49 protein-coding genes, 3 pseudogenes, 1 riboswitch and 2 other annotated features (1 of these 55 cut by a window edge) are annotated in these 57,671 nt (G+C 42.5%); of the genes and pseudogenes, 34 read left to right on the top strand and 18 right to left on the bottom strand.

Annotated elements, in window-relative coordinates; genetic code table 11:
• The first annotated feature begins 108 nt into the window (after positions 1–108).
• A riboswitch (SAM riboswitch) is annotated at positions 109–268 on the top strand.
• Between the two features lie 144 nt (positions 269–412).
• Complete coding sequence (gene metK, locus CJ483_RS08300) at positions 413–1,612, top strand: methionine adenosyltransferase (RefSeq protein ID WP_120033936.1); 1,200 nt, start codon at positions 413–415, stop codon at positions 1,610–1,612.
• Between the two features lie 26 nt (positions 1,613–1,638).
• Here the strand turns inward: metK and CJ483_RS08295 are convergent, their stop codons facing one another.
• Positions 1,639–2,166, bottom strand: coding sequence for a gamma carbonic anhydrase (locus CJ483_RS08295; protein ID WP_120033934.1), 528 nt, complete (start codon positions 2,164–2,166; stop codon positions 1,639–1,641).
• A gap of 133 nt (positions 2,167–2,299) precedes the next feature.
• Here CJ483_RS08295 and CJ483_RS08290 point away from each other — a divergent pair, with 133 nt between their 5' ends.
• The 3 genes from CJ483_RS08290 to CJ483_RS08280 are packed head-to-tail and all read left to right on the top strand — an operon-like array spanning position 2,300 to position 5,249.
• The gene (locus tag CJ483_RS08290) at positions 2,300–3,109 is read left to right on the top strand and encodes an alpha/beta hydrolase (protein WP_120033931.1); all 810 of its coding nucleotides are present in this window, start codon (positions 2,300–2,302) and stop codon (positions 3,107–3,109) included.
• Positions 3,110–3,118: 9 nt separating this feature from the next.
• Complete coding sequence (locus tag CJ483_RS08285; protein WP_120033929.1) at positions 3,119–4,213, top strand: tetraprenyl-beta-curcumene synthase family protein; 1,095 nt, start codon at positions 3,119–3,121, stop codon at positions 4,211–4,213.
• Positions 4,214–4,247: 34 nt separating this feature from the next.
• Positions 4,248–5,249: an LLM class flavin-dependent oxidoreductase gene (locus CJ483_RS08280; RefSeq protein ID WP_120033927.1), complete on the top strand. Its 1,002-nt coding sequence runs from the start codon at positions 4,248–4,250 to the stop codon at positions 5,247–5,249.
• Between the two features lie 78 nt (positions 5,250–5,327).
• Here CJ483_RS08280 and mnmM read toward each other — a convergent pair whose 3' ends face one another.
• A complete protein-coding gene (gene mnmM, locus CJ483_RS08275) occupies positions 5,328–5,900 on the bottom strand; it encodes a tRNA 5-(aminomethyl)-2-thiouridylate-methyltransferase MnmM (protein ID WP_120033925.1) in 573 nt (190 codons plus the stop codon).
• Positions 5,901–6,038: 138 nt separating this feature from the next.
• Here mnmM and CJ483_RS08270 point away from each other — a divergent pair, with 138 nt between their 5' ends.
• Both CJ483_RS08270 and CJ483_RS08265 read left to right on the top strand, forming a co-directional pair.
• Positions 6,039–9,986, top strand: a complete 3,948-nt coding sequence (locus CJ483_RS08270) for a tetratricopeptide repeat protein (RefSeq protein WP_120033923.1) — start codon at positions 6,039–6,041, stop codon at positions 9,984–9,986.
• A 315-nt stretch (positions 9,987–10,301) separates the two neighbouring features.
• Positions 10,302–10,487, top strand: a complete 186-nt coding sequence (locus tag CJ483_RS08265; RefSeq protein ID WP_120033921.1) for an H-type small acid-soluble spore protein — start codon at positions 10,302–10,304, stop codon at positions 10,485–10,487.
• Between the two features lie 59 nt (positions 10,488–10,546).
• Here CJ483_RS08265 and CJ483_RS08260 read toward each other — a convergent pair whose 3' ends face one another.
• A complete protein-coding gene (locus tag CJ483_RS08260) occupies positions 10,547–11,074 on the bottom strand; it encodes a hypothetical protein (protein WP_120037874.1) in 528 nt (175 codons plus the stop codon).
• Between the two features lie 290 nt (positions 11,075–11,364).
• The gene (gene mnmL, locus CJ483_RS08255; protein WP_120037872.1) at positions 11,365–12,384 is read right to left on the bottom strand and encodes a tRNA modification radical SAM protein MnmL/YtqA; all 1,020 of its coding nucleotides are present in this window, start codon (positions 12,382–12,384) and stop codon (positions 11,365–11,367) included.
• 161 nt (positions 12,385–12,545) lie between these two features.
• Here mnmL and CJ483_RS08250 point away from each other — a divergent pair, with 161 nt between their 5' ends.
• From CJ483_RS08250 to CJ483_RS08235, 4 genes are all read left to right on the top strand, one after another.
• Positions 12,546–13,742, top strand: coding sequence for an MDR family MFS transporter (locus CJ483_RS08250; protein WP_120033919.1), 1,197 nt, complete (start codon positions 12,546–12,548; stop codon positions 13,740–13,742).
• 49 nt (positions 13,743–13,791) lie between these two features.
• Positions 13,792–14,011 (top strand) — a binding site (T-box leader).
• 45 nt (positions 14,012–14,056) lie between these two features.
• Positions 14,057–16,468, top strand: coding sequence for a leucine--tRNA ligase (gene leuS, locus CJ483_RS08245; RefSeq protein WP_120033917.1), 2,412 nt, complete (start codon positions 14,057–14,059; stop codon positions 16,466–16,468).
• 16 nt (positions 16,469–16,484) lie between these two features.
• The gene (locus tag CJ483_RS08240; protein WP_120033915.1) at positions 16,485–16,790 is read left to right on the top strand and encodes a rhodanese-like domain-containing protein; all 306 of its coding nucleotides are present in this window, start codon (positions 16,485–16,487) and stop codon (positions 16,788–16,790) included.
• A gap of 280 nt (positions 16,791–17,070) precedes the next feature.
• Positions 17,071–17,226 (top strand): YpzG family protein, encoded by a 156-nt coding sequence (locus CJ483_RS08235; RefSeq protein ID WP_120037870.1) that lies wholly within the window; start codon positions 17,071–17,073, stop codon positions 17,224–17,226.
• 39 nt (positions 17,227–17,265) lie between these two features.
• Here CJ483_RS08235 and CJ483_RS08230 read toward each other — a convergent pair whose 3' ends face one another.
• The 4 genes from CJ483_RS08230 to CJ483_RS08215 form a co-directional block, all read right to left on the bottom strand.
• A complete protein-coding gene (locus tag CJ483_RS08230) occupies positions 17,266–18,519 on the bottom strand; it encodes a BaiN/RdsA family NAD(P)/FAD-dependent oxidoreductase (protein ID WP_120033913.1) in 1,254 nt (417 codons plus the stop codon).
• A 97-nt stretch (positions 18,520–18,616) separates the two neighbouring features.
• Complete coding sequence (locus CJ483_RS08225) at positions 18,617–20,380, bottom strand: DHA2 family efflux MFS transporter permease subunit (protein ID WP_120033911.1); 1,764 nt, start codon at positions 20,378–20,380, stop codon at positions 18,617–18,619.
• Positions 20,381–20,393: 13 nt separating this feature from the next.
• Positions 20,394–21,050 (bottom strand): efflux RND transporter periplasmic adaptor subunit, encoded by a 657-nt coding sequence (locus CJ483_RS08220; protein WP_120033909.1) that lies wholly within the window; start codon positions 21,048–21,050, stop codon positions 20,394–20,396.
• 66 nt (positions 21,051–21,116) lie between these two features.
• Positions 21,117–21,542, bottom strand: coding sequence for a MarR family winged helix-turn-helix transcriptional regulator (locus CJ483_RS08215; RefSeq protein ID WP_182916997.1), 426 nt, complete (start codon positions 21,540–21,542; stop codon positions 21,117–21,119).
• Positions 21,543–21,727: 185 nt separating this feature from the next.
• Between CJ483_RS08215 and CJ483_RS08210 the strand changes: the two genes are divergently transcribed.
• The 3 genes and pseudogenes from CJ483_RS08210 to CJ483_RS08200 all read left to right on the top strand — a co-directional run bounded on the left by CJ483_RS08210 (position 21,728) and on the right by CJ483_RS08200 (position 25,063).
• Positions 21,728–23,347, top strand: coding sequence for a putative polysaccharide biosynthesis protein (locus tag CJ483_RS08210; RefSeq protein WP_120033905.1), 1,620 nt, complete (start codon positions 21,728–21,730; stop codon positions 23,345–23,347).
• Between the two features lie 117 nt (positions 23,348–23,464).
• A pseudogene (locus CJ483_RS08205) lies at positions 23,465–24,321 on the top strand (DMT family transporter).
• A gap of 19 nt (positions 24,322–24,340) precedes the next feature.
• Positions 24,341–25,063 carry a pseudouridine synthase gene (locus tag CJ483_RS08200; protein ID WP_120033900.1) on the top strand — a complete coding sequence of 241 codons (723 nt, stop codon included), beginning with the start codon at positions 24,341–24,343 and terminating at the stop codon, positions 25,061–25,063.
• Between the two features lie 76 nt (positions 25,064–25,139).
• On the opposite strand, the gene CJ483_RS08195 is transcribed toward CJ483_RS08200, so the two are convergent.
• Positions 25,140–25,361, bottom strand: a complete 222-nt coding sequence (locus CJ483_RS08195) for a DeoR family transcriptional regulator (protein ID WP_041097857.1) — start codon at positions 25,359–25,361, stop codon at positions 25,140–25,142.
• Positions 25,362–25,698: 337 nt separating this feature from the next.
• On the opposite strand from CJ483_RS08195, the gene pepV reads away from it, so the two are divergent.
• Complete coding sequence (gene pepV, locus CJ483_RS08190) at positions 25,699–27,120, top strand: dipeptidase PepV (RefSeq protein ID WP_120033898.1); 1,422 nt, start codon at positions 25,699–25,701, stop codon at positions 27,118–27,120.
• Between the two features lie 98 nt (positions 27,121–27,218).
• On the opposite strand, the gene cysK is transcribed toward pepV, so the two are convergent.
• A complete protein-coding gene (cysK, locus tag CJ483_RS08185) occupies positions 27,219–28,148 on the bottom strand; it encodes a cysteine synthase A (RefSeq protein ID WP_120033896.1) in 930 nt (309 codons plus the stop codon).
• 162 nt (positions 28,149–28,310) lie between these two features.
• On the opposite strand from cysK, the gene thpR reads away from it, so the two are divergent.
• From thpR to trmB, 4 genes are all read left to right on the top strand, one after another.
• Positions 28,311–28,865, top strand: a complete 555-nt coding sequence (gene thpR / locus CJ483_RS08180; RefSeq protein WP_120033893.1) for an RNA 2',3'-cyclic phosphodiesterase — start codon at positions 28,311–28,313, stop codon at positions 28,863–28,865.
• A gap of 6 nt (positions 28,866–28,871) precedes the next feature.
• On the top strand, positions 28,872–29,849 hold the full coding sequence (locus CJ483_RS08175; protein ID WP_120033891.1) for a nuclease-related domain-containing protein: 978 nt from the start codon (positions 28,872–28,874) through the stop codon (positions 29,847–29,849).
• Between the two features lie 227 nt (positions 29,850–30,076).
• The gene (locus tag CJ483_RS08170) at positions 30,077–30,853 is read left to right on the top strand and encodes a phosphotransferase family protein (protein ID WP_120033889.1); all 777 of its coding nucleotides are present in this window, start codon (positions 30,077–30,079) and stop codon (positions 30,851–30,853) included.
• A gap of 56 nt (positions 30,854–30,909) precedes the next feature.
• On the top strand, positions 30,910–31,548 hold the full coding sequence (trmB, locus tag CJ483_RS08165; protein WP_120033887.1) for a tRNA (guanosine(46)-N7)-methyltransferase TrmB: 639 nt from the start codon (positions 30,910–30,912) through the stop codon (positions 31,546–31,548).
• Positions 31,549–31,643: 95 nt separating this feature from the next.
• Here the strand turns inward: trmB and CJ483_RS08160 are convergent, their stop codons facing one another.
• Entirely contained in the window at positions 31,644–32,249 is a 606-nt protein-coding gene (locus CJ483_RS08160) for a YhcN/YlaJ family sporulation lipoprotein (protein WP_120033884.1), read from the bottom strand.
• A 161-nt stretch (positions 32,250–32,410) separates the two neighbouring features.
• Between CJ483_RS08160 and CJ483_RS08155 the strand changes: the two genes are divergently transcribed.
• On the top strand, positions 32,411–33,268 hold the full coding sequence (locus tag CJ483_RS08155) for a YtnP family quorum-quenching lactonase (RefSeq protein ID WP_120033882.1): 858 nt from the start codon (positions 32,411–32,413) through the stop codon (positions 33,266–33,268).
• Between the two features lie 115 nt (positions 33,269–33,383).
• Here CJ483_RS08155 and CJ483_RS08150 read toward each other — a convergent pair whose 3' ends face one another.
• A complete protein-coding gene (locus CJ483_RS08150; protein ID WP_340852829.1) occupies positions 33,384–33,704 on the bottom strand; it encodes a PepSY domain-containing protein in 321 nt (106 codons plus the stop codon).
• A 165-nt stretch (positions 33,705–33,869) separates the two neighbouring features.
• Between CJ483_RS08150 and CJ483_RS08145 the strand changes: the two genes are divergently transcribed.
• The 13 genes and pseudogenes from CJ483_RS08145 to motS all read left to right on the top strand — a co-directional run bounded on the left by CJ483_RS08145 (position 33,870) and on the right by motS (position 47,394).
• Complete coding sequence (locus tag CJ483_RS08145) at positions 33,870–34,943, top strand: M42 family metallopeptidase (RefSeq protein ID WP_120033880.1); 1,074 nt, start codon at positions 33,870–33,872, stop codon at positions 34,941–34,943.
• Between the two features lie 96 nt (positions 34,944–35,039).
• Entirely contained in the window at positions 35,040–35,558 is a 519-nt protein-coding gene (locus CJ483_RS08140) for a DUF84 family protein (RefSeq protein ID WP_120037866.1), read from the top strand.
• 197 nt (positions 35,559–35,755) lie between these two features.
• Complete coding sequence (locus tag CJ483_RS08135; protein ID WP_120033878.1) at positions 35,756–36,067, top strand: thioredoxin family protein; 312 nt, start codon at positions 35,756–35,758, stop codon at positions 36,065–36,067.
• An 84-nt stretch (positions 36,068–36,151) separates the two neighbouring features.
• On the top strand, positions 36,152–36,961 hold the full coding sequence (locus CJ483_RS08130) for a DUF1444 domain-containing protein (RefSeq protein WP_120033876.1): 810 nt from the start codon (positions 36,152–36,154) through the stop codon (positions 36,959–36,961).
• Positions 36,962–37,110: 149 nt separating this feature from the next.
• Complete coding sequence (locus CJ483_RS25405) at positions 37,111–40,023, top strand: DNA translocase FtsK (RefSeq protein ID WP_120033872.1); 2,913 nt, start codon at positions 37,111–37,113, stop codon at positions 40,021–40,023.
• A gap of 207 nt (positions 40,024–40,230) precedes the next feature.
• Positions 40,231–41,535, top strand: a complete 1,305-nt coding sequence (murC, locus tag CJ483_RS08115) for a UDP-N-acetylmuramate--L-alanine ligase (protein WP_120033870.1) — start codon at positions 40,231–40,233, stop codon at positions 41,533–41,535.
• A 217-nt stretch (positions 41,536–41,752) separates the two neighbouring features.
• On the top strand, positions 41,753–42,244 hold the full coding sequence (locus tag CJ483_RS08110) for a DUF948 domain-containing protein (protein WP_120033868.1): 492 nt from the start codon (positions 41,753–41,755) through the stop codon (positions 42,242–42,244).
• An 18-nt stretch (positions 42,245–42,262) separates the two neighbouring features.
• The gene (locus CJ483_RS08105; protein WP_259455591.1) at positions 42,263–42,997 is read left to right on the top strand and encodes a YtxH domain-containing protein; all 735 of its coding nucleotides are present in this window, start codon (positions 42,263–42,265) and stop codon (positions 42,995–42,997) included.
• A gap of 73 nt (positions 42,998–43,070) precedes the next feature.
• Positions 43,071–43,397 (top strand): bacillithiol system redox-active protein YtxJ, encoded by a 327-nt coding sequence (ytxJ, locus tag CJ483_RS08100; RefSeq protein WP_120033866.1) that lies wholly within the window; start codon positions 43,071–43,073, stop codon positions 43,395–43,397.
• Positions 43,398–43,666: 269 nt separating this feature from the next.
• Complete coding sequence (locus CJ483_RS08095) at positions 43,667–44,743, top strand: bifunctional 3-deoxy-7-phosphoheptulonate synthase/chorismate mutase (RefSeq protein WP_120033864.1); 1,077 nt, start codon at positions 43,667–43,669, stop codon at positions 44,741–44,743.
• Positions 44,744–44,815: 72 nt separating this feature from the next.
• Positions 44,816–45,811 carry a catabolite control protein A gene (ccpA, locus tag CJ483_RS08090; RefSeq protein ID WP_120037862.1) on the top strand — a complete coding sequence of 332 codons (996 nt, stop codon included), beginning with the start codon at positions 44,816–44,818 and terminating at the stop codon, positions 45,809–45,811.
• A gap of 58 nt (positions 45,812–45,869) precedes the next feature.
• Positions 45,870–46,678, top strand: a pseudogene (gene motP, locus CJ483_RS08085) (flagellar motor protein MotP).
• Positions 46,675–47,394, top strand: a complete 720-nt coding sequence (motS, locus tag CJ483_RS08080; RefSeq protein ID WP_120033862.1) for a flagellar motor protein MotS — start codon at positions 46,675–46,677, stop codon at positions 47,392–47,394. Before motP ends, motS begins: the two are co-directional and overlap by 4 nt.
• A 135-nt stretch (positions 47,395–47,529) precedes the next feature.
• On the opposite strand, the pseudogene CJ483_RS08075 reads toward motS, so the two are convergent.
• The 4 genes and pseudogenes from CJ483_RS08075 to CJ483_RS08060 all read right to left on the bottom strand — a co-directional run bounded on the left by CJ483_RS08075 (position 47,530) and on the right by CJ483_RS08060 (position 51,734).
• Positions 47,530–48,887 (bottom strand): annotated as a pseudogene (locus CJ483_RS08075) (IS1182 family transposase).
• Between the two features lie 392 nt (positions 48,888–49,279).
• The gene (locus tag CJ483_RS08070) at positions 49,280–50,440 is read right to left on the bottom strand and encodes an acetoin utilization protein AcuC (protein WP_120033860.1); all 1,161 of its coding nucleotides are present in this window, start codon (positions 50,438–50,440) and stop codon (positions 49,280–49,282) included.
• Entirely contained in the window at positions 50,437–51,084 is a 648-nt protein-coding gene (locus CJ483_RS08065; protein ID WP_120033858.1) for an acetoin utilization AcuB family protein, read from the bottom strand. Before CJ483_RS08065 ends, CJ483_RS08070 begins: the two co-directional genes overlap by 4 nt.
• 17 nt (positions 51,085–51,101) lie before the next feature.
• Entirely contained in the window at positions 51,102–51,734 is a 633-nt protein-coding gene (locus CJ483_RS08060) for a GNAT family N-acetyltransferase (RefSeq protein ID WP_120033856.1), read from the bottom strand.
• Between the two features lie 201 nt (positions 51,735–51,935).
• On the opposite strand from CJ483_RS08060, the gene acsA reads away from it, so the two are divergent.
• Both acsA and tyrS read left to right on the top strand, forming a co-directional pair.
• Entirely contained in the window at positions 51,936–53,654 is a 1,719-nt protein-coding gene (gene acsA / locus CJ483_RS08055; RefSeq protein WP_120033854.1) for an acetate--CoA ligase, read from the top strand.
• A 216-nt stretch (positions 53,655–53,870) separates the two neighbouring features.
• Positions 53,871–54,093, top strand: a binding site (T-box leader).
• 57 nt (positions 54,094–54,150) lie between these two features.
• On the top strand, positions 54,151–55,413 hold the full coding sequence (gene tyrS / locus CJ483_RS08050; protein WP_120033852.1) for a tyrosine--tRNA ligase: 1,263 nt from the start codon (positions 54,151–54,153) through the stop codon (positions 55,411–55,413).
• Between the two features lie 377 nt (positions 55,414–55,790).
• On the opposite strand, the gene CJ483_RS08045 is transcribed toward tyrS, so the two are convergent.
• Both CJ483_RS08045 and CJ483_RS08040 read right to left on the bottom strand, forming a co-directional pair.
• Positions 55,791–57,638 carry an FtsX-like permease family protein gene (locus CJ483_RS08045; protein WP_120033850.1) on the bottom strand — a complete coding sequence of 616 codons (1,848 nt, stop codon included), beginning with the start codon at positions 57,636–57,638 and terminating at the stop codon, positions 55,791–55,793.
• Positions 57,628–57,671 carry the end of an ABC transporter ATP-binding protein gene (locus CJ483_RS08040; RefSeq protein WP_120033848.1) on the bottom strand. The gene runs 718 nt beyond the window's last position, so the window shows 44 of its 762 coding nt (coding positions 719–762); its start codon lies beyond the right edge, outside the window — the gene reads right to left on this strand; it ends in the stop codon at positions 57,628–57,630. The genes CJ483_RS08045 and CJ483_RS08040 overlap by 11 nt, the downstream gene beginning before the upstream one ends.

Raw genomic sequence — 57,671 nt, 5'->3', positions numbered from 1 at the left:
ACAGATTGTCCGATTTCCTATAAAAGAAACCGAAAAAATGAAGAGATTTTATACGAAACCAGTTGACATTGTCGAACGGATTTCGTATGATGTAACCTTGAACGGATACTCTTATCCTGAGCTGGCGGAGGGACAGGCCCGATGAAGCCCGGCAACCTGCTTGATTGTGATTGGTAGTTATATCGACTGCCGGCACTTATACAATATAAGTTTGTACTCAAGACAAAGGTGCTAACCTGCAGCAAGGGCAAACCTTGAACGATAAGAGTGAAAGGCCTATGTTGATAAGACCAACCTTTCCTCTCTTTATTTCAGGAGGGGTTTTTTTATTTTAAAAGGGTAAACTTAGGGGAAATGAGTACCGTACCATTATCGATCGGCAGTAAGTTGATCATTTTAAGGAGGAAGTTTCATGACTAAAAATCGTCGTCTCTTTACTTCAGAGTCAGTCACTGAAGGGCATCCGGACAAAATTTGCGATCAGATTTCCGATGCTATCCTAGATGAAATCTTATCAAAAGATCCAAATGCGCGTGTCGCAGCGGAAACATCTGTTACAACTGGACTCGTACTCGTAGCAGGGGAAATTACAACCTCTTCGTACGTGGATATTAATAAAATTGTTCGGGAGACAGTTAAGGAAATTGGCTACACTCGTGCAAAATACGGTTTTGATGCCGATACATGCGGTGTGTTGACATCCATTGATGAGCAGTCACCTGATATTGCAGCGGGTGTGAACGTGGCTCTTGAAGCACGTGAAGGCCAAATGAGCGATGAAGAAATTGAAGCGATTGGTGCGGGTGACCAAGGCTTAATGTTCGGTTTTGCTTGTAATGAAACAGCAGAATTAATGCCGCTCCCGATTTCATTGGCTCATAAATTATCCCGTCAATTAACGAGAGTTAGAAAAGAAGAAACGTTATCGTATTTACGTCCAGATGGTAAAACTCAGGTAACAGTTGAATATGATGAAAACGACAAGCCAGTAAGAATCGATACAATTGTTATTTCGACACAGCATCATCCGGAAGTTGCGCTTGAACAAATTCAAAGCGACTTGCGCGAGCATGTCATTGACCCGATGGTCCCTGCAGAATTAATCGATGAACATACAAAGTTCTTTATCAATCCAACAGGCCGTTTTGTTATCGGCGGACCTCAAGGAGATGCGGGCTTAACAGGCCGGAAAATTATCGTGGATACATACGGTGGTTATGCACGCCATGGAGGCGGAGCATTCTCCGGTAAAGATCCAACAAAGGTAGACCGTTCAGCAGCTTATGCAGCTCGTTACGTAGCAAAAAATATTGTTGCGGCCGGCCTTGCTGATAAATGTGAAGTCCAGCTCGCCTATGCGATTGGTGTAGCTCAGCCTGTTTCAATTGCTGTCGATACGTTCGGCACAGGAACGGTTTCTGAAGATGTGCTTGTTGAACTTGTTCGCAATAATTTTGATCTGCGTCCAGCGGGCATTATTAATATGCTTGGACTGCGTCGTCCAATTTATAAACAAACAGCCGCTTATGGACATTTTGGTCGTACAGATGTGGATCTTCCTTGGGAAAGAACAGACAAAGCTGAAATCTTAAAAGATCAGGCGTCAAATTAATAAGCAGCAAAAAGCCTGGAGACTCTTTAACGGTCTTCAGGCTTTTTTTGTATGCTTTTATAGTACTGTCCTTTTTCTACGTACTCTCTGACAATGCGCTCCATATCTTTTCTGTCTTCCTCATTCACTGGGCGAATCACTTTTGCCGGCCGGCCAAATGCCACGGAGTGAGGAGGAATGACTTTTCCCTGGGGAACAAGACTACCGGCCCCGATAAATGCTCCTTCACCAATTTCTGCATTATCAAGAATGATGGAACCCATACCGATTAAAGCTTTTTTTCTAATTTTACAGCTGTGCAAAATAACTTGATGGCCGACTGTGACTTCATCTTCAATAACAAGCGGGTTGTTCGGGCTTTGATGCAATACAGAATTATCCTGAATGCTCACTTTTTTGCCGATTACAGTCGGGGCTACATCCCCGCGAATAGAAGTATTAAACCAAATATTTGTTTCTTCGCCAATAGTTACATCTCCCGTAATTGTTACATAATCGGCGATATAAGCAGAATCAGCAACAATAGGAGTTTTATTGTTATAAGGATAGATCATTTTTCTCTCCTCCTTTTATGTTTCCTGCAACAGAAAGCAGGATGGACTTGCTTATTATTTTATCTAAAACGATTTGATTTGTATAATAGAAGACAAACGTATAGGATTACAAAAAGCCGGAGGAAGATGCTTGATGTGGAAATGGGAAACAGAACAACAGCCGAAAGGTGTCATCGTTATGATTCATGGGGCGATGGAGCATCATGGCCGTTATGGTTGGCTGATTGAAATGTGGCGCAGAAACGGCTTTCATGTAGTGATGGGCGACCTGCCCGGCCAAGGCATGACATCGAGAGCTAAAAGAGGACATATTTCATCATTTAATGAGTATATAGAGGAAGTAAAAGACTGGGTGCAGGCAGCGTATCAATTTGATTTGCCTTTATTTATATTAGGACATAGCATGGGAGGGCTAATTGCTATTCGTCTGCTGCAGGAGATGGAAGTGGAGACAGCAGGCGTGATTTTGTCATCGCCTTGTCTCGGTATGAATCATACGCCACCTAAAGTAATGGATATTCTATCGCATGGTTTGAATTCACTCTCGCCCTCAGTGAAGTTTTCTTCCGGACTGACAGTTGAAATGGCGACAAGAAATGAAGAGGTAAGACAAGCAGATAAAGAAGATTTGCTTTATGTAAATAAAGTGTCAGTTCGCTGGTACCGAGAACTGCTTCAAGCCATCAAGACGGCTGATTTAAAGACAGGGGCAGTGCCTGATGTTCCGCTTCTTGTCATGCAGGCGGGGGATGACTTGATTGTCGATAAAAAAAGCGTCAGAAAATGGTTTCACCGGCTCGATTTGTCAGAGATGCATTATAAAGAGTGGCCGGGACTCTATCATGAAATATTTAACGAGCCAGAGAGAGAGGAAGTTTTCCATTATGCGAAAGGGTTCGTGGAAAATCGGCTGCGTTTACTAGGATATGTGATTGAGGAGTGAGGTGACACAATGCCTGTACCAGTAACGCCGCTTCATCTAATGCACAATATTTATAAAAAAGTGTTTCCTGTCGTGCATGAACAGCTGAAATATTGGAAAGAGAAAGCAGGGATGATTCCAAATGAAGAACTGCGCCGCCAGGCTCTCTCCAGCATTGAACATAAGACGTTTCATTGTGAAGGAGGAGCTGTGCTGGCATTATTGTCGAGAGACCGGCTCGTCCAGGCTGTCCGCTTTATTGTTACCTACCAGACCATCAGTGATTATCTCGACAATCTTTGTGACCGCAGTACGTCCCTTGATCCAGCTGATTTTGCTGCGCTTCATGAATCGATGGAAGATTCTCTGACGCCGGGCGTCCCGCTTCGTGACTACTACCGTGGCCGGATGGATCAAAACGATGGCGGTTACTTATCTGAGTTAGTGACCACATGTCAGTCTGTGCTCGCTGGAATGAAGGGGTATGAGGTGATTGCCCCTCACCTTAAAGAGCTATGCCGTTATTATTGTGATTTACAAATACATAAGCATGTTAAAAAAGAAGAACGAGAGTACCGCCTGATTAAATGGTTCGAAGAGTACCAAGATGAGTGGCCGCAAATGGAATGGTACGAATTCTCTGCTTGTACCGGTTCGACGCTTGCTATTTTTTGTTTAGTATCATACGGCTTAAATGAGCCATTAAGCCATGCGCAGGCACAGCAAATAAAAAACAGTTATTTTCCCTATATACAGGGGCTTCACATTCTGCTTGATTATCTGATTGATCAGAAGGAAGACCGGGAAGGTGGAGATTTAAATTTCTGTTTTTATTATCAGGATGAAAAACAATTGTTTGAGCGGCTCGTTTATTTTATGGAGAAGGCGGACGAGCAGATAGAAGGGATAAAAGATTCTCGCTTTCATAAACTGATCAATCGTGGACTGCTAGGTGTGTATTTATCGGATAGCAAAGTTTATGAACAAACAGGCATTTACAAGCTCTCCAAAAAAGTCATTCGCAGAGGCGGAGCAGTTTCCCGCTTTTTCTATTTTAATGGCCGAATGTACAGATACGTGCAGCAAGTATTCCCGCGATTGTTCCATAAAACAACATTTCGATGAAGAAAGATGGACAGAAATAAAAGGAGATGGCGCAGTGAGTTTACAATTAAGCATATTGGATCAATCGCCAATTTCAGAAGGGATGGGAGCAGAGGAAGCCCTAGCGCAAACCGTTCAGCTTGCTCGTCATGCTGAAGCGCTAGGATATGAACGTTTCTGGGTTTCAGAACATCATGACGCTTCAAGTCTTGCTGGATCTTCGCCAGAGGTATTGATGGCTTATTTGGCAGCTAAGACTAAGGCCATTCGCATTGGTTCCGGAGGAGTCATGCTTCCCCACTACAGCCCCTACAAGATAGCGGAGAATTTCCGAGTGCTCGAAGGGTTGGCTCCTGGCCGAATTGATGCGGGGATAGGTCGGGCACCGGGTGGCATGCCAATGTCTTCTTTGGCGCTTAATAGAGGCGAATATCGCCAAGTGGACCGTTTTCCTGAGCAGATTGATGAATTACTAGCCTATCTTGCGGGAGATGAAGAGAATATACCTTACCCAGGACTGAAAGCCACACCGCTCATTCAAACAAGGCCGGATGTCTGGCTGCTTGGCTCCAGTCCGGCAAGCGCCCTCCTTGCGGCAAAAAAAGGATTGCCATACACATTTGCCCAATTTATCAACGGAGAGGACGGGCAAGAGAGTCTGGCTGCTTATCTGAACTCCTTTCAGCCGTCGCCCTGGCTTTCAAAGCCAAAGAGCATGGTGGCTGTGTTCACTATTTGTGCTGAAACGGATGAAAAGGCAGAGTGGCTGGCTTCCAGCCTGGATCTATCCTTGTTGATGACGGCCCAAGGCATGAAGTCGAACGGCACACCGAGCCCTGAAAAAGCAGCACCCTACCGTTACAGTGAATATGAACGTAAATTTATCTGCGAAAACAGGAAGCGAATGGTGATTGGGAGTCCCGAACGTGTGCGTGAACAATATAAGCGGATTAGTGAGGAATATCAAACGGAGAATATCATGGCTGTGTCCATTATGTATCATTTCGAGGACAAATTAAAATCAATGGAGCTGCTGGCAAAAGCAGCTGAATTATAAAAAAGCAGGCTATAGCCTGCTTTTTTGATGGTCAGTCAAAGGATTCAAATGGTTGTTAGGTAATCAGAGCGCAGAAAATTACCTTTTTTCAATGGCTATAATAAACGGCGGATGATTCGCCTGATTGATAAATTCGTAACGGAGGACGTGAGCTTTTTGTTGATCGATGTTTTCTACGAAGCTAAGCAGCTTCTCTTTTTCCACTGCCCCCTCTTCATGACCATGATAAATAACGAGCACAATAATGCCTCCGGAAACAAGCATGGAGAAAATTTGCTCTACAGCGGCAATGGTAGTGTCTGGCTTTGTAACGATAGATTTGTCTCCTTTTGGCAAATAGCCAAGGTTAAATACGGCTCCCTTTAACTGGCTTTGCCATTCAGCAGGAATAAGTGCCGCTGCCTGTTCATGGCCGCAACCAAATAGAGTGACCCGCTCACTTAGCTGGTGTTCTTCGAGACGGACAGTTGTATTAGTCAGTGCCTGCTCCTGAATATCAAAACCAAATACATGCCCCTCTTCGCCAACAAGCTTGGCTAAAAATACCGTATCATGGCCATTGCCAACGGTTGCATCAATCGCTGCGCTGCCTTTAGTTATAGCTTTCTCTAAAAGTATGCGTGCGAACGGAAGAATTCCATCTACATTCATTGCATATCCCTCTTTCACAGCTTAAATAATTAAGATAGTCTCTGATGATTATACATAAAATAAACGGTTGCTGATATAATGCATATAATTACTAGAATAATAGTGGTGGAAAAATAAAAAAAGAAAGGGCGTTGCCTTTTGAACACAGTAGTCACAAAGCCGCCTTACGTCAAAACTGTTTCGGACTTGATAGAGACAATTCAGCAGCTCTGGGCACTTAAATCATATAATGCTTTGCAGGAGTGGCTTGAACAAGTGGAAACTGAAGATGAATATTACCGTTTGATCCGGCTGGCCGATGCCGGAGCAATGTATCGATACAGCAATTTTTTAGCAACGGCTGCCAACAAGCGCTTTCGCTCTGTCCGCACATTTTCTTGGTATTGTTATAGCCTGCTTGAACAAGGAAAGAGTCTAGAGGCGGAGGCAAAGATGAAACAGCGCTTGTTTGATGAAGGCGTCGATTCCTTGACGCTCGAAGAAAAAAAAGCGGCTTGGCTTTTGCTTGTCAAAGCACTTTGCCAATTGCACCGCTACCGGGAAGCGGCCGATTATATACGTCTCATTGAAGAGTCAGGCACTTTGTTGTCGCCCGATCAGCTAGCGGATTTCTATTTAGAAACGAATAATTGGGAACAAGCTGAACAGATAGTGAAAAAAGGGCTTGATCTGCCATTTCACGAACGTGGTGACGTCAGCTTGCTCGTATATGTAGATTTGTTGTCAAGGCAAGGAAATCACGAAGCAGCACTTCACATGCTGCAAAAAGGAACCGAGGTCTTTCCAGAATGCCCTGTATTTCAGTTGGAACAAATGCGTAGCTTTCGTCTGGCTGGTGACTTCCAAGCGATTCTTGATCATGCTGATTATTTAAATAACAAAAATCCCTTTCATGAAAATAAGGATTATTTCATTTATTTAAAAGCCGAAGCGCTTTACAAGCTGGAAAAGTGGGATGAATTAAAACAATGGATTGCCGCACACAAAACAGTGCTAGAAAAGACAATATTTAGTGAACGGACAATAGATCCGAATAAAGCTTATCAACAAATCATGATTCAGCCAATTCGGCAAAAGTTGAATTATTGTGTACCGGCTACCCTTTCAATGATGATGCAAACAGCTGGAAAAAATGTGTCGCAGGATGAAGTTGCCGAGCACGTTTTTGATGTGACTGGCTCCAAGTTAATGACAGCTATTGATTATATGGCTTCTTTAGGCTTCTCCTCTGCATTTTTTAAAGGGACGGTCGAGTTATACAAGCATTTCATTGATAACGGATGTCCGATCGTACTCGATATGCTGATTGAAAACCAGTCACATGTTCAGCTTGTTACCGGGTATGATGACAGACTTGGAGTGTTGTTTGTTCAAGATCCTAACGAGCTGGAAACACTGCTTGTTCCTTATGAAGAAGCTGCGCACACTTATCGATTAAAAGATCGGCTCTCGCTCGTGTTTGTTCAGGGAGAACAAAAAGAGATGCTTGAACAGCTAGATCTGCGCACTCATAAGTTCTTTCAAAAAATATTTGTCTATTTAGAACAAATGGAGGAGAATGCGGAAGCAGTCGTTGCTGATTTTCTCGCTTATCTGACAGAAAATGACGAGGAAATTTTTTCTTCTATTATCGGTTTGACGATGATTCAGCACCCAAAAGCTAAGCCATTTCTGAATAAGTGGATTAAAAATGTAAAAAAGCGATTTGGTGAGGATGATGAGGAGATCCAGCTGCTCATTGCTCATTCTTATTATATGCATGACCAAACTGGCGAGGAATTCGAACGTGCCATGCATCATATCAAGCAAAAAAATGCTTACGCCCATTTTCTTCTCGGAATCGTAGATTATCAGAACGATCAAACAGAGAGAGCTATTTTTCATTTAAAGCGTTCACTTGAGAAAGATCCTTTTCAGCCTTCTGCTTATGCCTACTTAGCGCGATGTTATGCAGAGTTCTCGCAGTTTCAGTTGGCACAGCAATGGGCGCTTATAGCGCTTGAGCAAGCGCAAACAGATGAATTTATTCGCTCAACATACGCACTTATGTTATTGGAGTCGGAAGCAGTTCAAGAGGCGATGGCTGAGTTTAAAAAGCTGTCTGAAGATTATCCACAGGATCATTATTATATATATGAAATTGGCCGTTGCTATATGGAGATGGGGGATAGCCGAGCGATTAAGTGGCTAAAGCGTGCAATGGAGATGAATCCTGCAGTACCCTATCCTTATTTGCGCATTGCCGAAATTCGAATGAATGAAGAAAAGTGGGAGCGGGCAGAAGCATATTTGCAAATAGGGACAGAGGAAGTGGTGCCGGAAGAAACAGGAATTCTTTGGTTATATATCGGTCATACGCGCATGGGCCGTGAGATGTATAGCCATGCGGAGGAAGCTTATAAACAGGCTGTGCAGCTTGACAGTGATGGAGAACTGCTTGCGGCAGTATACGAAGCACAGTCAATTATTAAGCAAGGGGACTGGCAGCGGGCTGAAAATGTTATTCGCTGTTATGCTGAGCCTGCGGATAACCCCGATATATACGTAAGAGCTGGCGCCATGATGATGGAAGAAGCTGAAAAAGACAAGGAAAAGGAGCTTGGCCTTGGTTTTATGGAAACAGGATTAATACAAGGCAGCGGATTAGGAGAACAGGTTTCTTTATACGTTGAATATGTAGAAGATACGCCTTTTATTCACCGCGCGCTCACTTTTTTGCAAAAGCTTCGAACCCAGTATCCGTTAAGTGATTTGTATTGTTATGAGGCGATTTTCCAGGAGGATCTGGAAAACTTTTCTATAGCTGAATCGCTTTTGTTGGAAGCGGTAGAGCTTGACAAAAAGAACACCTTTCCTCATTATCGCCTCGGAAAACTGTATCGAGCGTTGGAGAAACATGAGCTTGCCGAGCGTCATTTGCTGGAGTGCATCAAAATCGATCCTGATTTTACTGCTGCCCATGAAGAGTTGGCGGGTTTATATGAAGAAGCGGACGATATAGGGAAGGCGAAAAAGTATCGATTTCGCGTATTTGAAGCCATTCCGCAAGCATGCGAGATAAAGCAGCTTGCAGAGTGGATGGCCTCTCCAGCCGAGCGGCAGAAATTAAAGAATCATTTGATCAATCTGCAAGGAACAATCGATGAAGAATGGCGCTTGGCTGCCCTTAGTGAAGTATTGGAGACGAGAGAAGCGATCCATTTACTTGAGAAAGAAGAAGCTGTAAACTTGAGAGCAAAATTGGCGGAGCTTTATACCGATAACGGGCAGGAGAAAGAGGCCTTGGCCTTAATAAAAACATTGATTCAAAAAGAACCGACCAATGAACATTTGTATGACCCATGGATGAAAGCTCTGTACAGTTCGAGAAAATTATTGAAAATTGAAAAGTTGATCAAAAGCATGAAGCTACCTTCAGAAGATGCAGCAGCTATATATAGAAACAGCGGCAGTGCACTTGTCCCTTATATAGAAAAGCTCGAGGAAGAGAAAAGCGGCATATGGAAGAAGATTGCTGGCGGTTTGAAGACGGTTGGATTAATTAGTGTGATTATCGCTTTATATGAAAAGGCAATTGAGTTAGATCCTGATAACTCTGAGAACTATAGCCAGCTGGCTTCTTTTTACTTAGAGCGAGAGGTAGCAGACGAGGCATTAAAGGTATTAAAATTATATTTAAAACGCCATGAGGATGACAATTTTTGTTTTAAAGCAGCTGCTTCAGCTTTGGCACATGGGACAGAAAATGGAAAAGACAAATATATTAAGGAGGCCCAGGAATATCTGCTTATGCTAAAGGAGAAGCATCCTGCTGATGCAGATGTCCGGGAAATGCTCGCAGATTCGTTTCTTTTCCTTGGTGAACCAAAGGCAGCCCTAAAAGAATATAAAGCACTTATTAAAAAAGCCCCTTTCAAAATAGAAGGCTATGTCGGAAGGATACTTGCGTGCCTTGACCTTGACCAGGAAGAGGAAGCAGAAAAGAGCCTAAAGCAAATACCAGAACAAATGCGGGAACGTGTGATGGACCAGCTTAGGGAGTTGGCGGATGAGCACCCGGCATTAAAAGTACTGATAAGTAAATAGAAGAGAAAGACCGGCTGCTAATGCGCCGGTTTTTTATTTTAAGATTGAGACAGCTTGCCTGATTGAGGCCAGCTATTAGACGACACAAAGTATAGTGGATGTCCCTTGTAAAGAATGGAACATCTATACCCGAAGGCGGGATACGCGTAGAATTCGACTGATCGACGGATGCTGCTGGGTGAGAGTCAAAATATAGGGCCATTATTGATTGGATAAGGGAGAATGAATCATTAGGGATTCTCCTTATAGCTTGAGGTATAAAATTTACTTACTTCCAAAAAATAAGCGCATGAAATCATTTAGGAGGTAAGTAATGTGGATATAAAACGAGCAAAACAAATCGTATCTTCATCTGCAGATATTGATGTAACATTCCAAGGTGTTTCCGTTTGGATTGACGAACTGCATGAAGAGGAGAAAATGGCAACTGTTCATTTAAGAGGCCCATTGGAAGAAAGAACACGAGTCGCCATTCAAGATTTAACTGAGGAGAAGGAGTAAGAAAGAAAACCCGCTCTTGGCTACAAAGAGCGGGTTTTCTTTCTTACTAAAGCTTGGCATTAGACTTCCTCTTGGTCGCCATTCTCGCCATCGTTGACTGCAATGCCGTCTCCGCCGACAGCGTGCTGCTGTTTCGTATTAGAGCTCGCGACGGCTGCATTTGTTCCAGCGGCGCTGTCTGTTCCACTGCCGCTTGCCACCTGAGTCGCTCCTGCTGTTTCTTCGGATCGATTGATCTGATTGTTGATAACAATGACAATTCCTTCCTCATCATCTTTCCAGCTTCCATGTTTTTCATGCGGCTCTTGCTGATCGCCGTTTAGGCCGAAGTTTTTGGCTTCTCCTTCCGCTCCCACACTTTGCTGTTGTTCGGTGTTTGACGAATCAATCGCGGCATTATTTCCTGCTGTGCTATTTCTTCCAGCCCCGCTCGCAATTTGCGTAGTATTTGGTGTGCTGGTGAATTGATTATTAATAACGATAACAATTTTGGTTGTTTCAGGAACAGAGGACTTAGCAACAATTCGTTCTCCATCTCTTTCAATGAAAACGTCTACCTTTTGGACGTCGTTCTTCTCCCGTTCCATTTCGTCGTTATAATCATCAAGATTTGTATCAAAGCTCATTTTGGACCTCCTTCTTTTGATAAATCTAAGGAGAGTGCATACATTTCAAAGGTTTTGCAGGCTGGCGTTTGTTAGGCATGTACTTCGTTAACATCTGGATAAGCTCCCTATTACTATAAATGCTAGATAAAAAAATTTTCTTGTACAAATGTACAATATTTTAAATGCCGTTAAAAAAGCTATTTAAGCTTATAAAAAAACATGGCTGTCGACAAAGTCGACAGCCAGCATTTATTTTAAATCCACTAGTTTTAATAATTAATCCGTTTCTCATCTTTTTTGCAAAGTTCGAGGTGTCGTGCGCCCTGAAAGCTGTTACGCCGTTTTAATTCAGCATCAATGGCATTGAGCACGGTCCATTTATCGACACTCCACATTGGGCCAACCATTAAGTTGATAGGTCCATCGCCAGTAATGCGATGAATAATCATTTCCGGCGGCAAGATTTCGAGCTGATCACATACGAGATTCACATAGTCTTCAAGAGATAAAAACTCAAGCAGCCCTTTCTCATATTGCTTCACCATTGGTGTGCCTTTTAACAAATGGAGCAAATGAATTTTAATTCCTTGAACATCAAGGCGGGCAACTGTCTCCGCTGTTTCCATCATCATCTCGGGTGTCTCAAGAGGGAGGCCGTTAATAATATGGGAACAGATGCGGATATCATGCTTACGCAATTTCTCTACCCCCTCTACATAAGTAGAAAAGTCGTGTGCCCGGTTAATAAGTTGTGCCGTCTTTTCATGAACAGTTTGCAAACCGAGTTCCACCCATAAGTAAGTGCGCTTATTTAGTTCAGCTAAATATTCGACTACTTCATCCGGAAGACAATCCGGGCGTGTAGCGATCGATAAACCGACGACACCCTCCTGGCTAAGAACAGTTTCATATTTCTCGCGAAGCACTTCTACGGGAGCATGAGTGTTTGTATATGCCTGAAAATAGGCCATGTATTTGCCGTTCTTCCATTTTTGATGCATTTTTCCTTTAATATCGTGAAACTGTTTCTCCAGACTGTCAGACCGGCTGCCGGCAAAATCACCCGACCCGGCGGCACTGCAAAAGGTGCAGCCGCCGAATGCGACTGTTCCATCACGATTTGGGCAGTCAAACCCTCCGTCCAGCGCAACTTTGAATACTTTATGTCCAAAATGATTGCGTAAATGATAATTCCATGTATGATAGCGCTTATTGTCACTTGCGTAAGGAAATGGATTCATCTTTATTAAACTCACCCTCTCTTTCAAGCTGGGCAAATGCTGCAGCATAAAGGAAATTTTATCATGAATAAGCAATAGAAAGCGAGCTTCATCCGTGGAAGATTAGTCAGAATTTTAAGTTCAGAAAACGGCTTGAAAAATTTGGCTTGGCGATCTACAATACTATTTTGGAACTCGAAATAATTAAATAAAACAGGAGGGGATACAGTATGCCAAAAGCAGTTTGGTTGTTAGTGATCGGCATGGTGATTAATGTGACAGGTGCTTCGTTCTTATGGCCTCTCAATACCATTTACATACATGGTGAATTAGGAAAATCCTTGTCGATAGCAGGGATTGTTTTAATGTTAAATGCTGGGGCTACCGTTGTGGGCAATTTGCTCGGTGGGGCGTTATTTGACCGTCTTGGTGGTTACAGAACGATTTTACTTGGGGCAGGCTTAAATTTGATTGCGATGGCTGGCATGACAATGTGGCATGACTGGCCCCATTATGTTATCTTTTTAACGATTGTCGGCTTCGGATCAGGAGCGATCTTTCCGGCTGTCTACGCGCTTGTTGGTGCGGTTTGGCCAAAAGGAGGACGCCGGGCATTTAATGCTGTGTATATTTCGCAAAACGCCGGGGTGGCGCTAGGTTCTGCAATGGGTGGTTTTGTTGCTTCTTTCTCCTTTAATTATATCTTTGCGGCCAACTTGGCTATGTTTATTGTTTTCTTTCTCATAGCCGCTTTTGGTTATCGCCAAATGGCCAATGTGACCGGAGTACAAACAAATGTCATTGCGGAAAATGGCAAAGTGAAGAACCGCAGCAAGCTGACGGCACTTTTCATACTATGTACAGCTTATATGCTTTGCTGGGTTGGCTATGTTCAATGGCAGTCGACTATCGCAAACTATACACAAGAAATAAATATCAGCCTGAAAGAATATAGTTTTCTATGGACAGTTAATGGCTTGTTAATCGTATTTGGCCAGCCGCTCGTTAACTTTTTTGTTCGGGCTTTTCAGGATAATTTAAAAAAGCAAATTATGATTGGAATTCTTATTTTCATGGGATCATTTGCTATTACCGCTTTTGCAAGCGACTTTAGAGGGTTTCTCGCCGCTATGCTTATCTTAACTATCGGTGAAATGTTTGTCTGGCCGGCGGTGCCGACCGTAGCCAGCCAATTATCACCAAAAGGCAGAGAAGGGTTTTACCAGGGAATCGTAAATAGCACCGCAACAGCCGGACGGATGTTTGGACCGGTGCTCGGCGGGATTCTCGTGGATCTATACGGCATGCCGATACTATTTATCACTCTGATGGCTTTCTTGCTTATTAGCATGGGATTAACAATGATTTACGATCGGCCATTAAAAAAGAAAAAAGAAGTACCATCTCCTTCCATATCTTCTCTTTAAGCTTGCAACTGTGGGCAATTTTGTCTAAAATAGTCGTAGATTGAATAAGTAAAAGATGATGATGAGGAATAGTAGTGACGATTTTCGGAATTAGAGAGCTGGCGGGAGGTGCAAGCCAGTCCGGAATACCATGAACTCGCCTTGGAATCGCAGGTGCGAACCATAAACAGTAGTGCCTGCCGCCGATCTGCGTTAAAGACGTCAAGCAGAGTGCCAAATGAAGGCACTAATCTGGGTGGTACCGCGGGAAATATACTCTCGTCCCAATTATGGGACGGGAGTTTTTTAATATTCAACATGGAAGGGTGTTACAGATGAGTTTCGATCATCAAAAGGTTGAAAAGAAATGGCAGCAATATTGGGAAGAAAATAAAACATTCAAAACACAGGAACAAAGAGGACAGTCAAAATTTTACGCGCTTGATATGTTTCCTTATCCATCAGGGGCTGGCCTTCATGTCGGCCACCCGGAAGGCTACACAGCAACAGATATCCTATCACGCATGAAGCGGATGCAAGGGTATAACGTTCTTCATCCAATGGGATGGGATGCGTTTGGACTGCCAGCGGAACAGTATGCATTGGATACAGGAAATGACCCGGCAGAATTTACTGAACAGAACATTAATAACTTCCGCCGCCAAATTAAATCGCTTGGCTTCTCTTATGATTGGGACCGGGAAATTAATACGACAGACCCGGAATATTATAAATGGACGCAATGGATTTTCCTGCAGCTTTATAAAAAAGGCCTCGCTTATATTGATGAAGTAGCGGTGAACTGGTGTCCGGCTCTCGGTACTGTGCTTGCCAATGAAGAAGTCATTGATGGCAAGAGTGAACGGGGAGGCCATCCTGTTGAACGTCGTCCGATGAAGCAATGGATGTTGAAAATTACAGCCTATGCTGATCGTTTGCTCGAAGATTTAGAGGAGCTTGACTGGCCGGAAAGCATTAAAGACATGCAGCGCAATTGGATCGGCCGTTCCGAGGGAGCAGAAGTGACATTTGCTATTGATGGTCATGATGAAACATTTACTGTGTTCACAACGCGACCAGATACACTTTTTGGAGCAACATATGCGGTTTTAGCGCCGGAGCATCCATTTGTGGCTAAAATTACTACAGATGAACAAAAAGAGGCAGTGGCTGGCTATTTAGATAAAATTAAAGCGAAAAGTGACCTGGAGCGCACGGATCTTGCCAAAGAGAAAACTGGTGTTTTCACTGGTGCTTATGCAATCAATCCGGCAAATGGAGAAAAGATGCCGATCTGGATTGCTGATTACGTATTAATGAGCTACGGAACTGGAGCCATTATGGCCGTGCCAGCACACGATGAGCGTGATTATGAGTTCGCTCAAGCATTCGATTTGCCGATTAAGGAAGTAGTAGCCGGCGGAGACGTTGAAAAAGCAGCTTATACTGGCGATGGTGAACATGTAAACTCCGACTTTTTAAACGGATTCAATAAAGAAGAAGCGATTCAGAAAATGATTGAATGGCTTGAAGAGAAAGGCATTGGTACGAAGAAAGTAACATACCGTCTTCGTGACTGGCTGTTTAGCCGCCAGCGTTATTGGGGAGAACCAATCCCAATTATCCATTGGGAAGACGGTACCATGAGCACTGTTCCGGAAGAAGAATTGCCGCTTATGCTTCCTGTAACAACAGAAATTAAGCCGAGTGGAACAGGTGAATCTCCGCTTGCTAATATTGATGATTGGGTTAATGTCATTGATCCAGAGACGGGCAAAAAAGGCCGGCGTGAAACAAATACAATGCCGCAATGGGCGGGAAGCTGCTGGTATTATTTGCGCTTTATCGACCCTCGTAACAGCGAGGCGCTCGCTTCTGAAGAGAAATTAAAAGAATGGCTTCCGGTCGATATTTATATTGGAGGAGCAGAGCATGCTGTGCTTCACTTATTATACGCCCGCTTCTGGCATAAAGTTTTGTATGATCTCGGTGTGGTTCATACGAAAGAGCCATTCCAAAAGCTGTTTAACCAAGGAATGATTCTTGGAGAAAACAATGAAAAAATGAGTAAATCGAAAGGAAATGTCGTGAATCCGGATGAGATCGTGGAAAGCCACGGGGCCGACACACTTCGCCTGTATGAAATGTTTATGGGGCCGCTTGATGCTTCCATTGCCTGGTCTACAACGGGACTTGACGGTGCCCGCCGCTTCCTTGACCGCATTTGGCGCTTGTTCATTCAGGAGACTGGCGAATTGAGTGAGAAAATTACAGACTCAGGCAATGAGCTTGAAAAAGTGTATCATCAAACAGTGAAGAAAGTGACAGAGGATTATGAGCATTTACGCTTTAATACGGCTATTTCCCAAATGATGGTATTCATTAACGAGGGTTATAAAGCAACAGCTATTCCAAAAGAATACGTAGAAGGCTTTGTTAAATTGCTTGCTCCGGTTGCGCCGCATCTGGCAGAAGAAATGTGGGAAAAGCTTGGCCATGAAGGTACAATCAGTTATGAGCAATGGCCAACATATGACGAGTCTAAGCTTGTTGACGACGAAGTGGAAATTGTCGTTCAGGTAAACGGCAAAATGAAAGCAAAATTAATGATTTCCAAGGAAGCAACGAGAGAAGAGATGGAACAAATTGCAATGAACGATGAAAAGGTGCAAGAGCAGATTGCCGGAAAAACAGTGCGTAAAGTCATCGCAGTGCCGGGCAAACTTGTTAACATCGTAGCAAACTAAAGAGAGGATGGTACAGATGGAGCCAATTCCAGAAATTACACCTGAAGAACTTAAACAAAAATTAGCCAACGGTGAAAAGTTGGAAATTGTGGATGTACGGGAAGATGAGGAAGTGGCAGGCGGTAAAATTCCGCAGGCTAAACACATTGTAATGGGAACCATCCCGAATCACTTAGATCAATTTGATAAAGAGAAGGAATATATTTTTGTCTGCCGCTCGGGCCGACGCAGTGAAAATGTCTGCTATTATATGCGCGATCAAGGTTTTAAAGTCCGTAATATGGCAGGCGGCATGCTTGAATGGACCGGCGAAACAAAATAATGTGCTTAGCTGTTCCCCTTCATCAGAAGGGGAGCAGCTTTTTTATTGGAGAAATTGAGAAGGAGAAAGGCCTAACTGGAATCAAAGTGAACATATCCTGAATCAGGCAGGGATATCGGGCATGCAGAGCTGGTATCATCACTTATGCACGGAATATCAACAATTAGGCTGCCATTAAAAAAGTAAACAAGAAAAACATACTTCCCTGCTTTTAACACAAGCTAAAAAGGATATTCAGCAGTTGAATATCCTTTCACAAATTTCCGGTGAGGTGAAAATGATGAGCAGAAAAGATTGGCTTGATCCGACTTCTCAAAAGTTTCACCACAATTGGACGAGACCGAAGCGTACAAACTCGCAGGTGAATGGTCATACGGAAGTATCCCGGCGGACACGCATTAACCAAAGCGTCTCAAACGAAAATCGGTTTTGTTGATGTAAAGAAAAAAGCAGAGGAAAATGTCCTCTGCTTTTTTCACTGGGCAGCATTTGAGCCAGCCAGCCGACCAGTAATAAGTGCGGAGGTAATATTGTAGCCGCCTGTATAACCATGGATGTCGAGTACTTCACCGCAAAAAAATAAGCCGGGCATTTTTTTAGAAGCCATTGTTTTTGGGTCCACTTCTTTAATAGAAACACCACCGCCGGTGACAAAGGCTTTCTCCAGTGGCAGGGTCCCGTTGACAGCAAAACGAAACTGCTTGCACAAGTGCGCAAACTGGCGGATTTTCTCGGTGCTAATACCGTTTCCTGGTGTTTCCTCATGGATCTCCGCCTCTTCCAGTAAAAACAGCAAGTAGCGCTCAGGAAGCAACCCTTTTAAACTATTTTTCACCGCTTTTTTTGGATGATCAGCGAGCTGTTGGCGCACCTCTTGAAAAAGCTTTTCTTCATTTTTGTCAGGCAGGCTGTCGATCGCCATGAATACTTCACCTGTTTTGCTTTTCTTGAGCGCTTTAACGACAAATTGGCTGCAGCGCAGCACTGCGGGACCAGATATGCCGAAGTGGGTAAAAATCATATCCATGCGGTGAGTAATGATTGGCTTGCCCTTAGGGTTCAGAACGCTTACAGCTACATCGCGAAGAGAAAGTCCTTGTAGTTTTTTCTCTTTAATAAATGGTTCCTCCGAAGTGACCGGCACCTCTGTCGGATAGAGCTCTGTTACTGTGTGGCCCGCTTTTTCAGCCCACGGATAAGCATCGCCTGTTGAACCAGTTTGTGGAACAGAACTGCCGCCTGCAGCAATAACGACAGAGTGGCTGCGGATGGTTTGGCCGTCGCGGAAAATGACTCCGGCTGTACGGCCATTTTCAAATAGCAGATCGGCCACGGCCGTGTTCACACGTGTTTCAACGTTGAGCTCTTTCATCCTATTAAGAAGTGCGTCAACGACTGACTGCGCTTTATTGCTTACTGGAAACATGCGCCCGTGATCTTCCTCTTTTAGGGCAATACCGAGGTCTTCAAAAAAACGAATGATATCTTCATTGTTAAAAACAGAGAAAGCGCTATATAGAAAACGACCATTTCCCGGGATATGCTTAATGATTTCATCAACCGGTAGGCGGTTGGTTACATTACAGCGGCCGCCACCTGATATAGCAAGCTTTCGGCCGAGCTTGCTGCCTTTATCAACAAGCAATACACGCGCTTTTTGCTCACCGGCTGCAATGGCTGCCATTAAACCGGAAGGACCGCCACCGATAATAATTACATCATAGTCCATATGGAATCCCTTCTTTCTTAAGCAATTCTTTTCATAGTAGTTGATTTATTCATCGGTTGTCAATGAATAGAAAAAAAGAGAACCCTAAAGGGTTCTCTTAGGCTGCTTTCTTCTTCGAAGGAAGGAAGAAAGAGAGTATGAATGCGATAGCGGCTAAAATTGTCGCCACAACAAACGCATCATTAATACCTTTAATGGTGGACAATTTCATTCCTTCGCTGTAGAGCGACATGATTGACATCATATGTCCGGATTCTCCACCGCCAAATGCTTGACTTAACGAATTGATTTTATCCTGAATAAAAGAATTTGTTGTTGTTACTTGGTTTTCGTAATCCGCCATGTGAAAGGTGCTTTGTCTCGTCATAATGGTAACGAGGAAGGCTGTGCCAATCGAGCCAGCCACCTGACGGATTGTATTGGACATGGCTGTACCATGAGCGATCAGTTTCATCGGCAACACATTCATACCAGCCGTCATAATCGGCATCATAATGAGCGACATCCCGAAGGAGCGCAAAATATAAATCATCAGGATGCTGCGATACGGGGTATCAGATGTTAGGTGCGTAAATTCGAACGTCCCGTAGGTTGTAATGGCCAGACCAATAACAGCGAGCCAACGAACGCCGTATTTATCGAACAACTTTCCTGCGATCGGCCCCATTAGACCCATGATCAATGCTCCAGGAAGCAAGAGAAGCCCGGATTCCATCGGAGTAAAGCCACGGATGTTTTGTAGGTAAATAGGCAACAAAAGCATACCGCCGAATAGTGCCATCGTAATAATTGAGTTGATGATAAGCGTAAAGGTAAACATATTGAATTTAAATACATTCATGTTAAGCATCGGTGTTTCCGAAACAAGTTGCTTCCAAACGAAAACGGCGAGAGAGATAATTCCAATGATAAGGGATAGGATAACTTCTGCACTGTCCCATCCATTGTTGCCAGCTTCACTAAAGCCATATAGCAACCCGCCAAATCCGATAGAAGAAGTAATGAGGCTGAACACATCGAGCTTCAAATCAACCGTTTCACTCTTAAGATGGAACAGGCGAATGGCCAGTAAAATATCAATTACACCAAGAATGAACATGCCATAAAACATCACGTTCCATTCGTAATGCTGGATGACCCAGCCAGTAAGTGTCGGGCCAATTGCAGGAGCAAGAATCATTGCAATCCCCATTGTTCCCATGGCAGCTCCACGTTTCTCAGGTGGAAAGAGTGTCATGAAGACATTTGTTCCGAGTGGCATGAGCACACCTGCACCGATCGCTTGGATTACACGTCCGACCATCATAATAGTGAATGTGCCGGAGACGGCGCAAATGATAGACCCAACTGTAAAAGAAATCATCGACAAAATAAATAATTTTCGAAAACCGTACTTTAAGATCAAAAAGGCACTAATTGGAATCATAATGCCATTGACAAGCATAAAGCCGGTCATCAGCCATTGAGCCGTACTTGTTGATACGTTAAAGTCACTCATCATAACCGGCAGAGCGACATTGATCAACGTCTGGTTCAAAATGGCCACAAACATTCCAAACAGTAGCACAGCAAGAACGGGACCAACCCGTTTTGGTGGTGCATCTTCTGAAGAGGAATAGATTTCTTCAGCTACTTCAGCATTTGTTTCTTCTTGGGCCTCTTGCTGAATGTCCTCTGGTACTGCTGTTTGCTGAGATGCATCTTCCTGCTGGACAGCTATAGCTGATTGCTGCGGCATTTCTTTTCCTGCGACAGGCAAATCAGGTTCTGTCTTCTTGCGTTTTGCGGCCAGACGCTTGTTCACAAAAGCTACCACAATAACGGCTAAAATAAAGTAACCAATTAGAAAAGCTGATGCCATGTATCCCTCCTCCTTATTTGTGAATGCGAACGGAAACATTCATGCCAGGTACAATATCCAATGACTTCTGATCATTAATGGAAATAGTTACCGGCACGACTTGTGTAACTTTCGTATAGTTAGCTGTAGAGTTGCTTGACGGCAGCATTGAGAAGACATTGGCTGTCGCAAGACCAATTTTTTTCACTTTTCCTGTTAAAGTAGTGTCTGGATAGGCATCTACGTAAATATCTACTTTTTCACCAACAGAAAGATCTTCAAGTTTTGTTTCATCTACATTCGCTGTTATCCACAGATTATTTAAATCATAAGCGTAAGCAAGTGGTGTTCCAGCAGCAGTCATGCTGTTCTTTACAGCTTTTTCTTCAACGATTGTTCCATCTTGTGGAAGAGTCACTGGTACTTTGATTGTTCCAGTTCCAGATGGAGATTGAGTTTCTACTTCACCAAGCTTCTCGCCCGCTTTATATTTTTCTCCGAACTCGCCATTCCAGCTGACAAGCTTTCCAGCTGCTGGAGCAGCAACCGCCATTTGTTGGCCATCAATTTTTGCATTATCTGTCTTTATATAATTGTTCGTCTGAGTAAAAAAGTAATAACCGAGAAAACCGCCGCCGATTAAAATAACAATCGTTAAAACGTTTAAGAGAACGATTCTTCTTACATTCATTTACATACAACTCCTTTAAATATTCATAATATTAATAGTTAACTTTATTAACTATTGCCCAAAAAATCATTGAATCTTCTTAAATAATTCAATGAATGTGTTAAGCTCTTCCGGTGTCAGTTGTCCGAACTTTTCATATAAGAACTGAGCATTCTTTTTTTTCAGTTCATTAGTGAGTTTTGCGCCCTTTTCAGTTAAGGAAATTTGTACAATCCTTCTATCTGTTGCAGAACGCTGGCGCATAATCAGTTCCTTTTTAACGAGTGAATCCGTTAAATTAGTAATATGGCTGACAGATACACCAAGCTCTCTTGAAATTTCGGTGACTGTTTTTACATCCGGAGAGGAGAGTAATTTTAAAACAGAGTACTCATTATTTGTAAGCTTATCACCAATAAAAACCGACATTTCACGTTTGAATGATCGGAAAGATGTCCGTAAGACAGCAGCCAATTCATTCATTTTCTCTTTCGTGTGCCGATTGTTCTCCATGATCATCCTCCTTAGGGCTCTCTTTTGCACTCAACTATTTTAAGAGAAAATACTTAACAAAGTCAACTATTTATTTTATGAAGTAATAAGAAATTTTTGTTTAATAAATTGCCTGAACGTTAGGAAAGAGGTAAACTGATTTTTAGCATTTGTATTTATCTTAACGGAATAGAAAGGGAATTTTTATGTCTTCGAAGCTTATCAGAGGAACATTCATTTTAACATTGGGAACATTTATTTCCAAGTTCCTTGGATTGTTCTACGTTATTCCATTTTACTCAATTGTTGGAAAAGAAGCGACGTCACTTTATCAATATGGCTACGTGCCGTATACAATCTTTATCAGTATAGCCACTGCAGGTGTCCCGCTCGCCGTATCTAAGTTTATAGCTAAATATAATGCACTTGGTGAGTATGCCATCGGGCGCCGGTTGTTTAAGTCAGGTCTTATGATTATGTCTATAACAGGATTCCTTGCGTTTCTTATCATGTATGTTTGTGCCCCTTGGTTCGCTAGTATTATGATCGTTGATAAAGAACAGATTTATACGGCGGAAGAAGTGGCTTATGTCATTCGCGCCGTCAGTTTTGCCCTCATTATCGTTCCGTTCATGAGCCTAATGCGCGGATTTTTCCAAGGCCATCAATCAATGGGACCGTCAGCTGTATCTCAGGTAGTTGAACAAATTGCTCGTATTATTTTTCTGCTTGTCGGTGCTTATATTGTTTTAAATGTGTTAGATGGAACGGTTGTAAAGGCAATTGGTGTGGCCACATTCGCAGCATTTGTCGGGGCTTTATTCGGTTTGCTTGTTCTGTTTTGGTATTGGAAGAAGCGGAAAAACCACTTAAATGAACTGCTTGAAAAAGATAAAAGCCATGCAGACGTAAAGCTCTTTGATATTTATAGTGAGATCGTCGTATATGCCATTCCGTTTATTTTTGTCGGCATTGCGATCCCGCTTTACCAACTTGTGGATACCATTACCTTTAACCGAGCAATGGCAGAAATCGGACAGGCAAAAATCGCAGATACTGTGTTCGGAATTGTCAACTTTAGCACACAGAAAATCGTTATTATCCCCGTTTCATTGGCAACCGCTTTTGCCATGACACTTGTCCCGCTTGTGACAAGCTCTTTCGTGTCAGGGGAACCTGACAGAGTTAAAAAGCAGCTCGATCAGACATTCCAAGTTCTTTTATATTTAACTGTTCCAGCTGTTGTTGGAATTATGCTGCTTGCGGAGCCTTTTTATACAGCGTTTTATGAACATAGCAGCCTAGGCACAGATATTTTACGGGTATATGCACCGGTTGCCATTTTGTTTGCTTTATTCACTGTGACAGCAGCTATTCTGCAAGGAATCAATGAGCAGCGGTTTACAGTATTCAGCTTGCTGTTTGGCATTTTGTTGAAACTGGTGCTCAACATGCCGCTAATTAAGCTGTTCCAGGGAGAAGGCGCCATCTATGCGACAGCGATTGGGTATGGGGCTTCAATTATAATTAACTTGCTCGTTATTAGATATTATTCTGGTTACTCTCTTCGTTCGATCGGAAGAAAGATTGGCCAAATCACAGTGTTTAATTTAATTATGGCAGCTGCAGTGTACATCGTCTATTTTATTCTTCACCCGCTGTTCAATGCAGACAGCAAAATACAAAGCACGCTTTTGATCGCCGTCTGCGCGGTGATTGGTGCAGCGATTTATTTCTTCTTGAGTTTCCGATCCGGACTGGCAACGGCACTGTTTGGAACGAGACTTGACCGGATAAAAAATAAGTTTAAAAGAGTAAGAGCTTAATGAATGATTAGAAAAGCAGGCTTCTTTTTTGAAGGAGACTGCTTTTCTAATGAGAAAGAAAGGAGGGGGAATGTGGAAAAAGAACTCGCTTATTCATCAAGAACAAAGGGGATTATTATGGTTCTTGCCAGTTCCTTATTTTGGGGGCATCCGGTGTAATCGCCCAATTTCTTTTCCAGAAGCAAGGAATTGGAGTAGAATGGCTTGTAACAGTGAGATTGTTGCTGGCGGGCTTGCTTTTGCTTCTCTTCGCGGCAATAAAAGAAAAAAGATCCATCTTTGGTATGTGGAGAGACCGGTTTAGCTGGCCGTCTCTCATTCTCTTCAGCTTGTTTGGCATGCTTGGTGTTCAATATACATTTTTTGCGGCCATTAGAAGCGGAAATGCAGCAACAGCAACCATTTTGCAATATTTGGCTCCCGTGTTGATTGTTTTGTATCTTGCCATTCGCTCAAAGGCACGCCCATCTTCAAAGGAAGTAGTTGCTGTTCTTTTATCTGTGTTCGGAACTTTCTTTCTTGTAACTGGTGGAAACCCAAACGAACTGACGATTTCTGGAACGGCTTTATTCTGGGGGCTCAGTTCAGCCGTAGCGCTCGCTTTCTACACTTTGCATCCGCTTGAATTATTAAAAAGATGGGGCTCCATTTTAGTAGTCGGCTGGGCAATGACAGTAGCCGGTGTTGTTTTCAGCTTTGTTCATCCTCCTTGGAAGCTGGAGGGAATGTTCTCCTTTGCCACAGTAGCGGCGGTTAGTTTTGTTATTATCTTTGGTACGCTGCTTGCTTTTTATTTCTATTTAGAGAGTCTTAATTATCTGCGTGCGTCGGAAACGAGCCTTCTCGCCTGTGTTGAGCCATTATCTGCCGTTTTTTTATCTGTCTTTTTACTATCCGTACCATTTGGATTCGGAGAATGGCTCGGCACCTTTTTTATTATCACAACTGTATTAATGTTATCACGTACTAAATAATAAACAGAGGAGGAGAACAATGAGAATTGATAAATTGTTAGCAAATGTTGGTTATGGAAGCCGCAAGGAAGTCAAACAATTATTAAAGACTGGAGCAGTCACGATCAATGGAGAAGTGGTAAAAGATGCTAAGCAACATGTTGACCCCGAAAAGGATCAGGTTATGCTGCATGAGGAAGAAGTAAATTATCGTGAGTTTATTTACTTAATGATGAATAAGCCACCAGGTGTGATTTCAGCAACAGAAGATGCAAGGGAAGAGACGGTGATCGATTTGCTAGGGCCGGAACATGCGGTATTCAAGCCGTTTCCAGTCGGCCGTCTTGATAAAGACACAGAGGGTCTGCTGTTGCTAACAAACGACGGCGTACTTGCCCATCAACTGCTTTCTCCTAAAAAGCATGTGCCTAAAACATACTTTGCGGTGATTGACGGCGAAGTAACCGAAGAAGATGTAGAGGCTTTTCAAAAGGGGGTTTCCCTGGATGATGGCTATGTGACCAAACCAGGAGAACTGAATATTTTAAAAAGTGGACTTCGCTCAGATATTGAATTAACGATTACAGAAGGAAAGTTTCATCAAGTAAAGAGAATGTTTGAAGCAGTTGGGAAAAAAGTGGTTTACTTGCAGAGAATCTCGATGGGGCCGCTTCAACTGGATGAGGAATTGGAGCTTGGTGAGTACCGGGAGCTGACGGAAGAAGAAGTAGAACTTTTGAAAAGTGGAGAGAAAGAATCATAAGATAAATATTGTCGGATTTTCGAAAGAATTTTATGTATAACAAAAAAAGCCCTTGCCAATTCAGGCAGGGGCTTGTTCATGAAGTCATTCGAACTTTCTTTTGTGTCGTTGTCCACTTGCCACGGCTTGGACTGATGACCAAGTCGTTGTAAGCTAACACATTCAAATCTCTTTGAATGGTGCGAGGAGTGATACCAAATTCATCCACAATTTCTTGAGTCGAAACAGTCCCGTTTTCCTTAATAAACATATAGACTGATTTGATTCGATTTAGCATCCGATTTGTTGAAGGTTTCAAAAAACCACTCCCTCATCTTTTTTCACAGAGGCATACAACAGACGACGGTTATTGAGAAGTTCAATGCTTCTCATTATATGTAGTTAATGAGACGCAGACAGCTCCTTTACTTAAATGTGTAAGATGTCTGACAATTGTATTTTACCTCATTTATATTTATTTTTCTAGAAAAAATACTTAAATTCATGAAACTTCATATAGTATTTACCCTTTTTTTTCATAAAACTAACAAAACAGACCGCTTTTTTTATTGCAATCGTGCTAGTAAGGGTTAATAATACTTTTTTAGAAGAGATAAAGGTAAAATAAAGAAAATGATGGATGGGAGGAAAAGTTAGTGGAAAAAATTAATTGGCAGGCTGAAGTAGAGAAAAGGCAGGAGGAGCTCCTGCAGGATTTACGATCCTTAATTGCCATTAAAAGTGTACTGAATGAAGAAGCAGCGACATCTTCAGCTCCGCTTGGTGAGCAGGTAAAAGAGGCGCTTGATTTTATGCTAAATCTTGGTGAAAAGGATGGATTTATAGGGAAAAATGTAGATAACCTGGCTGGTCATTTAGAGTTTGGATCAGGAGAAGAGCTCATAGGCATCTTATGTCACGTAGACGTGGTGCCGGAAGGGGACGGGTGGTCGACGGACCCATTTGGCGGTGAAATAAAAGATGGAAAAATATTCGGCCGTGGAGCCATTGATGATAAAGGCCCAACGATGGCCGCTTACTACGCCATGAAAATAATTAAGGAGCTTGGTTTGCCTTTACATAAGCGAGTGCGGATGATTATTGGCACGGATGAGGAAAGTGAATGGCGCTGTGTCGAACGTTATTTTGAAACAGAAGAAATGCCATCTGTTGGCTTTGCACCGGACGCTGACTTTCCAATTATTTATGCAGAAAAAGGGATTGCTGATTTTGATCTTGTCCAGCAAGCAGAAGAGACGATGCAAAGCCGTTCCGGTGATATCATTGTCCACTCTTTTGAATCAGGCAGAAGATATAATATGGTGCCGGACTATGCAAAAGCGGCTGTTACGGTGAATCGCGGACAGACGGAGATCATTCAAAGCTACGGGGCATTCGTTGACGAGCATGGGCTGGATGGTCGTTTCCATATTGATAACGGAAAATTGATTTTGGAATTAAAAGGAATCTCTGCTCATGGAATGGAGCCGGACCTCGGAAAAAATGCAGGTCTTTATTTGGCTGAATTTTTAGCCAGCAGAGAGCTGGATGAGAAAGCTGCCCATTTCTTTAAGCTGACAAGCCGATTGTTCTTCGAAGAATCACGCGGAAGAAAGCTAGGAATTGACTATAAAGATGAAATAACCGGAGACTTGACCATCAATGTAGGAAAATTATCATTCAATGAGGGTACTGGCGGAAAGCTTGGATTAAATATGCGCTATCCGGTCACATTTCCTCTAAAGGAGAAAAAATCATTTTTAATCGAACGACTAGCAGAAGAACAATTTAAAATTCAACACTTCTCTGACAGCTCTCCTCATCATGTCGATAAAGATCATCCGTTCATTCAGACCCTTTGTAAAGTGTATGAGGAACAAACCGGAGAACAAGCAAAGCTACTTTCGATTGGCGGAGGCACTTATGCTCGCAGTCTGGAAACAGGTGTGGCATTCGGCGCTCTATTTCCTGGTCGGGAAGATGTCGCCCATCAAAAAGACGAATATATGTTTATTGAGGATTTGCTGAAAGCCACAGCTATTTACGCACAGGCCATTTGGGAGCTGGCTCGACAATAAATGATCTTGCCCGACTGGCTAGAAGACCAGTGGACTGATTTCAGGCTCGGCATCCTTTTTAGCAAAAACGCCCTTCCACTAATGGAAGGGCGTTTTTATTATAATTGGAACAAGTCGCTTGATAGATAACGTTCACCCGTGTCACAGGCGATGCATACAACAATATCGTCTTTTGTTAGAGTTTTCGCCGTTTGGATCGCTGCATAGCAAGCGGCGCCTGAAGAAGGGCCTACAAGGATTCCTTCTTTACGAGCAAGCTGGTGCACGGTTTCATAGGCATCCTCGTCTTCAATTTTGTAAATATAATCATATACGTCTTCATTAAGTGTATTTGGAATAAAGCCAGGGCTTGTGCCAACGAGCTTATGCTTCCCTGGTTTACCGCCAGATAAGACAGGAGAACCAGCTGGCTCGACTACATGAACTTTTAATCCGGGAACTTGTTCTTTCAATGCTTCACCTGTGCCAGTAATGGTGCCGCCTGTGCCAGCTGTAGCGACAAAAGCGCCGAGATTTTTGCCAATTTGCTTTACAGCTTCCAAAATCTCTACAGCTGTTGTTTTTCGATGAGCATCTGGGTTAGCCGGGTTATCAAATTGCATGGGGATAAAACTGTTAGGAATGTCTTTTGCAAGCTCTTCCGCTTTTCGAATGGAGCCAGGCATCTTTTCATTACCAGGTGTGAGCACTACTTCTGCACCATATGCTTTTAATAAGTTAATCCGCTCTTTGGTCATCGTATCAGGCATGACTAAAATGGCTTTATAGCCTCTCGCTGCTGCATTCATAGCGAGACCAATCCCCGTGTTGCCGCTTGTTGGCTCGATAATAGTAGAGCCAGGCTTTAAGAGGCCTGCTTTTTCTGCTTCAATAATCATATTGAAAGCTGCGCGATCTTTTACGCTCTTGCTTGGATTGAAAAACTCCAGTTTTAAATATATATCTGCTCCCTGTTCAGGAGCCAGGCGATTTAATTTTACAAGAGGAGTATCCCCGATTAATTCGGCGATGTTGTTAACTGTTTTCAATGCTGCTCATCCTTCCATCCATTTTTCTTACTTCTATTATTATCATATTAATTCGGATTAATCCAATCAATGCAGACAGGAATTGTTGTTTTCTTCGATTTGTGAAACACTCCGGATATTTGGTAAAATAGGAGGAAAACCAATGATAAAGGGGTAGCTGACATGAGCCATAATCATTATTTTTTCGCCCTTCCTTTGCCGACTGAGCTAAAAGAAACGCTTCACAAACAAATTCAAGAAAAGCAGCTTCCATTCTCCCGCTTCGTTCACGAGCAAGATTTGCATCTTACATTGGCTTTTCTAGGAGCAGCAGAAGAAAAGCAGCTTGAAACAGCTCTTTCGCTCGTTACTTCCTCTGTGCAGGATATTGAAGCTTTTCCGCTCATCATTGATTCACTAGGCTTTTTCGGTAAAAAGACAGATCCGCGCATTTTCTGGGCGGGAGTTAAACAGGAAAGTCGTCTAAATGAATTGCAGTCCGCTGTTACCGCTGCATGCCGTGAAGCTGGGTTTAAATTAGACAGCCGGCCGTTCAGCCCACATATTACCGTCGCTAGAAAATGGAAAGGAGAATCTCCATTCCAATTGCCACAATTACAGCTAAATAAAAAATTTTTAGCGGAAACGGTCGTTTTATACGAAACTTATTTGGACAGGAGTCCGAAATATAAAGAGAAGCAAATAATCCAATTACATACAGGTGAGGGAAAGGACTAAAGAAACATGGCGCAGTTGATTAAGCTACAGGATTATATTTCTAGATATGAAACAGATATTTTTCATTATCCTGCCCAGTTTGCCCGTCTGAAGAAACAGCAATGGGAAAGCATGAGGCAGTTTTGGGAGAGAAATCGTTGGGAAGACGAGGCAAGCCTTCTTTCTGACGAAGAACCTGAGGAAGAGACGGAAGGAAGGGGGATGGTGCAGAAACTTAAGTCTTTTTTTCTGCGTGAAAAAGCGGAAGAATCAGCCTCAATAGAGGAAGAGGATAGGTCGTTGTTTGATACTATTGAAGTGAACTCGGTAGCGAACCTCGATGAGTTAAGACATAAGTTTCTCAATCAGCTGTTCAACTTTCAACTGAAATGGGCAAGTTCAACAGTGAGAGAAAAATCATATATTGATCCGCGCTATTTTCATGATGAGCGGCTAAAATTTTTGCTGCAAAGCCTGCCGGATAGCTTTCTCGTTATGTATGAGCCTGTTCTCCAATTAAAAAAGGCGCCAATGGAGCTTGATATCCTTTTATTGACACCGACTGAAGTATGGTGTCTAACATTTTTAGAAGGGGAAGAGCAGTCGGTATACATCGGATCGGGAGAACGTTTTTGGCTGAAAAGAAAGGGAGAAGAGGAAGGCAGGGTATTGAATCCTACACTTGCGCTGAGCCGGATGGAAGCAGTGCTGAAGAATGTATTTCAGCGACAAGAGCTTGACTTTCCTATAAGAAAAGCCATTATTTCGCGTAATGGTTTTGTTGATTACCCTGATCCGCCGTTTGGATTGGAGGTAGTAGACAACCGATCATTTCTGTCCTGGATCGACCGAATGAGGAAGATGCCTTCCCCGTTAAAAACCATTCAATTAAAAGCGGCAAAAAGCGTGTTAGAATTTGGACAGACAACGAGTGTCCGCCGTCCGGAGTGGGATGAAGAGGAAGAGTTTTTATTCATAAGCGACACGGAGGAGCAGGACGACTGATGAAAGTGTTTTCCTTATGAGATGACCATTTGTTGGCATGCGCGAAATACCTAGCCGAAGACAGTATTTCATGTTAAAATATTAGATAACTTTTAAAATGAGCGCGTAAATGACAGATAAAAAGTGAATCCTGTCATAATACGAAGATAGCTATTGTATGATCAAGCGATAGCTGTCTTTTTTATTCGGGCATGAAATGAGCCAAACAAAAATGAAGGTGACTAACGGTGGAACACTTACTTGGACAAGATTGGGAAATCACTCCAGCCGGCGGAGCAACAGGAAAGGCTTACGCGGCCAAGCATGGAGGGCAGCAATTATTCTTAAAAAGAAATTCTTCTCCTTTTTTGGCAGTTTTGTCGGTTGAAGGGATCGTTCCGAAGCTAATCTGGACAAAGCGACTGGAGAATGGAGACGTCATTACGGCCCAGCATTGGCTGAAAGGACGCGAGCTTGCTCCAATTGAAATGGGAGACAGCAGGGTAGCCAGGCTAATGAGCAAAATTCATTCTTCCCAGCCGTTGTTGTCCATGCTCGAAAAGCTTGGTAAAGAGCCAATGAAGCCGAACATGATCTTAACCGAGATTGAGCGACAGCTTGATAAGGAAACAAAGAGTGATGAGCATGTCCAAAAGGCCCTTCGATTTCTTCATAGCCGCCTTTCTGAAATTGGTCATGGAGAATATGTTGTTTGCCACGGAGATATTAATCATAATAATTGGCTGTTGTCAGATGAAGATCAATTGTATTTAATTGATTGGGATGGAGCGTTGATTGCTGATCCTGCTGTAGATTTGGGGATGATGTTGTATACCTATATTGAAGAAACCTACTGGGAAGAGTGGCTTGCTCAATACGGTCTTGTTTATACTGCTCATCTTGCTTTGCGAATGAAGTGGTATTTTCTAGCTCAGACGCTTTTATCCATTCAATGGAACAAAGAAACGGGCCGCCTTCGGGAGATGAAGGAAGGCTTTCGGGACTTGTCTCATATTCTCTCTTGAATGTGGAAGACAAGCATGATATGGTTTGAACGAAACTTTTTTAATGAGGTGCCAGAATGCGATTAAGACATAAACCATGGGCCAGAGAAAAAATCGAGGCCTATCCACAATACATTGTTCCAACTCCAGAGAATCATCGAGGCAATTGGAAAAGCGTATTTAATAACGATCATCCTATATATATTGAAGTAGGGACGGGCAAGGGCCAGTTTGTTACAGAAATGGCAAAAGCTCATCCAGATGTAAACTTCATTGGTATCGAACTATATGAAAGCGTGATTGTAACGGCGCTGGATCGTCTGATCGAAGCAGAACTCCCGAACCTAAAGCTATTGAATGCTGACGCTAGAAATCTCGCCCAATATTTTGCAAAAGGAGATGTCAGTCGAGTATATTTGAATTTTTCTGATCCATGGCCGAAAAAACGCCATGAAAAACGAAGACTGACGTACCGAACATTTTTAAAGCTATATGAGGATATCATGCCGGACGGCGGCGAAATTCACTTTAAAACAGATAATCAAAGTTTGTTCGAATATTCCTTGAAGAGTTTTTCTGCCTATGGGATGCTGTTGACATTCTTAAGTCTAGATCTTCATAAAAGTGATTTCGAAGGCAATATTATGACGGAATATGAGGAGAAATTCTCCAAAAAAGGCCAGCGTATTTATCGGGTTGAAGCAAAATATCGCTGACATGTACCAGCTTTTGCTGTTGATAAGAAAGAGGCCCTGTCAGTCAAAAACTGTCAGGGCCTCTTTTTCTTTATTCATGAGCACGGACGTACAGTTTAATGGGCGTCTGGAAATACTCTACGCACCGTGTCTGTAAATTCATCAAATAAACCTGTTATTGGACGACCTTCATCAATTTTGTCACCGTATCCTTGCATCCGTTGAACAAAATCAGGGTTAGCTGACACATACACTTTTTTTACGTTAGGATCAGCTTTTCTTACTTCATTAGCTACTTTTTCCTCAAGCTGATTAGTGAGCTGGTCCTGCTTGCCGTTGCTGAGCAAAACGGCAGCATAGGCATTTTGATCTGTCACGATTACTTTTGCCGTACGTACTTCCTTTAACTTTTCTAATCGATTTTCTGCTCGGTCCGATACTGCCATTCCGTTAACGTTTCCGTTATTATTATTATTATTATTGTCGTTGGTGTTGTTATTTGTCACGTTGTTATCGTTACGATTGTTAGTATTATCATCAAGGGTAAGGTTCGGATCGTTCATCTCGTTTCGGTCTTCATTAAAACTTCTGTTATTCGGCGGGTTATATCGAGCGTTTTCAATATCTACGCCCCGGCGTTCATCCGCTGCATTATCGTTATTACATCCGAACAATAAGACAAACGGTAATAAAGCAATAGTAGCGTGTTTGAATCTGATCATGATGTGTACCCCTTTCTTTAATCTACACGTTTAAGTTGAACAAATATCTAATTAATTATTCATCAGCTGTTTGCCTCTTAAGTTTTAAAAAGTATTGATAAATGACGCAATTTTTCAATAAGTGCTACAATAAACTTGTATAAATGAAGGGGGACAAACAGTTGGAAACGTTAACGGTGGGAGATCTTACACTAACTTGGTTAAATGGCGGAGTAACAAATATGGACGGCGGAGCGATGTTTGGTGTTGTACCAAGGCCACTTTGGTCAAGGAAGTATGCCAGCAATGAAAAAAACCAGGTTGAGTTGCGAACGGATCCTATTTTTTTTCAGTTAGATGGGAAAAATATTTTAATTGAAGCAGGGATTGGAAATGGGCGTTTAACAGAAAAGCAAATACGCAATTACGGGGTAGATGAGGAATCAAGAGTGGAAGAATGTCTAGCGGAATTAGGGGTTACACCTGCTGATATCGATATTGTTTTGATGACTCATATGCATTTTGATCATGCCTTAGGGTTAACCAAGCTGTTACAAGGCAAGTTGGTGCCAGCTTTTCCAAACGCTGTTATTTATACGTCTGAAACCGAGTGGGAGGAAATGCGGCACCCGAATATCCGCTCAAAAAATACGTATTGGAAAGAAAACTGGGAAGCGATTGAGCATCAGGTACGAACTTATAAAGAACAGGCTGAGCCGGTAAAGGGAATTAAAATGATCCATACGGGCGGTCACAGCAATGGCCATTCGATTATTATTATTGAAAGCAATGGAGAATGGCTCATTCATATGGCGGACTTAATGCCAACGCATGCTCATCAAAATGTACTGTGGGTATTGGCATATGACGATTATCCAATGGATTCTATTGCTGCGAAGCAGAAATGGCTGCCAGAAGGAATGAAAAAAAACGCCTGGTTTTTCTTTTATCATGATGCTGTCTACCGAGCGATAAAGTGGAATGAAGCGGGAGAAATGATAGCAGCGGTGAAGCGAGAAAAAGCTATGATCGGAAACTAAAAATGAATAATGAAAAGGGCTGTCCACTTGGACAGCCCTTAAGCTGCAAACCAGCCATTATTGTTCGTTCGCCTACAGTAGTCATGACCTTCATGGTCATTGAGCAGTCTGTTCATTAATAGGTTCTGTATACATCCATAATGGCGCCTGTTCTAGAGTCAGCGATAAACTCGAATTGTTCTCTCTCCTGACCAATGGTACGGGAAATCCCGCCTTTATAAACCATTTTGTCCATGCCCACTTTCTTCAATGGTTCCGGTTTCATTTTGATCCAAGAACCGTCAATAGCGCCCTCTGATTTAAATGCTTCCTTGACTTCTTTCAATGCTTTTTCCGCTGAGACATATGTAGTCTTCGTTAAGCTTTGCTGTACAAATACAGCACTGGCTGCTCCAGCAGCTGCTCCCAAAATAAAAGTTCCCCAATTCATACTCATATTTTTCACCCCTGTTTTTAATAGACTGATATAAGTATACCTTAATTTAAAAAATGCTGAAACTTCTGTCATCCATGTTCAGAAAATTGCCATAGTCTAAACTGGAAGTTTAGTCCATCTTTCTGTAGAATGAAGGCAATTCAGACTTTAAAAGGAGAGTAGAGCATGAATAAAGAAACAATGGAACTCTTTAAGACGTTAACGGAACTCCCGGGGGCTCCTGGAAACGAGCATGATGTGCGCCGATTCATGCGTACGCAGTTGGAAATGTATGCCGATGAGATTGTGCAAGATGGCCTTGGAAGTATTTTTGGGGTGAAAAAGGGAGCAAGCAATGACCCCATCGTTATGGTTGCCGGTCATATGGATGAAGTGGGCTTTATGGTAACGCAAATTACAGATAATGGCATGATCCGGTTTCAGCCGCTGGGCGGCTGGTGGGGGCAGGTGCTGCTCGCCCAGCGTGTGCAAATTATGACGAACAACGGTCCCGTTATCGGTATTATTGGCTCAGTACCTCCTCATTTACTTAATGAGGAGCAGCGCAAGAGACCGATGGAAATAAAAAATATGCTTATTGATATTGGGGCGGACGATAAAGAGGATGCAAAGAAGATCGGTATCAAACCAGGCCAGTCCATTTTGCCAGTTTCCTCTTTTACTCCAATGGCTAATGAGAAAAAAATCCTTGCTAAGGCCTGGGATAATCGCTATGGATGCGGACTTGCCATTGAGCTGTTAAAAGAGCTTCAAGATGAAACAGTACCGAATCATCTTTACTCTGGTGCGACTGTACAAGAGGAAGTCGGTCTGCGTGGTGCCCAGACAGCCGCTGAGATGATTAATCCGGACATCTTCTATGCACTAGACGCAAGTCCGGCAAATGATGCATCCGGTGACAAAAAGGAATTTGGCCAGTTAGGAAAAGGTGCTCTCCTCCGTATTTTCGATCGGACAATGGTTACTCACCGAGGGATGAGAGAGTTTATTCTTGATACAGCTGAGAGTCATAATATTCCTTATCAATATTTTATCTCGCAAGGGGGCACAGATGCTGGCCGTGTTCATACGTCCAATAAGGGAGTGCCGAGTGCGGTTATCGGCATCTGTTCGCGCTATATCCATACACATGCCTCCATTATCCATGTGGATGATTACGCAGCAGCGAAGGAATTGCTCATTCGCCTCGTGAAAGCAAGCGACAGAGCAACGGTCGATTCTTTGAAGGCAGGAAGCTGATAAACAGCCAGGCGCTTGTTACAAAAGGCGCCTGTTTTTGTTTTGACAAAGCCATATGAAAGGGTCAAGAATTTAACAGAGAAAGAAGGAAATAAAATGAAAATAGCAATTGGCTCATCCAATCAAGCGAAGAAGCTGGCTGTAGAGAAGGCGGTAGAAGCAGCTAACTTAGAAGCAGACGTTGTTACTTTGTCTGTTCCTTCCGGGGTTAGGGAACAGCCGTTTTCTGATGAAGAAACGAGACAAGGCGCAGTTAATCGGGCGATGGCTGTTCTTAAGGAAACGAAAGCTCATATGGGTATTGGTCTTGAAGGAGGGGTCATGGAAACCGCAGAGGGGCTGTTTTTATGTAATTGGGGAGCTCTTGCTGTTAAGGAGCATCCAATTATTACAGCCGGTGGAGCGAGAATCTTGCTGCCTGAAGAGGTAGCGGAGCCGCTTCGTGGTGGTGAAGAGCTTGGCCCAGTAATGGATCAATTTACGGCTCGTGAAGAGATTCGCCAGCACGAAGGAGCTATTGGTGTTTTTACGAATGGTCTGGTAACGAGGGATGAAATGTTCTTTCACGTAGCAAAATTATTGCTAGGGCAATTTTTGCTAAATAATAAAAAATGAGTGTAGGTTTATTCTTTATGTATCAGTGATTATAGGGCATCCGCTCTAACTGTAGCTAGTTCCGATGTGATGAGCGCATGCAAGTCTTTCTGCTTCATTTTGCCGGACATCTTGTGATAAGCTTACTCATATTAAAAGATGTGACGAAAGACTGGTTTAAGCCAGCTAGATGATTATCTCGACAGGAGGAAATAAGGGTGAAGAAATTAGCATCAATGGAAGAATTTCAACAGTTGAAGGAATCAGGAAAGCATATTTTTTTATTTTCAGCTGATTGGTGTCCGGATTGCCGGGTAATTGAACCTGTGCTGCCGGAAATCGAAGCAAAATACAGCGAATATCAATTTGTATATGTAGATCGTGATGATTTTCTTGATTTATGCATCAATATGGACATTTTTGGAATACCGAGCTTCGTTGCTTTTGATAGCGGCAAAGAGCTTGGCCGTTTCGTAAGCAAGGACCGAAAAACGAAGGAAGAAATTGAACAGTTTATCGAAGGATTATAAAGAGCAAACGTCTGGCTTATCGGCCAACGCCAATTTTTTGGCAGCCGGGCAGCCAGACGTCTTTATTGAGAAAGGGGAGAGAGTGTGGACTCAAAAAAATTAAGGCGCATTCTTGAAGAACGTCTGCAAAAGGAAAACCGTTCGTTTACATTTGATCGCGAAAAAGATGAGCTGCGAATCGAGAACAAGGAATCAGGAAAAGGAATTACCGTTTCTCTGCCAGGAATTGTAGCCAAATGGCATGAGAAAAAGGAGCAAGCCATCGATGAAGTGGTATATTACGCAGAGGAAGCATTGGCAGTTATGGGAACGGAGCATTCTTTGTCTGATCAGGAAAAAAATATTTTTCCTGTTATCCGCTCTACTTCTTTTCCGAAGGAAGCAACAGAAGGCAACCCGTTTTTTATTGATGAACATACGGCAGAAACAAATATTTATTATGCCCTAGACCTGGGAAAGACTTATCGTTTGATCGACGAACAGCTCATGAAAAAAGAAGGCTGGACGAAAGAACGCATTCGTGAGATGGCACGCTTTAATTTACGATCTTTGCGAACGGACACCAAACAAGATAAGGTCGCCGGCAATATATTTTATTTTCTAAATACAAATGACGGCTATGATGCCAGCCGAATTTTGAATGACAAGTTTTTGAAAGATATGGCTGAAAAGGCACAAGGAGAAATGACAGTATCTGTTCCTCATGGGGATGTACTTATTATAGGAGACATTCGCAATGAAACGGGTTACGATGTACTTGCTCAGATGACCATGAGCTTTTTTACAGGGGGGCATGTACCAATCACTGCACTTTCTTTTATTTATGAAGAGGGAAAATTGGAGCCGATTTTCATTATGGCCAAAAACCGGACAGTTGAAAAAAAAGATAAATAAAGCCCCAAAAAGCTTGGAAGCATCTACCTGTTTCCAAGCTTTTTTGGGCTTTTCGGTGCAAAAGTCTCAAATGTTGTTATTTGCTATCGTCATAGCGGTAAAAGCTGTTAAAATAAGAAGTGATTTTCTAAAAAGAAAAGGTGATTTTAATGAGTTTTTTCAAAAGAATAATGGGATTATTTCGTGAAGAAATAGATGAAGAATTTGAACAGCCGGTTGAGCTGCCTAAATATGAGGAGACGCCTTCACAACGAGCCGATGAGCTGCCGGTCCCTCCTGTTTTTCATGAACGTCCTCAAGAAACACAAGAGATGAAAACCAAAATAGCTTACCGCTATCCTTCCAGAGAGTTGTATCCTTCCAGAAAGGAGAAGGTACAACAGCGGCCGCGACGAGAGAGGCGATTGCAATTAGAAAAACAGAATTTCTCAGATAATAGGCGGGAGCAGGAATATACTTATCATCAAGAAGAGCCCGCTCCTTCCAAGCAGCCTGTCAAGGCATCTACGACGTACCGTCCGTCTCCCGGTCCTTTCAAACCAACAGAAATCCCTTCTCCCGTATACGGGTTTCATAAACGGCCTGTAAGTAAAAATGAAACAGTGACAAAGCGGGAGGAAAGAGAAGAATTGCCAGCTGCGATTGACGAGGAACGGGTGGATGTACAACAGGTCGTGATTGATAAGAAAGAAGAGATAGCATTCAAGCCGACTGATTCTGTTCAAACAGAAGAGCCCTCGTCGAAATTACCGAAAGAAGAACCCGGGCTTTTATTTAAACGCGAAGAAATGAAAAAAGATATTGATAGGAAGCCAGAGGGAAAAGAAGAATTGCCAGCTGCGATTGACGAGGAACGGGTGGATGTACAACAGGTCGTGATTGATAAGAAAGAAGAGATAGCATTCAAGCCGACTGATTCTGTTCAAACAGAAGAGCCCTCGTCGAAATTACCGAAAGAAGAACCCGGGCTTTTATTTAAACGCGAAGAAATGAAAAAAGATATTGATAGGAAGCCAGAGGGAAAAGAAGAATTGCCAGCTGCGATTGATGAGGAACGGGTGGATGTACAACAGGTCGTGATTGATAAGAAAGAAGAGATAGCATTCAAGCCGACTGATTCTGTTCAAGCAGAAGAGCCCTCGCCGAAATTACCGAAAGAAGAACCACTGCTCTTATTTAAACCTGAGGAAAAGAAAAAAGCATTTGATATAGAAGCGGTATCCTCCTTCGCCGTGAAAGAGGAAGTCACTGTCATGTCAGTAGAGCCTCTGTATGAAGAAGAAGCTTCTGTTTTATTAAAGGAAGAGTCTGATCTCGAGTTGGTCATGGAGGAAAAGCCAGCCCCTCCGGAAAATCCGGATGGAAAGCTGCCAGCGGAAAAAAACTTTTCCCGAGCGGAAGAAAGAAGCCGCAAAAGAAGGCAAACACCGTTCAATGTTATTATGTCAAAGCAGGATCGTGAATTATGGAAAAAACGCGTAGAAGAGCCACAGGTGTTGGTTGAGAAACCCGTAGAAGAGCCAGCTAATGACTTTGATAACTCTGTTCAGCCTTATGAAAAGGAACCAGAAGGCACCCTGCTGCCGTCTGTCGCTGTGGAGGAAAGTGTAGAAGGGGCTATGGACAATGAGGAACCTGATTATTACGTCTTTCCTTATGAAACGTATTTATCCCCGCCTATTATAAAAGAAGTAAGCGGAGATTTCGTAGAGAGTCAAAGTGAAGTTCTAAATGAAACATTTAAAAACTTCAATGTAAAAGCTTCAGTAGTCAACGTGACTGTCGGTCCTTCTGTTACGAGGTTTGAAGTCGAGCCGGAGCGGGGCGTAAAGGTAAGTAAAATTACCAATTTAACAGATGATATTAAACGGAGCCTTGCTGCGCGTAACATCCGAATTGAGGCACCTATTCCGGGGACACAGGTAATTGGAATTGAAGTGCCGAATAAGGAAAGTCGTCCAGTTCAAATTAGCGAAATTATTTCCAGTCCGGCGTTTAAAGAGAGTTCTTCTCCACTCACTTCAGCTCTTGGTCTTGATATTTCCGGGGAACCGGTCGTGTTGGACTTGAAAAAAATGCCCCACGGTTTAATTGCCGGAGCGACGGGATCGGGGAAAAGTGTCTGTATCAACTCGATTCTTGTCAGCCTTTTATACAAAGCAGCTCCGCACGAACTTAAGTTAATGCTTATTGATCCAAAGATGGTAGAATTGGCCCCTTATAATGGCATTCCTCACTTAGTGAGCCCTGTCATTACCGATGTAAAAGCAGCTACGGCTGCTTTGAAATGGGCAGTGGAGGAAATGGAACGGCGATATGAATTGTTTGTTCATTCGGGTGTCCGTGACATTACCAAATATAATGAGAAAGCAGCAGAGCATGGCAGGAAAAGTGAACATTTGCCGTATATCGTTATTATTATTGACGAGTTAGCTGATTTGATGATGATGTCACCAGCAGATGTAGAGGAAGCCATTTGCCGGATTGCTCAGAAAGCTCGTGCGTGTGGCATTCATTTAATTGTAGCGACGCAGCGTCCTTCCGTTGATGTTATTACCGGATTGATCAAAGCGAATATTCCAACAAGGATTGCTTTTTCTGTGTCCTCTCAAGTAGATTCGCGTACAATTATCGACGCAGGCGGTGCAGAAAAACTGCTTGGCCGCGGTGATATGCTTTTCTTAAATAATGGGGCATCGGAGACGGTTCGCTTACAGGGAACGTTTGTATCCGACGATGAAATTGATACGATTGTGGCGCACGTACAAAAGGAACAGGAACCCAATTATTTGTTTGAGCAAGAAGAGCTTTTGCAGAAAGCGGCCATTTCAGAAACAGAGGATGAACTTTTTCCGGAAGCATGCGAGTTTGTTGTTCAACAAGGAGGAGCTTCAACTTCGCTTCTGCAAAGACATTTCAAAATTGGCTATAATCGGGCTGCTCGGTTGATTGAGATGATGGAAACCCAAGGGTTTGTTTCCGGGCAGCGGGCCGGAAGACCACGGGAAGTTCTTTTAACAGAAGAAGAGCTGCAGGCTCTTCATGAGTCGAACGCCAACTGATTTTTTCCTTGAAAGGTAATTTGTGGAGGGTCGCTATCAAGGCGTCCTCCTTTTTTAATTAGAGAACAAAACGCTGCATAGTCATCCGCCCAAAAAAGTGTTATAATGTTTCAATGTAAAATGCTAACTGTCCGTCGTCTATAAAAGGGCAAAATGGCTTAAAATACATATAATGCTTACGGATAGACGAATGCTGGAGGTTCTATTATGACAACATACCACTTTGTTGGAATTAAAGGCTCGGGAATGAGCGCCCTTGCACAAGTACTTCACGACCGAGGTGAAACCGTGCAAGGTTCTGATGTTGATAAATCCTTTTTTACTCAAAAAGCACTGGAGGATGCAGGCATTCCCATCCTGTCCTTTCGGGCCGATAATATTCAGCCTGGCATGACTGTGATTGCAGGAAATGCATTTCCTGATGAACATGAGGAAATTCAACGGGCGAATGAATTGCAAATACCTGTTATTCGTTATCATCGCTTTCTCGGAGATTTTATGCAAAGCTTTACGAGTATAGCGGTAACGGGTGCCCATGGAAAAACATCGACAACCGGTTTACTTGCCCATGTGATTAGCGGGGCAAAGCCGACTTCTTTTCTTATTGGAGATGGCACAGGGAAAGGGGAGAAGGATGCGGAATACTTCGCGTTTGAGGCGTGTGAATATCGACGCCATTTCTTGTCCTATGATCCTGATTATGCCATTATGACGAACATTGATTTCGATCATCCAGATTACTTTGCTGATGTGGAAGATGTTTTTTCTGCCTTTCAAGAAATGGCCTTAAAAGTGAAAAAAGGAATTTTTGCATGTGGGGATGATGAATACCTGCAAGGCATCCATGCAAAAGTACCGGTTGTTTTTTACGGTTTTGCAGAAGAAAATGATTTTCAGGCGCGCAATGTTCAACATGATTCAAGCGGAACGACATTTGATGTTTTTGTGCGTCACACGTTTTACGCTTCATTTAAAATTCCAACGTTCGGGGATCATAATATCTTAAATGCGCTTGCTGTTATTGCGCTTTGTCATTATGAGGCCATCGATACGGAGATTGTAAAAGAAAGACTGCTCACATTCGAAGGTGTGAAGCGGCGTTTTTCTGAGAAAGTCATTGGGACACAAGTGCTAATTGATGACTATGCACATCACCCGACGGAGATAAAGGCAACTATTAATGCTGCACGTCAGAAATATCAGGATAGAGAAATTGTCGTGATTTTTCAACCGCATACTTTCTCAAGAACACAAACCTTTCTCGATGACTTTGCGGAAAGTCTCAGCGGAGCCGATGGAGTATATTTGTGTGATATTTTCGGATCTGCCCGTGAACATCAGGGCCAGTTGACGATCGAAGATCTGCAAGAAAGAATTCCGGGCTCCGTTTTGATGAAGGAAGGAGATACTTCTTCTTTATTCAAACATAAGGATAGTGTGCTAATTTTTATGGGAGCCGGAGATATTCAGAAGTTTCAGTCTGCGTATGAAAATTACTTGAATGAACAATAATGAGAAGGTGGCAGCTGTCATTTTCTCTTCGGCTGCCGGGGGAATCCTCCGGCAGTTTTCTTTTCAGGCAGCTGTGGCTAAACAGTGAACATTTCATGCTTTTTTAATAAATAAGAAGGGAAAATAAGCATTTAGGAGAAATTATCAGTGTTTAACCTTTTATTTGTGGGGTAACTTTAGTGTATAGTATATAAGAAATTGCAGGAGGTGTTGCGGAATGGAAATTATTTTGTATTTGAGTGCTGCAGTGGCAGCGATTGCTTTTTTAATCCTTGTTTTGAGCTTAACCAAAACATTAAAATCGGTTGACAAAACATTGGACAGTCTTTCCCGAACAGTAGATAGGTTGGAAGGACAAATGCAGGGGATTACAGCCGAAACAACAGAACTACTACATAAGACTAATGCCCTTGCTGAAGACGTTCAGCATAAGACAGAACAGCTGAATACAGTAGTATACGCTGTTAAAGATGTAGGTTCGACTGTGCAAAACCTGAACCAGTCTATCAATAAAGTCACTACAACGGTTGCCTCACAAATGGAGAAAAACCAATATAAGATTTCTCAAGCAGTACAGTGGGGAAATATTGTCAAACAACTCGTTGAAAAGTTTAAAGACGGAAAAGAAGAGCGACCGCGCAAGGTGAATGCTGGAGAGCTATCTACGCCAGACTCTGCTTCACCTGTAACTCGTCAGCCTAATTATTAAAGAAAAGGAGAGATTTATATGGGACAAATGAAAAAGCCGAACGTAAAGTATGATAATTATGAGGCAGGAAACAGCTACGATGATGGTACAATGAATACAAAAGATTTTTTAATTGGTGCATTAGTCGGCGGGCTAGTTGGTGCTGCTACTGCTTTATTTATGGCTCCGAAATCCGGAAAAGAACTGCGTGAAGACTTTAACTCACAAGCAGGAACATTGAAGGAACGGGCTAGCGGCTGGACGGAAATGGCAAAAGAAAAAGGAACGAACCTTGCTACTGCTGCTAAAGATAAAACGTCTACATTGTCTCAATCTGTCCAAGAACAATCCGGTGTATTAATGGATAAAGTGAAAACCATCATGCCAACAGGCAATGGTTCCGATTCAGGCAACGGCAGTACAGGTGACATGATGGATAAAGCGAAAGAAACGGCGAGCTCTGTCAAAGAATCTGTCTCCCAAAAGTTGGAGGAAACGAAAAAGGCGTTTGATCAAACAGAGAAAAGCCTAAGTGGAACCAATGGATCATCTTCTAAATCTCAATCTAACTCAGCAAACGCATCCAACAGCTCTTCAGAACCGGAGAAGTCTTCTCCATCTGTTTATGCGAATCCAACCGATGTAGGAGTGGATGAGAAAGCACAGGGGGGCGGTCATAATGCGCCTAATAACTCTGTTAAAAACAACAATAATTTTTCAAATAAGGGTAACTCGAACAGCGGCAAGCAAAACAACAAGAAAAATAACAAATAAAACAGCGGCTTGCCCGCTGTTTTTCTTTTGGATAACGAAATTTATACATTTTTAAAATAGAAGGGTGACAATTGTGAAAAAAATTGAGTTGATTGCTGATTTTGAAAAGTTGATTGAGGAAAATGAACGTTTCTTTTTCTTTAAGCACAGTACCACCTGTCCGGTGAGTGCAGGTGCCTTCAATGAGTACCAAGCTTTTTTAAATGAACACCCTGAAGAAAAAGGGTACTATTTGGCTGTTCAAGATTCAAGAGAGCTATCTAACTACATAGCGGGAGAATATGATGTTGTTCATCAATCTCCGCAAGCGTTCTTATTTGAAAATGGGCAGCCTTCCTGGCATGAGTCTCATTGGAAAATCACACATGCACAGTTAGAAGAAGTAAGCTCTAAAAAGTGAAAGAAAGATAGAATGGTTAAAAAGGTATGAAAATACTTTTTTAGCTATTTTATTCGCTTTTTTACTTTAACGCTTAAAAGCGTCTAATAATTAAAGAAAATTATTCGTGACATTTCAGAATGTTTGTTTTATAATAATCCCTAACATTAAAAACATTATCTCAATTGCTTATGCTCTTTCAGCCGGCGAAAGAAAAGCATTTGGAAAAGTGCAACAGCGGATTACGAAAAGAATGCAGATAAATATATTAAAGCGGAAGGATGATAATTGTGAGTAACCAGGAACTAGATCAGTTGAGACAACGTGTTGACGAGATAAATGTGGAGCTCCTGAACCTTATTAGCGAGCGAGCTACACTTGTTCAGGAAATCGGGCGAGTGAAAGAAAAGCAGGGCGTTAACCGTTATGATCCTGTCCGCGAAAGAGCGATGCTGAATAAGATTATTGAAAGTAATAGTGGACCATTTGAAACTTCAACGATTGAACATTTGTTCAAAGAAATTTTTAAAGCAGGATTGGAATTGCAGCAAGATGACCACCGCAAAGCGCTTCTTGTTTCCCGTAAGAAGAAGCCGGAAGACACAATTGTAGAGATTCGTGGAGAACAAGTAGGCAACGGCTCTCCTACATTTGTATTCGGTCCGTGTGCTGTAGAATCTTATGAACAAGTGGCAGAAGTGGCACAGGCTATTAAGGATAAAGGATTGAAGCTCATTCGTGGTGGAGCATTCAAACCTCGTACTTCTCCTTATGACTTCCAAGGACTAGGCTTGGAAGGTTTGAAAATTTTAAAAAGAGTAGCGGATGAATACGATCTCGGAGTTGTCAGTGAGATTGTTAACCCAGCCGACATTGAAGTAGCTTGCGATTACATTGATGTCATTCAAATCGGTGCCCGCAATATGCAAAACTTTGAGTTGTTAAAAGCTGCTGGTAGTGTGAAAAAACCGGTATTGCTAAAACGCGGCCTTGCCGCTACAATTGAAGAATTTATTAATGCCGCTGAATACATCATTTCCCGTGGGAATGACCAGATTATACTTTGTGAACGAGGCATTCGGACATATGAGCGTGCTACACGCAATACCCTTGATATCTCAGCTGTACCGATCTTGAAACAGGAAACACATTTGCCTGTCTTCGTAGATGTTACTCATTCGACAGGACGTCGTGATTTATTAATTCCAACAGCAAAAGCAGCCCTTGCTATCGGAGCAGATGGAGTAATGGCCGAGGTGCATCCAGATCCGGCGGTAGCCCTTTCTGACTCTGCACAGCAAATGAATTTGCAACAATTTGATGAATTTTATCGTGAAGTTCTTCAAACTATTCCTGTAAAAGCGTAACTCCTGTGTATTCACAGGAGTTTTTTTTGTTAAGATAGAGATAAAAGCTAATACGAAGGAGAAGATATGAAAATGAATATAACGATCTACGATGTAGCACGAGAAGCAAGTGTTTCTATGGCTACGGTTTCCCGCGTAGTAAACGGAAATCCAAACGTGAAGCCAGCTACACGAAAAAAAGTATTGGAAGTAATTGAACGGCTTGGCTATCGCCCGAATGCTGTAGCTCGCGGATTGGCCAGCAAGAAAACAACAACAGTGGGTGTTATTATCCCGGATATTTCAAATATTTTTTATGCAGAGCTTGCAAGAGGAATTGAAGATATTGCCACAATGTATAAATACAATATTATCTTAAGTAATTCCGACCAAAACAAAGATAAGGAAATTCATTTAATTCATACAATGCTTGGTAAGCAGGTGGACGGGCTTGTATTTATGGGCGGCCGGATTACAGAGGAGCATGTAGAGGAGTTTAAGCGTTCTCCGGTTCCAGTCGTGCTTGCAGGTTCTTTAGAACCGACAGGGGAAATTCCATCTGTCAATATTGATTACCAAGAAGCAGCTGTAGATGTCATTCATTCGTTAACAGAAAAAGGTCATAAACATATCGCATTCATCGATGGTCCATTGGATGACACAATCAGCCAATATGTAATGCGCGGATATAAAGAGGGACTTGCTGCTGCAGGTCTACCGGTGGCTGATGAGTTAGTTATCGATGGGGATTATACTTATGAGGCTGGGATAGAAGCGTGGCATCGATTAGAAACAGCTTCTGTGAAGCCGACGGCTGTCTTTGCAAATGGAGACGAAATGGCTCTAGGTATCATTCATGGTGCACAAGATAGCGGCGTGAAGATTCCTGAAGAACTGGAAGTCATTAGTTTTGAAAGCACCAAACTGGCTTTAATGGTTCGGCCGCAACTGACGTCCGTAGTGCAGCCGCTATATGATATTGGAGCAGTTGCTATGAGGCTATTGACAAAGTATATGAATAAAGAAGAAGTGGAAAGTCCGATTGTCGTGTTGCCGCATCGTATTGAAGAAAGAGGGTCAACAAAGTAAAATTTCCTCCGATAGTAGAGATAGAGACTGTTTCTGAGACAGAAGAGAGGGAGGAAAGATGAAAAAATTCGATGCATTGACACCGATTGGCATTGTTGCAGGTTTTGTCCTGCTGGCTTTCGCCGTTTTGACGAGCGGTGGCGCGGAGGGGTTTGCTTCATTTATCCACTTGCCGTCTATTCTAATTGTCTTTGGGGGATCACGGCGGGCTTGCTAATCAACTTTCCATTTAGCGAGATCAAGCATATCTTTACGATCATAAGACAGGCGTTTCGAGAAGAGGAAATGAATCTGGAAGCCCTCATTGAAAGATTCGTCGCATTATCTGAAAAAGCTAGGCGCGAGGGTTTGTTAACACTGGAAAAAGGGTTGGAACAGGAAAATGATAAGTTTCTTAAGAAAGGTATGCTGCTAGCGATTGATGGGATCGAACAGGATATGCTAGTGGATATTATGAGCGCTGAAATTACTGCTTTGGAGGAACGCCATAGAAAAAAGAGAAGCATCCTTGAAAAAGCAGGAGAATACGCACCAGCTTGGGGAATGATCGGAACGTTGGTCGGGCTTGTTCTCATGTTGAAAAATCTAGATGATCCCACTTCATTGGGGCCTAATATGGCAGTAGCTCTGTTAACCACATTCTATGGTTCCCTGCTTGCCAACCTTGTTTTCTTGCCGATGGCTGCAAAATTAGAGCTGAAAACAGAACAAGAGGTGTTTTTCCGGGAGATTGTTATTGAAGGCGTAGTAGGGGTTCAAACAGGGCAAAATCCAAAAATTCTTCGGGAAAAGCTGCTTGCTTTTTCATCTGACAGCAAAAGAAGTGTGACGGAGACGATCACTGCAAATGAGGCGGCGGAGTTATGATCAGCCGTCGCCGTCCTTCCCGCAAACCAGAGCAAAAAGGAGCACCAAAATGGATGGTGACGTTTTCTGATCTTGTTACGCTCGTTCTCGTATTCTTTATTTTGCTTTTTTCTATGTCGCAAATTGATATGATTAAGTTTAAAACAATCGCACAGTCATTTAATGCGCAGGGAATTTTCCAAACGAATGATTCCATTGTTCCTGGGGAATATCCTTCAGAAAAAATGAACAAGGAAGAAGCAGATCGGAATGAACAGTCACTTGATGAGCTTGCAAAGGAAGTTCAGAAGTACCTCAAGGAGAATGGGCTTGAAGACACGGCTGCAGCCATTAGAAATGAACGTGGTGTAGTGCTTGTTTTACAAGAACAGATCGTGTTTGGCACGGGAGATGCTGTTATTCTGCAAGAGGCTTATCCTTTTCTAGAAAAGACAGGGAAGCTGCTAAAAACCATTCCTAATCTTGTGAAAGTGGAAGGACATACGGATAATAGACCTATTAAAAATTCTATTTATCCATCTAACTGGGAGCTTTCCAGTGCACGAGCAAGCAGTGTTATTCGCTTCTTTATAGATAACAGCGGTCTTGATCCTGAGCGGTTCATCGCCGTAGGTTACGGTGATACACGGCCGCTTGTGCCGAATATAAATGAAGGCAATATGCAAAAAAACCGTCGGGTGCAAATTGTGATTTCTGACCCGGCATACAAAGAATAAAAAAGCGGCCCATCATCGGGCCGCTTCAGTTTGTCGACAAAAGGGGTTCGGAATAGTCTTATTCCGAACCCCTTTTGATTTTTCGGTAGTTTTAAAGCCATTCGAGAGAAAGATAGACCTCTCCGAGGTCATCATTTAAGCCATTTCTGGTTCTCGCCAAGTCCAGCTGGCCATTTTCTTGAGATTCATGGCAGCGAAAGTAAGCATCGCTTGCATCGACAATTTTTTAAGTCCCCTTAACGTTGTCCAACGCATGCCATGCTTTTCTTTTGCATCTGCGAATACACGCTCAATCGTTTCTTTTCGCTCCGCATAAATCGCTTTAACTTCTTCGTGGTGGCGAAGATGGTCGGCCTCTTCCATATATTTCTGCCAAATATGGCGTGTCACCACTTTTTGATGATCTCTGCTTTCCGTGCATTTAGCTAAAAAAGGGCAGGAGGTACAAACCTGTTTGGGTGATCTGTATTCACGATAGCCTTCCTTATTCGTCGTTGAGTAATTCAATACTTCCCCTGCCGGACAAAGGTAACAGTCAAAATGTTCATCGTACACATAGTCATGCTTTCTGAAGAAGCCCTCTTTTGTGCGCGGCCGTGTATAAGGCAAAGCAGGTGTCATGCCGTTTCCCATTAAATAACTGGCAATGGCAGGTGTTTTGTAAGCTCCATCTGCACCAACAGCTTTAGGTTTTCCTACCTTTTCTATCACTTTCTCCATTAACGGCTCTAAGATCTGGCTGTCATGTGTGTTGCCTGGTGTGACCATTGTGCCAATTACGAATCCCTTACGGTCTGCGGCCGCGTGAAAGGAATAGGCAAATTGTTTGGTTCGTTCGTCTTTAACGTAGTAGCCACTGTCCGGATCGGTTGTACTTTCCTTGATTTCTTTCGTTTCTTCTTTATCGAACTTATCTGGCGGGAACGGCTTTTTTCCATGATCCTCTCGGTCCTGATTAATCTCTTTTTGGAGGCGTTCCTGATACGCGCGTGTTTCTTTGCGAACCATTTTCTTTTCAAATTTACGCTTATTCGCGCTAGCTTTTACATGAGTGGAATCCACAAAAACGTGCTCCGCACTAATGAGCTTTTTCTCGGCAGCTATTTTTAAGATACGATAGAAGATCTGTTCAAACAGGTCGGTATCTTTAAAGCGACGCTCGTAGTTCTTACCGAAGGTAGAGAAATGCGGCACTTTATCATGGAATCCATAACCGAGAAACCAGCGGTAGGCCATATTCGTTTCCACTTCCTCGATCGTCTTGCGCATGGATCGAATGCCAAAGGCATATTGGATAAATGTTAGTTTAATTAAAATAATTGGATCAATGCTTGGGCGGCCACTTCCGCATACAATCCTTCCACCAAGTCATAAATAAAAGAGAAATCCATCGCTGCCTCCATTTTACGGACCAGGTGATTCTCTGGTACAAGCTGGTCTAGAGCGATCATTTCTATTTGATTCCGTTGGATTGGATTGTTTTTCGAAAGCATCTTTCTCGCCTCAAGCGTTTGATCTATTTATTTTAAAACAGGTATGGTTGTACGGCTACTCTAACTTTGTAACCCCTGTTGATTGAAATGGATGGCGCAAAGACTCCTGCGGGATCAGCGGGACAGGTGAGACCCCGCAGGCGCTTTCGCGGCGAGGAGGCTCACCGCCCGCCCCGCGGAAAGCGAAGCGCCTGGAATGGAAATCAACAGCTCCCATTCACAAGCAAAATAAAAAGGACTGTAGACAAACTCTAGAATTTCATTGAGTTTGTCTACAGTCTGAAGCGGCCCATCATCGGGCCGCTTTTTTATTCTTTGGCTCCGTTAAAGATGAATGTTATTTTTTCTACTCATCGCTTGCAGCGAAAATCAACAATCAAGCATAACAGAGCCTATTTTTTTAACTGACGAAGAGGATAGAGCATTTTTTCCAAGGTTAAACGGTTTTTCTCCTCGATCTCCGGTTTTCGCGGAATCGCTGGATATAAACCTGGAGGATCGTCCCACTGAGTGGGGAGCTGGACAGGTGATTTGGACTGCCATTTCTCAATCCATTCTTTAGGGAGTGCACCGGATACATTTGAATGGTTAGTCATGGCGAGCCAAATGTAAGCCCAGGCCCGTGGAACAACTCGCCAGATGTCGTATCCGCCACCGCCAACAGCAATCCAACGCCCATCACAATAACGGTGGGCGACCTGATGAGCAATCTCAGGAATTCGCCGATAAACATTCATCGTAGTAGATAGATGGGTAAGTGGATCATAAAAATGAGCATCTACCCCATTTTGCGTTAAGATGACATCAGGTTTAAAAAAGTCCGCAACTTCCCATATGGAGGTTTCATACGCCTCAAGCCATGAGTCGTCCTCAGTAAAAGCATCTAGAGGAAGATTAAAAGAAAAACCATATCCCTTTCCTTGACCCCGTTCATTAATATTTCCAGTTCCAGGGAAAAGGTATCGGCCGGTTTCATGAATAGATAACGTGCATACATCAGGGTCGTCATAAAAAGACCATTGTACCCCATCGCCGTGGTGAGCATCTGTATCGATATATAAGACCCGTGCCTGATACTTTTCTTGTAAATATTTAATGGCTACTGAACTGTCATTGTAGATGCAGAAGCCTGACGCTTTCCCGCGAAAACCATGATGAAGGCCTCCCCCTAAGTGCAGGGCGTGTGCTGCTTTCTCTTGCATTACCCAATCAGCGGCTGTTAATGTGCCGCCGACAAGCAGGGCGCTTGCTTCATGCATGCCTTTAAACATTGGTGTATCCTCTGTACCTAGTCCATAGCCTTCTGCAATATCAAGGGGCAGCTCGCCATTGCCTGCTTGTTGGACAGCTTCAACGTAAGCAATATCATGGATAAGCTGCAATTCTTCCTTTGATGCTACACGAGGAGGAATTATATCACTTTCTTGAATTCTATTCATTTTTTTTAACAAATCGATAGTTAATGTGAGCCGGAATTGATTGAAAGGATGATTTTCGGAAAATTTGTAAGAAAGAAGCTGATCCGAATAGACGAATACTGCCTCTTTTTTCATGAAGACATGCCTGGCATATTTGGCCACAACACAGTATGCCCTTCCTGTTTTAAATCATCAATCACTCCGGTCGGGTTCATCATTCGCACGCGGAAAACAACAATTTTCGAATCTTCATCTTCCTTATCCGGATATACGAGAACACTGTGAATATTCGCCCGCCGTTTATTCAGGATGCTGACGACATCAAATAATTCACCGGGTCTATTCGGCAATTTGACCTCGATGCGCGAGCCAGGCTGATTGGCACCGGTCAATTCAACAAATGTATGAAGTACGTCTGTTTCGGTTACGATGCCAACGATGTTCCCTCCTTGGACAATAGGCATGCAGCCAATGCTATGCTCATAGAAGACAGCAGCGACATCTTCTACAAAATCAAGCGGATGTCCGGTAACGACATTTCGTTGCATAATTAGAGAGAGCGGCTTGTTCAGTTCTTCGTCGCTTAAATCTTTCTGTAAAATAGAAGGTGTGGAATCTTTGACATCACGATCTGCTACAATACCCACAAGTTCTCCTGTTTCATCTATAATCGGCACGTGGCGGATTTTTTTATCTCTGAACAACTGCAACGCCGTACCGATCTTGTCATTCGGTGACAGTGTATGTACTTCTTGCTGCATAATTTGCTCCACGATCATTTAGTCATCCCCCTTTGTTAATACATAAAGCGATTCATAAAGCGCACTTGATCAAACTTTTCAATCGATGTTTGGTCCACATGTTTGCCGATGCGCACCATTAGACAATTTGCCGGATGGGAACTGATCTCTGGATCATCGGTTGCATACCATACCAAGCCGCCGGCATTCATCATTTTCTCCATGATCTTTCTGTATTCCCATACGTTTAGACCGGTCCCCTTTAGATCCCAATGCCAATAGTATTCAGTAGTAATGATAATATAATGTTCCATCATTTCATCCAGCATGGAGAGCTTAATCATGCTTTTGCCAAGCTGAGTGCCACGGTAAGGAGGAGCAACCTCTACTGCTCCAAGCTCAATTAAATTATCAAGATTGGCTTCTGACCATCTTTCCAGAGGATCGGGGTAGAGATAGGTTACGTAGCCGATGATCACATGACCGCTGCGAGCAATAATAATGCGCCCTTCAGGAAGATCGGCAATTTCTACGAGCGCCTGATGCTGCTGTGCAGGCTGTCGAAAAGCGGTCAGCCCTTCATGAAATGTCATATTAGCTAGAGCTTCTGCAGAAACCGGGCCTTCGATAATAATAGTCCCTTTTGACGTTTCCACTTCTTGCGAATGATACTCTTTTTTATGCTCCATTAAGTCACCGCCTTCATCATTCCATACTTGTATTATACCTGAATTTCCCACTTATAAAGCGTTTTCACTAAATTTTCGCAATTCTTTGTTGGCTGCAATAGGTAAGTAGAGACATAGACTAAATGGTTGTTTCAAAATTGTGAAAAATGGGAATTTGAGTTATAATAGAGACTGAATTCTTACATAGGGGGGAGCGGTTATATGAAATTGGAAACGTTGACAGTAAAAGAGGGAAATTATAATTTAAAAGATTACGATGAATTATATGCTTCATTTAACTGGAAAGATGCTGAGAAACATTTTTCCTGGTCTGAAACCGGTAAAATCAATATTGCTTACGAGGCAATTGACCGTCATGCGGAATCCGGCCTTAAACAAAAAATTGCTCTCTATTACAGAGACGCGGATAGAGATGAAAAATATACATTTGAAGAAATGAAAGAATATACGAACAAGGCAGCCAACGTCTTAAAGACAGCAGGCGGAGTAGAAAAGGGAGACCGGGTCTTCGTGTTCATGCCGCGTTCACCAGAGCTCTATTTTACCGTACTTGGAACCATTAAAGCTGGAGCGATTGTCGGTCCGCTTTTTGAAGCCTTCATGGAAGGGGCTGTTCGCGACCGTTTGGAGGACAGCAGCGCAAAGGTGCTCGTTACGACTCCAGACTTGCTTGATCGTGTGCCTATTAATGATCTACCAGCCTTAGAAAAGATCTTTATCGTCGGTGACAGTGTGCCGACTGGAGATAAATATGTGGATTTTAACGCCAAAATGAAAGAAGCAGACGCCTCATTCGATATTGAATGGATGAATTTAGATGATGGCATGATTCTCCACTATACTTCTGGCTCAACAGGTAAGCCGAAAGGCGTCTTGCATGTTCATCGAGCGATGGTTCAGCAGTACATGACAGCTAAATGGGTACTTGATTTGCAAGAGGATGACGTATATTGGTGCACAGCTGATCCAGGCTGGGTAACTGGAACATCTTATGGGATTTTCGGGCCATGGCTTACAGGCACAACGAACGTTATTGTCGGAGGTCGTTTCAAACCGGAAACTTGGTACCAAACCATTGAAGATTATAAGATTACTGTCTGGTACAGCGCTCCAACTGCGTTTCGCATGCTGATGGGAGCCGGAGATGAGGTTGTGAAGAAGTTTGACTTAAGTTCTCTTCGCCACATTGTCAGTGTGGGAGAGCCGCTCAATCCAGAAGTTATTCGCTGGGGAGCCAAAGTATTTGACCGCCGTATTCATGATACATGGTGGATGACGGAAACAGGTGCTCTCGTAATTTGTAACTACCCATCCATGGACATTCGCCCTGGATCGATGGGTAAGCCAGTTCCAGGGGTAAAGGCCGCAATTGTTGACGATCAAGGAAATGAATTGCCGCCAAACCGCATGGGCAACTTGGCTATCAAAAAGGGCTGGCCATCTATGATGGTTGCTATTTGGAATAACCCGGAAAAATATGAATCTTACTTTATGCCGGGCGATTGGTATGTATCCGGAGACTCTGCTTACATGGATGAAGATGGCTATTTCTGGTTCCAGGGTCGTGTGGATGATGTAATTATGACAGCTGGTGAGCGGGTCGGACCGTTTGAAGTAGAAAGCAAGCTGATTGAACACCCGGCTGTGACCGAAGCAGGTGTTATCGGTAAGCCAGACCCTGTTCGTGGAGAAATTATCAAAGCATTTGTTGCTCTTCAAGAAGGATACGAGCCAACAGATGAACTGAAAGAAGAAATCCGTCAGTTCGTTAAGACGGGACTTGCTGCTCATGCGGCACCGCGTGAAATTGAGTTTCGTGACAAGCTGCCAAAAACACGCAGCGGAAAAATCATGCGCCGTGTTTTAAAAGCTTGGGAGCTTGATCTTCCTACAGGTGATTTGTCAACAATGGAAGATTAATAAGAAGGATCTAACCGGTTTGAAGCGACTTTTCTAACGCTTTAAAACCGGTTTTTTCTTGGATTCTGTTAAAGATAAATAAAGTTTTTTATAGGAAGTGTTCACTGTATTCGGCGACTTCAACAAAATCAACCATCCAGTGGGAGATCAACTTTTCTTAAATTGGGTTTGACTTTTCTATAACGCTTTGTTTAAATATAACGTATACATTTACATATTTAAGCCATGAAAGGATTAAGTAGTTCGCTATCCCTGTTAAAAGAGAGCCGGTGGTTGGTGGAAACCGGTACAAATAGTTGAATGAATTACCTCCTGGAGCTTTTGCTGTGAAACGTGTTTACCAGATCAGTAGCAGCAAACGGAACAACCGTTATCTAAATGAGTGGAGAAGATCATCTTCTCAAGCTTGGGTGGTACCGCGCTTAATAGCGTCCCTGCAGTAACTGCAGGGGCGTTTTTATTTTGTGAAAATATAGAAAAGAAGGGAAGATAAGAGATGAATCTATTGGAAGAATTGCAATGGAGAGGGATTATTTATCAACAAACAGATGAAGAAGGAATTAAAGAACTGTTAGAAAAAGAGAAAATTTCACTTTACTGCGGAGTAGATCCAACAGCAGACAGCATGCATATTGGCCATTTGCTGCCATTTTTAACGCTGCGTCGTTTCCAAAATAATGGACATCGCCCGATTGTTCTTGTGGGAGGAGCAACGGGATTAATTGGAGATCCAAGCGGTAAAAAAGAAGAGAGGAAGCTGCAGACGCTTGAGATGGTCCAGCATAACGTGTCCTGCATTAAAAAGCAGTTAGAGAAGATTTTTAACTTTGATGGAGAAAACGGAGCCGAGCTTGTGAACAACTATGACTGGGCTGGTTCTATGGATATCGTGACATTTTTACGCGATTTCGGAAAGCATATTGGCGTCAATTACATGCTTGCAAAAGATACTATAGCGTCCCGACTGGATACTGGTATTTCCTTCACGGAATTTACGTATACGATTTTGCAAGCAATGGACTTCCTGCATTTATATGAAGATCATAATTGTAAAATGCAAATTGGCGGCAGTGACCAATGGGGAAACATTACAACCGGGCTGGAGCTAATCCGCAAAATGAAACCAGAAGGCGAGAAGGCGTACGGTTTGACAATCCCGCTCGTTACAAAAGCAGATGGTACGAAGTTTGGCAAAACAGAAAGCGGAGCCATCTGGCTTGATCCCGAAAAAACAACACCTTATGAGTTTTACCAGTTCTGGATTAATACAGCCGATGCAGATGTTGTTAAATACTTGAAAATATTCACGTTTTTAAGCCCTGCAGAAATTGAAGAGCTTGAAACAGCAGTACAGGAAGAGCCGCATTTGCGTAAAGCTCAAAAGGCACTGGCTGAAGAAATGACTCGTTTAATTCACGGCGGCGAAGCACTGGAGCAAGCGCAGAAAATTACAGATGCTCTATTTAGCGGAGATGTCAGAAGCTTAACAGCTTCAGAAATTAAACAAGGATTTAAAGATGTGCCATCATTTGAACAGGCAAGCGAAGAGGAAATAGGTCTTGTAGACTTGCTTGTCGCTGCTGGTATTTCTTCGTCGAAGCGCCAAGCGCGGGAAGATGTCCAAAATGGTGCGGTTTCTATTAATGGCGACAAAGTAACAGACACAGCCTATGTTTTATCGGAAGAGGATAAAATGGAAGGCGAATTTACAATCATTCGTCGTGGCAAAAAGAAGTACTACTTAATTAAATACAAATAAGTAAAAAACAAGTGATCAAAAAAGAGGATGCTCCAACAAGTTGGGGACATCCTCTCTTTTATTAACAAGAGTGAAACTTAATCGTTATAAGTTCTATTTATTGTAGATAAAAGTTCTTTTTAAGCTCTTTAGGCAATTTAAATTTGCAAATAATGATCTTTTTCAAACATACTATCTGTTTTACCCAAACCAACCAACATAGAAATGACTAGACAACTAAATATAGATAAAAATGAATGGTTTTCATGTTTACGGTTTCTTAATTTCAATGAAGAGCATAGATTTTTACATACACCCATTTAAATTCAGTTTGAAAGAACTGGGGAAGAAAAAAACATTATTCTCATGGTTCTTTTGTTGGGCAAAACCGAGCATGATCAATTCACAAGTTTATTTAAATAACCCCGTCGAATAGTAAAAAAGCTTATAATGAACAGCAATAAAAATATACCTACACCGATCGCTGTCATTTGATAAAATGTCGGTGAAATATAGTTTCGCATGCCAAACATCCCTGCAAATAAAATAATAGCTGCCACTGTAAATGGAATAAAAATTAAAGCTGCTAATTCTTTTGTTACGACAGAAGCTAGTTCCTTAAAAGAAAGGCCAATTTTTCGAATGCCTTCATATTTTTTCTTTTCTCCTTCAAGTGACGTTTGTAAGTAGAAGTAAAGAATGCTCATTGCCGCACTCAAAAAGATCAGACTGAGCATAAAACCGATAAAAAACATGATGCTTTTCACAAACTTCTCCGCATCATATAACTCAATTTTAGAAGCCACCAAGCGAACATTGGGATCTGTAGGAACTTCTGATGAAATGGTTTCAGCAACATCGATCTTTTCTACCCAATCTTCCAGTTCATAGGCAAATACTTTATAGACTGGATAATCGATTGTTTCGTAAACCTTATCGGGTACGATATAATACACATTTTGTAAGCCCGTTGATAAAATATTTTGTTCTTCCAAACCTACATACTCAAGCTTTCCAAGCGGGTAATCATGAATAGCTTCTCGATTGGGCAGTACGCCTTCATGTCCAGCTGCAACGTAATACTCATTGTCACTTAGTGTGATCGCCTTATGCTGGCCAAGCGCATTGTAATTTGAAACGGACATAAAGGCAATCCGGCGATCTTCATCGGTTTTAAATGCCGAATAATAGACATCATACGTACCTGCTTTATCTAATGTCGCTTCAATAAACGCAATATCTTCTTGCTCAGCTCCTGACTTATTGGCAGGAAGTGAAGTATATTGGACACTATAAGGATATAGCACTTCTGTCTTTTCCTTCACATTATAATAGGAGCTATATAGAACGCTCGTACATACAAAAACACCTAATAGTAATACGGTTAATAAGTAAATGATATGTGCATGAGAACGCTCTTTAGCTTTTAAATTAGAAATAAAAAGCATATTTGTTTTTCGAAGGTACGCTGGCCGTCTCTGTAATAGGCGAATAATCAATAGTGTTCCTTGAGTAATAAGGAGATAAATGGATAATAGCAAACTGGCAAATAAGCTCATATACCAAATGGTTTCAAAAGACTTTATCCAATTCATTTCCTTTATAATTGAAAGGAATAAAAATCCACTCACCATAAGAGATAGCAACAGTTTCAATGGTGCCGGTGCAATTAGCTTTTCCTGTGTTATATCTGCTTTTAACAGCTGGACCATTTCTTCTTTGTTGATAAAGCGCGTCATCAATTTAGAAACAATAAAGAATAATATAGTAAATAAGACAACCGTTAATGCGATGGACTGTAATGGTACATACATACCAAAGCTATCCGCACGCAACACCCTTTTGGCTACCATTAAAAATAAGGGAGCAACGATAAGTCCAACTGCAATGGCTGTTACGATCGCTGCACCGGCAATGAGCATATTTTCTCTGAAAATCATTTTGCTGATTTGCTTCGTGGATGCACCGGTAATCATAAATACGCTAAGATTTTTTGTTTTCTTTTTCAAAAAAGCAAACAGCGAATAAATAATAAAGACAAATGAAAAAATATAAATAAAAAAGCTAGCGAGCATCATTGTCAGTCCAAGTGTACTCGTATGATCAATTTTCGTCATCATTGGATGAAAAGCTGTAGTTGAAAATAAGAAAAAGACCAAAATAGAGAATACACTGCTTAAAAAGTAGGAAATATATGTGGATTTATCACGTAAAATGTTTTGAACGACAATATGATTAAAACTCATGCTGACCACCGCCCAAAAACGTGAGTGTGTCCA

The sequence above is a fragment of the Bacillus sp. PK3_68 genome (genome assembly GCF_003600835.1).
Taxonomy (GTDB): Bacteria; Bacillota; Bacilli; order Bacillales; family Domibacillaceae; genus Pseudobacillus.
Note: the sequence above shows the minus strand (reverse complement) of the source record. Positions and strands in the feature narration are given on the sequence as shown.

What these genes read in the sequence shown, in the direction of transcription:
- metK (WP_120033936.1), top strand. Translation starts at nt 413, where the DNA reads ATGACTAAAAATCGTCGTCTCTTTACTTCAGAGTCAGTCACTGAAGGG.
- CJ483_RS08295 (WP_120033934.1), bottom strand. Translation starts at nt 2,166, where the DNA reads ATGATCTATCCTTATAACAATAAAACTCCTATTGTTGCTGATTCTGCT.
- CJ483_RS08290 (WP_120033931.1), top strand. Translation starts at nt 2,300, where the DNA reads ATGTGGAAATGGGAAACAGAACAACAGCCGAAAGGTGTCATCGTTATG.
- CJ483_RS08285 (WP_120033929.1), top strand. Translation starts at nt 3,119, where the DNA reads ATGCCTGTACCAGTAACGCCGCTTCATCTAATGCACAATATTTATAAA.
- mnmM (WP_120033925.1), bottom strand. Translation starts at nt 5,900, where the DNA reads ATGAATGTAGATGGAATTCTTCCGTTCGCACGCATACTTTTAGAGAAA.
- CJ483_RS08260 (WP_120037874.1), bottom strand. Translation starts at nt 11,074, where the DNA reads ATGGAACGGGAGAAGAACGACGTCCAAAAGGTAGACGTTTTCATTGAA.
- mnmL (WP_120037872.1), bottom strand. Translation starts at nt 12,384, where the DNA reads ATGCTGCAGCATTTGCCCAGCTTGAAAGAGAGGGTGAGTTTAATAAAG.
- CJ483_RS08250 (WP_120033919.1), top strand. Translation starts at nt 12,546, where the DNA reads ATGCCAAAAGCAGTTTGGTTGTTAGTGATCGGCATGGTGATTAATGTG.
- leuS (WP_120033917.1), top strand. Translation starts at nt 14,057, where the DNA reads ATGAGTTTCGATCATCAAAAGGTTGAAAAGAAATGGCAGCAATATTGG.
- CJ483_RS08240 (WP_120033915.1), top strand. Translation starts at nt 16,485, where the DNA reads ATGGAGCCAATTCCAGAAATTACACCTGAAGAACTTAAACAAAAATTA.
- CJ483_RS08235 (WP_120037870.1), top strand. Translation starts at nt 17,071, where the DNA reads ATGAGCAGAAAAGATTGGCTTGATCCGACTTCTCAAAAGTTTCACCAC.
- CJ483_RS08230 (WP_120033913.1), bottom strand. Translation starts at nt 18,519, where the DNA reads ATGGACTATGATGTAATTATTATCGGTGGCGGTCCTTCCGGTTTAATG.
- CJ483_RS08225 (WP_120033911.1), bottom strand. Translation starts at nt 20,380, where the DNA reads ATGGCATCAGCTTTTCTAATTGGTTACTTTATTTTAGCCGTTATTGTG.
- CJ483_RS08220 (WP_120033909.1), bottom strand. Translation starts at nt 21,050, where the DNA reads ATGAATGTAAGAAGAATCGTTCTCTTAAACGTTTTAACGATTGTTATT.
- CJ483_RS08215 (WP_182916997.1), bottom strand. Translation starts at nt 21,542, where the DNA reads ATGGAGAACAATCGGCACACGAAAGAGAAAATGAATGAATTGGCTGCT.
- CJ483_RS08210 (WP_120033905.1), top strand. Translation starts at nt 21,728, where the DNA reads ATGTCTTCGAAGCTTATCAGAGGAACATTCATTTTAACATTGGGAACA.
- CJ483_RS08200 (WP_120033900.1), top strand. Translation starts at nt 24,341, where the DNA reads ATGAGAATTGATAAATTGTTAGCAAATGTTGGTTATGGAAGCCGCAAG.
- thpR (WP_120033893.1), top strand. Translation starts at nt 28,311, where the DNA reads ATGAGCCATAATCATTATTTTTTCGCCCTTCCTTTGCCGACTGAGCTA.
- CJ483_RS08175 (WP_120033891.1), top strand. Translation starts at nt 28,872, where the DNA reads ATGGCGCAGTTGATTAAGCTACAGGATTATATTTCTAGATATGAAACA.
- trmB (WP_120033887.1), top strand. Translation starts at nt 30,910, where the DNA reads ATGCGATTAAGACATAAACCATGGGCCAGAGAAAAAATCGAGGCCTAT.
- CJ483_RS08160 (WP_120033884.1), bottom strand. Translation starts at nt 32,249, where the DNA reads ATGATCAGATTCAAACACGCTACTATTGCTTTATTACCGTTTGTCTTA.
- CJ483_RS08150 (WP_340852829.1), bottom strand. Translation starts at nt 33,704, where the DNA reads ATGAGTATGAATTGGGGAACTTTTATTTTGGGAGCAGCTGCTGGAGCA.
- CJ483_RS08145 (WP_120033880.1), top strand. Translation starts at nt 33,870, where the DNA reads ATGAATAAAGAAACAATGGAACTCTTTAAGACGTTAACGGAACTCCCG.
- CJ483_RS08140 (WP_120037866.1), top strand. Translation starts at nt 35,040, where the DNA reads ATGAAAATAGCAATTGGCTCATCCAATCAAGCGAAGAAGCTGGCTGTA.
- CJ483_RS25405 (WP_120033872.1), top strand. Translation starts at nt 37,111, where the DNA reads ATGAGTTTTTTCAAAAGAATAATGGGATTATTTCGTGAAGAAATAGAT.
- murC (WP_120033870.1), top strand. Translation starts at nt 40,231, where the DNA reads ATGACAACATACCACTTTGTTGGAATTAAAGGCTCGGGAATGAGCGCC.
- CJ483_RS08110 (WP_120033868.1), top strand. Translation starts at nt 41,753, where the DNA reads ATGGAAATTATTTTGTATTTGAGTGCTGCAGTGGCAGCGATTGCTTTT.
- CJ483_RS08105 (WP_259455591.1), top strand. Translation starts at nt 42,263, where the DNA reads ATGGGACAAATGAAAAAGCCGAACGTAAAGTATGATAATTATGAGGCA.
- ccpA (WP_120037862.1), top strand. Translation starts at nt 44,816, where the DNA reads ATGAATATAACGATCTACGATGTAGCACGAGAAGCAAGTGTTTCTATG.
- motS (WP_120033862.1), top strand. Translation starts at nt 46,675, where the DNA reads ATGATCAGCCGTCGCCGTCCTTCCCGCAAACCAGAGCAAAAAGGAGCA.
- CJ483_RS08070 (WP_120033860.1), bottom strand. Translation starts at nt 50,440, where the DNA reads ATGAAAAAAGAGGCAGTATTCGTCTATTCGGATCAGCTTCTTTCTTAC.
- CJ483_RS08065 (WP_120033858.1), bottom strand. Translation starts at nt 51,084, where the DNA reads ATGATCGTGGAGCAAATTATGCAGCAAGAAGTACATACACTGTCACCG.
- CJ483_RS08060 (WP_120033856.1), bottom strand. Translation starts at nt 51,734, where the DNA reads ATGGAGCATAAAAAAGAGTATCATTCGCAAGAAGTGGAAACGTCAAAA.
- acsA (WP_120033854.1), top strand. Translation starts at nt 51,936, where the DNA reads ATGAAATTGGAAACGTTGACAGTAAAAGAGGGAAATTATAATTTAAAA.
- tyrS (WP_120033852.1), top strand. Translation starts at nt 54,151, where the DNA reads ATGAATCTATTGGAAGAATTGCAATGGAGAGGGATTATTTATCAACAA.
- CJ483_RS08045 (WP_120033850.1), bottom strand. Translation starts at nt 57,638, where the DNA reads ATGAGTTTTAATCATATTGTCGTTCAAAACATTTTACGTGATAAATCC.